Genomic DNA, 57,671 nt, shown 5'->3' with positions numbered 1-57,671 from the left:
CTCGGCCGCCCGGCCACGCTTCGGCGACAAGTGCCTCAGAGAACAACCCGAACAGCGGGTGTTCTCTGGGGCACTTCGCTTTCCGTACGGGGTTCGTATCCGAGTGGGGTGCGCTTCGATGAGCACAGCGTGGTTCTGCGTTGCCGGAGCGGCAGATCACCACCGACGCGTCGAACCTCGCGACGCGCAACCGATGCACAACCGCGCGGCCGGAAGGGCCTCGAGCCGGGCATCGGAGATCGGCTCACCGCAGCGCTCGCACCGCCCATAGGTACCAGCGTCCGCGCGGCTCAGCGCGGCGTCGAGTTCGTCGAGTCGCACCCGCGACCGCTCCAGCTGCGCGACCAGTTGGCCACGCTCCACCGCGAGTGTCGACCCCTCCGGGTCGTGCTCGTCGTCGGAGCTGGAGTCCGCGGTCGCCTCGATCACCGCCGCCAGACGCGCCGAGAGCTGTTCGATGAGTCGCGTCGTCTCGGTTCGTTCACTGTCCAGCACGCGCCTGATGGCGTCGCGGGCGTCGCCGGTCATCTCGATCCCCTCATCCACGTATAGCCCTCAACGACAGCGCCACCACGAGCCGCGTCGCGGGATCGTCCAGATCCATTCCGGTGAGCGCCTGTAACCGACGAATGCGGTAACGCAACGTGTTCGGGTGTACATGAAGCGCCGCAGCCGCCGTACGGACGTCGCCGAAGTGGTCGAGGTAGGTGCGCAGAGTGATGGTGAACTGGCTTCGCGTGCGTTCGTCGGTGTCGGCCAGCTCGACAACCCGACTGTCCACGAGTTCGGGGTTGGCTGCCAGATGCGCCACGATCTCACCGAGCAACACACCCGTCTGCGATTCCTCGACGGTGGCGACGTCGCCGATCAATTCGCCCTCACGTTCGGCCGCATCGAGGACCCGATCGACCTGGCCGCGCAGCCTCGGCACCGATTCGAGTCCGACGTCCGGGCCGGCGACGACCACCCGCAGGCGGGCGCCGAACTGTCGCTCGGCTGCGTCGATCGCCGCTCGCGCCCACGCCACCGTCGCCTGGGCGGCCACCCGGGGCGCGACCACATATATCCGGGAGCCCAGCGTCCCGGTCACCGACAACGGGCTGAATGCGCTGGCGTGCAGGGTGACCGCCGAAAGCTCGCCTGGGCCGATCGATCCGGCCGGCGACGACGCGAGACCGGCCACCACTACGGTCGCGTCAGGCACCATTCCGAGTTGCGCCGCAAGGTACTCGGGGTCCACGATCTCACCGCGTACCCCGAGTAGCCGGCGGACGGTCACGGCGTGGTCGTTCCCGCGGGCCCGGCCACGCGAGATCACCCGCGCCGCGACGGCGGCCGCGCCGGTCAACACGTCGTCGGTATCCTCGGCGAAGTCGACGGCGCCTCGTTGCAGCCAGATGGCCCCGAGGAACTCCCCCACCGCCGAGCCCGCCGCCCGGATCGCCACCGCACGCCGCGCGCGGATGCCGAGGTCGGCGTGTTCGTCCACCCGAATCACCTCCGACGACGTGCGCAGCGTGTCCATCACCCCCCAGGTCCGCAGCCAGGCCATCATCTCCGGCGGACCCTCGCGGCCCAGGATCGAAAGCCTGCGCAATTCGTCCGCTTCGTCGCCGGCGCGGCTGTAGGCCAGTACATGCGACCGTTCGTCCTCGATACTCACCAGAGCACGGGTGCGTCGAGCTAGTTCGGCCGCAAGGTCGAAGAGGTCGCCGGTGGCGCCCGTCCGCATCGATTCGCCCTGCGACTCACCGCCCGCCTCGGCCTCCAGCACGCGCATGATGAGGTGATAGATCCGCTCCCATCGGGCATGCGGGTCGACGGCGACCACCGCGGTTCCGGTGGCCTCTGCACGTACCACGACCTGCGCCGATGGCGATTTACAGAACACCGCGACCGGCGCGCGGGAGTCGAGGCCGCACAGCCAACTGTGCAGCGTGTCGTCGGGGACCCCGACGAACAGGAACATGTCCGCTCCACGCGCCGCGCGTCCCAGACCGAGACGGACGTCGTCGACATCCAGCAGCGCTGCGGAGGAGACGATCGCGTCGAGACCCGCGGGTGCGGTGATCAACTGCGCGACCGTACGGTCCAAGGCCAGTAGCAGCCGTCCGATGGATACACCTGCGGACACGGACATGATTCCAGTATGCCTGCGGTTCGTTGTTCGATCCGACAAAGAGTCCGATATCGCGTTGGCCGATGAGCCATGTCCTCGTCGCCGCACACGCGGTGAAGTAAGCACATGGATGCCGTCACCAGTCCCCCTCGACCGACCAACGAACCGGTACACACCTATGCGCCGGGTAGCGCCGAACGCAGCCTGATCGTCGCCGAACTCGACCGCTGCTCCGCCGCCGACCCGCAGCACCTGCCGCACATCATCGGCGGGCGTGAGTGCTCCGGCACCGGCCCACTCGTCGATGTAGTCCAGCCGCATGCCCACCACGAGGTCCTCGGCACCATCACCAACGCGACCCACGACGACGCCCGCGCGGCGGTCGATGCCGCGCTCGTGGCGGCGCCGCAGTGGGCGTCCACCACATTCGACGAGCGCGCCACCGTACTGCTGCGCGCGGCCGATCTGTTGAGCGGTCCGTGGCGTGAGCGCATCGCCGCGGCAACGATGCTCGGACAGTCGAAATCGGTGCAGCAGGCCGAGATCGACGCACCCTGTGAGCTGATCGACTTCTGGCGATTCAACGTCGCCTTTGCCCGTGAGATCCTTGCCGAGCAACCGATCTCATCACCGGGGGTGTGGAACCGCCTCGACCACCGGCCGCTCGACGGTTTCGTGTATGCCATCACCCCGTTCAACTTCACCGCCATCGCCGGCAACCTGCCGACGGCTCCGATGTTGATGGGCAACACCGTGATCTGGAAACCCTCACCCACCCAGGCATATGCCGCTGCCGAGACGATGGCACTGTTACGTGCCGCCGGACTGCCCGACGGGGTCATCAACCTCGTGCACGGCGACGGGAAGGAACTCTCCGAGGTGGTTCTACCCAACCAGAATCTGGCGGGCATCCACTTCACCGGTTCCACGGCGACATTCCAGCACCTGTGGCGCGAGGTGGGCGGCCACATCGACCGCTACCGCAACTATCCTCGCATCGTCGGGGAAACCGGCGGCAAGGACTTCATCGTCGCCCACAGCTCGGCCGACCCGGACGTCGCACGCACCGCCCTGATCCGTGGCGCCTTCGAATATCAGGGGCAGAAGTGTTCGGCCGCCTCACGCGCCTACGTGGCCCGCTCGGTGTGGGACCGCATGGGTGATGACTTCCTCACCGAAGCAACAGAACTGACCTATGGAGATGTGCGTGACCTGTCGAACTTCGGTGGCGCGGTCATCGACCGTCGTGCGTTCGCCAAGAGCGTTGCCGCCATAGATCGCGCCAAGACGGTACCCCATCTCACCGTGGCCACCGGTGGCGAATGCGACGACAGCGAAGGCTATTTCGTCCGACCCACCGTTCTGCTGGCAGATGATCCGACCGATGACGCATTCGCCACGGAATACTTCGGTCCCATCCTGGCGGTCCATGTCTTCGACGACGACACGTTCGACGACACCTTGCGCCTGGTGGATACGACCGCCAAGTATGCGCTGACCGGCGCAGTGATCGCCACCGACCTCGACGCCATCGCGAACGCGTCCGGCGTCTTGCGGCAGGCGGCGGGCAATTTCTACATCAATGACAAACCGACCGGGGCCGTCGTCGGCCAGCAACCCTTTGGAGGCGCCCGCGGATCGGGAACCAACGACAAGGCCGGCTCCAAGGCGAACCTGATGCGGTGGACCTCCACCCGCACCATCAAGGAGACCTTCGTGCCACCGACCGCATCGTCGTATCCGCACATGCGCAGCGATCTGTCATGAGTCTGTTCGACGCCACCCTGCGACCGATGATCCTCGCGGCCGCCGGCAGCAACCGGATCCGGGAGACCGCACAGCGGACGGCGATGACCCGGCAGGTGGTCGAGCGGTTTGTTCCCGGGGAGACGCAGGTCGACGTCCTCGCCGCAATTCACGGGTCGCTCGATGCGGGACTCGCGGTCAGCGTCGACTTCCTGGGTGAGGACACCACCGACGACGCGCAGGCCACGGCCACTGTCGAGGCCTACCTCGACCTCATCACAGCGATGGGGCGGCTTTCCCTGGCCGGGACCGCAACCACTGCCCTGGAGGTGTCGGTGAAACTCACCGCGCTGGGCCAATCCCTGTCCGACCACGGCGCCAAGATCGCCGAGGAGAACGCCCGTAGGATCGCCGCCGCGGCACACGACGCGGGTGTGCTGGTCACCATCGACGCCGAGGATCACACGGGCGTGGAGACACGTCTCGGCATCGTCCGCAGCCTGCGCAGTGATTTCCCAGAAGTCGGCACCGTCCTACAGGCATACCTGCGCCGCACCGAGGACGACTGTGTCGAGTTCGCCAGATCGGGTGCGCGGATCCGGCTGTGCAAGGGCGCCTACGCCGAACCTGCGTCGGTCGCCTATCCGACTCGCGAACTCACTGACGAGTCCTACCTACGCTGCCTGCGAATCCTCATGAAGGGCGACGGGTATCCGATGGTCGCCAGCCATGATCCGGTCATCATCGACGCGGCGCAGACGATGGCCGATGAACTCGAACGTACCCCGGACTCGTGGGAACACCAGATGCTCTACGGAATTCGCTCCGATGAACAGAAGCGGCTGGCGGCCACGGGTCGTCGTATACGCGTCTACATCCCGTACGGCAGCGAGTGGTACGGATACTTCGTTCGCCGACTCGCCGAGAAGCCGGCCAATCTCGGATTCTTCTTACGCGCGCTGGCCGGCTGATTGCACACAGAGAACCACGGCCATCACCGCAGCGGCTGAGCCCGTTTCACCTGATCGGCGGCCCGAGCAGCGTCGAGATCGACATCGGCGGTGAGGACGGCCGGACCTACGTGCAGAACACCTGAGGTCAGCGGTTGCGTCCGCAGGCCGCCGCGACCGATCAGCGCCTTGCGCACCCCTTCTCCGGCAACGGTGTCCATCCAGGAACACGGGTGTGCCGGGCGGCCGCCACGGAAGCGAATCGGGCCGCTCCCGGAGTTGATGGTGAACTCGTGTGCTCGCAACGGGTCGAGTTCGAGGCCGCGTACCACCACATTGCGTCGCGCCACTGAGGGGTCGACGTCTCCGGCGGCGGCCTGCCACGCCTCGAGTGCGAGAAAGGTGACCGCGGCCTCGGTGTGCGCACGGACGCCGAAGAAGCGATCGCCGCGAATTCCCTTGTCTGCGACGATCTCCACTTGTTCCGGCGTTGACGTCTGCACCAGCACGGCCGGACCGTCCTTCGGTCTGCCGAAGTACGCGTGGGCCGGTGAGACCAACAGCGAGACGATCTCGAAAGAGTACTCCACGCCCTCGAGAGTAAAGTCACCCGCGCTCGCGCGCCGAGACGTAGTGCAGCCCGCGGAACACCGCACTGCTCGCGAACACCGACGCATCGAGTTCGACCTCGCGGTGCCGCGCCATCCGCAGTGCCAGCCGCAACAGCATCTTGATGTCGCGCGGCGTGATGTCGGGGAAGCCGCCGACGAGGTCGTCGAGTAGATCCTCGCCGAGCACCACATCGTTGCCGGCCGCGAGGATCTGCCAGATCTCCCGGGCGTGTTTGGGCCCCGGCGGCTGATACTCGATGACAGCGGCACAGCGCGCCAGGATCGCCTCGTCGACACCGCCGACGCGATTGGTCGTCAGGAACAGCAAACCGTCGAAATACTCCAGAGTGCGCAGGAATTCGGCGACTATGGCGTTCTGCGCCAGATCCAGGCCGCGCTCCATCACGAACACGTCCGCCTCGTCGAGCAGCAGCACCGCATCCCAGCGCTTGGTCCGGTCGAAGATCACCTCGAGATTCTTGCGCACGAGTTCGGCGGTGGTGCCGAGTGAGCCGGAATGGATCGAGTACAGCGGGCGCCCCGTCACCTCTGCGTACACCTCGGCGGTGAGCGTCTTCCCCACGCCCGGTCGCCCCTTGGCCAGGATCACGTTGCCGGCCGACTTGCCATCGATGATGTCTCCGGTGAACACCGAGATGTCGGTGGTCAAGATGTTCAGCAGTTCCCGCTGCTCGTCGGGCAACACCAGCTTGTCCTGCAGATGCACATCGTAGACATAGGTATCCAGGTCGGCGGTGTTGACGTCCAGGAAATCCTGCGCCCCGAGATCGAAGACGCGCACTGCTGTGATGACCGGCACCGGACCGTAGTCGGTGCCGGACTCGTCGTCACCGAACAGGATCGACGGCGCGACCATCCGCAGGGCGGCGATCTCGCCCGGCGCGACGTCCTGGATCACCTTGCGGTTGTCGCGTTTGTTCGGTGCACGGTAGTCGTCGGTGCGGATCACCCGGCCGGTGAACCGGAACTGGGTGCCGAACCCGGTGTCGATCACCTCGTGGTATCGGTCGCGCCGAATCTCATACGCCGCCTTGAGCTCCGGCGTCTCCTTGTAGGCCCCGCCGGCGGCCAGGACATCGGCAGGTACCTTGCCGACCACCTCGGTCTCCTCGAACACCAGCAGCCGGGGTGCCCGCGACGGGCGCTTGACCGTCGCGTTGTCGGCCTCCATCGTCACCTTGATGCGCGGCCCGTGGGTGCGGTCGGCGTGCTCCAGGGTGATGTCGGTGACCAGATACGGATGCAGATGTCCGTCGGATTCCCGCACATAAAGCCAGCCGTCGATCATGTCCGCACGCAGGAAACTGCGGAAGATCTCGGTGGCGGCGTCGATGTGCGGGATCACCGGGAACCTACCGGCGCGGGCCGACTGGATCGCATTGACCGCGCGGGCGAAGGACTCCGCCCCGTGTGCCTGCGCGGTCTCGGCCAGGTCGGCCAGCGCCGCGTCGGTGAGATCCCGATCGGCGATCGCCAATTCCGCGGACCGCCACGACTGAGCCTGGTGTCGCACGCCGGCGAGGTCAGCGCAGGACGTGGCACCGACCACCGCGGTGGGTGCGACGAGCATCCGTTCAGCGCTCGGGGTCGAGGACGAAGTCGTAGTCCACCACGACGCCTTCGCCGTTGGGGTTCTCCCTCGGATCCAGCATGAGTTCGGGCTTGACCGCCGACGCGATGTCGTCGTCATTGTGCGGATCACCGGGGAAGTACAGCTGGGTGGTGATCAGCTCATGGCCGGGTGCGCTCACCTTGAAGTGTAGGTGGGCCGGGCGCCAGGCGTGCCACCCGGCGGCCGCGATGAGCTGGCCGCACGCACCATCGGTCGGGATCTGGTAGGGCGCCGGACGCAGCGTGTGGATCTCGAATCGGCCGTCCTCGTTGACAGTCCAGGTACCGCGCAGATTCCACTCCGGCAAGCCCGGGGCGAACTGGGAGTAGAAGCCGAGGTCGTCGGCATGCCACAGTTCGACTTTGGCGCCGGTGAGCGGAGTGCCGTCGACGGCCCGCACCTGGCCCGCGAACACGAGTGGCGTGCCCGGTTCGTCGTCGCGCATCGGGATGGTGCCGTTCCACTCCAATTCCGGTGAGCCGTCCAGATAGTAGGGCCCCTCGATGGTGCCCTTGCTGCCCTCTCGGTGCTCGCTGGCGACCTCCTCGACGGAGTGCTCGAGCCAGACGTCGAGGAACAGCGGCCATTCGCCGTCCTCGCCGACCTTGATCAGCCACGCCTTGAGTGCGTTGTACTCGGCGTAGCTGACCTTGTCCTCGAGGATGATGTCGTTGAGGCCCTTGATGACCTTGGAGGCCAGGTAGTCGACGCGGGCGGTGTCGACGACACCCTCGCGGGTACCCGCCGATGCCATCCGTTCGCGGAATCGCGCCGAAGCGTTGGCGCCGGATTCGGCGGCCTTGGCGGTGACCTCGGCGTCAAAGCTGATGTCGGTCATGGGTCGTGCTCCTTCTTGATCGGCCGGTGGGCTGACGCATGCGGAATGAGGGCCGTCTCAGCCCGCTGCGATATCCGAGGGGTGGGTGGCCAGCGGGGTCACCGCGATGTCCATGTAGGCGAACAGCGGGAGCCCGGAGAGGATCTCGTGCAGTTCGTCGTTGTCGGTCACGTCGAAGATCGAGTAATTGGAGTACTCGCCGACGATCCGCCAGATGTGCGGCCATTTACCGCTGCGCTGTAGATCCTGCGAGTACCTCTTCTCGCGTGCCACGATCTCTGCGCGCACGTCGGGATCGAGGTCCCCGGGGATGTGGACATCCATCCGTACGTGGAACAACATCGTCAACTCCGATCGGTTCGATAGTGGGCGAGTTTGTCCGGGTCGATCTCGATCCCGATTCCGGCGGAGGCGCACCGGTGCAGGTGGCCGTCACTGATCTGCAGCGGATGCGCCAGCAGGTCATCGGTCATGTCCAGAAAGTTCGACAGCTCACCGGCATTGCGCGAGGTCGATTCGAACGCCGTCCCGAATGCCAGCGCGCAGGCCGTGCCGACCTGACCGTCGATCTGATTGCCGATCACGACCTCGAGTCCGAGTCCTTCGGCGAGATGATGGACGCGGCGAGACGCGGTGAAGCCGGTGCGAGCGGTCTTGATGCTGATGGCGGTGGCGGCTCCCGCGAGGATTTCCCGCGTGACATCGGCGGCAGTCGGCACCGACTCGTCGGCGATGAACGGCACATCGAGCTGCCCGACCAGCCATCGCCGGCCGATCACGTCGTCGGCCGGACACAGTTCCTCGGCGAACAGCAAACCGAGGTCGGCCATCTCCTTCATCGCCCGCGCCGACTCCGACGCCGTCCAGCCGCGATTGCCGTCCACGTAGAGATCGACATCGGCACCAAATCGGTCGCGTAGAGCGCGCACCACCGCGGTGTCGAGGTGTACCGGCCGACGCCCCACCTTCACTTTGAAGGTGGTGATGCCGTAGGTATCGCGCATCTTCTCGGCCTCGGCGACCATGGTGGCCGGGTCGTCGAAACCCAGCATGTGACTGACGCGCATGCGGTCGGTGTAGCCGCCGAGCAACTCGGCCACCGGTAGTCCCAGCGACTTTCCCAGTGCATCCCAGATCGCCATGTCCACTGCAGATTTCGCTGTGGGGTTACCCACGGTTCGGGCGAGCCGGCCGGTCACCACCTCACGCTCGAGCAGGGTCAGACCGATCACCTGCGGTGCGAACACCTTGTCGATCACCGCGACGATCCCGTCCTGAGTCTCGCCGTAGGTGAATGGGCGCGGTGGAGCTTCGGCGACCCCCACGATGCCGTCGTCGGTGTGCACCCGCACCAGCACATGTTCGGCGATATGCACTTCGCCGGAGGCGAACCGCAATGGTTTCGAATACGGGATGGCGAATGGTATCGCCTCCACTGCAGTGATCTTCATAGCTGTTCTCCAACGTAGGTGTCGTTCGGGGAGCGACGGGGCACGACCGAGTCCGCGGCGAATGCCGCCGCGATGACCTCGGCTACGCTGTGCACCACCGGGTTGTCCTGGCCGCCACGCCAGGCGAGGGCGAGTTCGACGCTGCCGGCGTCCACCAGGTCGCGAATGACCAACCCTTCCAGCGGAAGTGATCGCACCGACGCCGGCACCACCGCGACGCCCATCCCGGCGGCCACCAGCGCGAGCAGCACCGCCGTGCCCGGCGCCCGGTGCGCGCGGTGTGGCACGAAACCCGCGCGGTGGCAAGTGCGGACCGCCGCATCGTTGACCGCGGAGTCCTGGCTGTCGTACATCACGAACATCTCGTTGCGCAGATCCTCCACGGCGACCACCGGTTCCACCGCGAGGCGATGGTCCACCGACACCGCGAGCACCATCGGTTCCACGTCGATCAAACGCATGGCGATACCGTCGCCCACCACCGGCGGCCGTAGCACGCCGAGGTCGATGGACAGAGCACGCAGGCTGTCGCACTGCACCGGCGTCAGCATGTCGGATTGGATGTGCAGGTCGACATCCGGCAACTCCCGCTTGACCACCCGCGCGATGCGAGGAAGGTGGGAGAACGCGGCGATGCCCGTCAGACCCAACCGGATGACGCCACTGCGTCCCGCGGCGATGCGCCGGACACCTTCGACGGCATCGTCGACACCCGCGAGGATTCGTGCCGCCTCCCCCTGCAGATACTCGCCAGCGGGTGTCAGCGACACCTGCCGGGTGGTGCGTGTGAACAGGGTGACGTCGAGTTCGGACTCGAGTTGGCGAATGGCATACGACAGAGCCGGCTGAGCCACGTGCAGCTGGGTTGCCGCCTGCCCGAAGTGGCAGGTGTCGGCGACCGCTGCAAAGTAGCGAAGATGCCGTAGCTCCATGTCGTGCGACTCTCTGTCTCTCTCACCATTGAAAGTGGTCCGCTGTGATCGGCACCACGTCTGTCCCAACGGTAGGCCGATGATCCATACCAGACAAGAACATGATTTCCCGTTATTAATGAATCGCATCGATCAATAGGATGCTGGGTCAGGACTGGCAATGTTCCTGGGGTGACAGAGGCCACGCGATGCGAGAGTGCAGAGGACAGCCCACACTCTTGGAGGTAGGACATGACCGCGTCGATCACCGACAACCTGCAGCATGTGCACTCGGTTCTCACCGATGCCGTCATCGACGACCGCGAAGCCGGCATCTACCGGGCCAACCGCCGTATCTTCACCGACGAGGACATCTTCGAACTGGAGATGAAACACATCTTCGAAGGCAACTGGATCTACCTGGCGCACGAGAGTCAGGTGCCCAACCCCGGCGACTACTTCACCACCTACATCGGCCGGCAACCGGTGATGATCACGCGCGACAAGAACGGCGAGCTGCACTGCCTGATCAATGCGTGCGCGCACCGGGGCGCGATGATCTGTCGGCGCAAGACAGACAATCGGATGACTCTCACCTGCCCCTTCCACGGCTGGACCTTCCGCAACGACGGCACGTTGCTCAAGGTGAAGGACCCCGACGACGCGGGCTACCCGGACACGTTCAATGTCAACGGCTCGCACAACCTCACCAAGGTCGCACGCTTCGACAACTATCGCGGGTTCCTGTTCGGCAGCCTCAACGACGATGTGCAGTCGCTCGACGATCACCTCGGCGACACCCGGCTGATCATCGACATGCTGGTCGACCAGTCTCCCGAGCGCCTCGAGGTGCTGCGCGGTGCCTCCACCTATACCTACGACGGCAACTGGAAGGTGCAGGCGGAGAACGGCGCCGACGGCTACCACGTCACCGCGACACACTGGAACTACGCGGCTACCACCTCGCGACGCTCCACCGGCGAGTCGAAGAACGACACCAAGGCACTCGACGCGGGTGGCTGGGGCAAATCCGGTGGCGGGTACTGGTCGTACCCGAACGGGCATCTGTGCCTGTGGACGTGGGCGGCCAACCCCCAAGACCGGCCTCTCTGGGACAAGATGGATGAGCTCAAGAAGGAGTTCGGAGACGCCAAGGGCGAATTCATGGTGAAGGGCTCACGCAACCTCTGCCTGTACCCGAACGTATATCTGATGGATCAGTTCTCCACTCAGATCCGTCACTTCCGGCCGATTGCGCCGGACAAGACCGAGGTCACCATCTACTGCATCGCCCCGAAGGGAGAGAGCGATGCCGCCCGCTCCCACCGGATTCGGCAGTACGAGGACTTCTTCAACGCCTCGGGTATGGCGACGCCCGACGATCTCGAGGAGTTCCGTTCCTGCCAGCTCACCTTCCGCGCGCAGGCCGCGCCGTGGAACGACATGAGCCGCGGTGCCGAGCACTGGCTCAGTGGCCCCGATCCCGTCGCGGAAACCCTCGGCATGACCGGTGTCATCTCCGCAGGAGTCAGGAACGAGGACGAAGGCCTGTATCCCGTCCAGCACGGCTACTGGCTGGAGACAATGCGCAAGGCGGCCGCCCAGGAAGAGAACAGTCCTTCGGCGGTCGAGTAGCCCGAGGCGCCAGCCGAGAGCGTATCGAGCCCCGCCACCCCGCGATCTCGATACGCCACTCACTCCGTTCGCGGCTACTCGATCAGCAGTCGACCGCCGGTCGAGTAGCCCGAGGCGCTAGCCGAGGGTGTATCGAGACCCCGCCCCATCCCGCCGGTCGAGTAGCCCGAGGCGCTAGCCGAGGGCGTATCGAGACCCCGGCGACCTGACCCGCCAAACTCCGAACAGGACCCACCCCATGACCTCCACCCAGCCCGAAACCTCCACCACCACTGGAGAAAAGCTCATCACCCAGAACATGATCGAGCAGTTCCTCTACCGCGAGGCCCGGTACCTCGACGACCGCGAGTTCGAGAAATGGCTCGACTGCTACGCCGACGACGTCGTCTACTGGATGCCGTCGTGGGACGACGCCGACCGTCTGACCGAGAATCCACAGCGCGAGATCTCGCTGATCTACTACGGCAACAAGGGCGGCCTCGAGGACCGGGTGTTCCGCATTCGCACCGAACGGTCGTCGGCCACCTCACTGCCGGAGCCGCGGACGAGTCACAACATCACCAATGTCGAGGTGATCGAACGGCGTGGCGACCTTGTGGACGTTCGGTTCAACTGGCACACCATGTATTTCCGGTACAACACCGTCGACCCGTACTACGGGACCTCGTTCTATACCATCGACTTCTCCGGTGAGCAGCCACTCATCCGTCGCAAGACGATCGTGCTGAAGAACGACTACATCCACCATGTGGTGGACGTCTATCACTTCTAGGAATTCGAGCAGATGACTGTCACCACCGACCGAGACCTGTCCGCGCCCACCGGCGCCGACGACCGCACCCACCAGGTCGCGCTGGCCTTCGAGGACGGTGTCACCCGGTTCATCACCTGTCGTGAGGACCAGACCGTCGCCGACGCCTCCTATCGTCAGCGCATCAACATTCCACTCGACTGCCGGGACGGCGCCTGCGGAACGTGCAAGTCGTTCTGCGAATCCGGCGATTACGATGGCGGCACCTACATCGAGGACGCACTGTCAGCCGAGGAGTCCGCCGAGGGCTATGCACTCCCCTGCTGCATGAAGCCCACATCCGATCTGGTGCTGCAGATCCCGGCGACCTCCGACATCGCCAAGACCCAGGCCTCGACATTCACCGGTACGGTCGTCGAGATCGAACGCCTGTCCGAGTCGACGATGCGGCTGGTGATCGAAATCGCCAACCGCGGCGATCTGGCCTTCCTCCCGGGCCAGTACGTGAACATCGCCGTACCCGGCACCGACGACGGCCAGGGCGAACTGCTCACGCGCTCCTACTCGTTCGCCAACGGACCCCATGAAGAACGACTGGTCTTCCTGGTGAAGCTGACGCCGGGCGGCGCGATGTCGACGTACCTGACCGAACGCGCCGCCCGCGGGGAGGCGATCACCTTCACCGGACCGCATGGTTCCTTCTTTCTGCGCGAGGCCGCCCGACCGGTGCTGCTGTTGGCCGGCGGTACCGGGTTGGCACCCATTCTGTCGATGTTGCGCAAGTTGCAGGACGACGACAGTCGTCGCAAGGTGCACCTCATCTACGGTGTGTCCACCGACACCGATCTGGTGGCATTCGACGAGATCGAGTACTTCGCCCGCGAGTTGCCCGGATTCACCTGGGACCACTGCGTTTCCGACCCGGACAGCACCGCTCCCAACAAGGGCTATGTGATGAGTCTTATCTCTCCGGACCACCTCTACGACGGTGACGTTGCGATCTACCTGTGCGGACCCCCACCGATGGTCGAGTCGGTCCGCACCCACGTGGCCGACGCCGGCATCGATCCGACCGGTTTCTATTACGAAAAGTTCGCGCTCGCGGTTCCGTCGGCATCCACCACTTCGGTCGCCCAGACTCCGGCAACCGACGTGGCACAGACTGTGATCACCGTCGAGGACAGCGTGATCCCCACGGGCGATGCACGCGCGATCGCCGGGCAGATCACCTTGCCGGCGGTCGAGCTCTCGCCGTGGTGGGGGCCGGTTGCCGAATCCACCGACGACGACAGCCGATTCCGCATCGCGGGCCAGCAGGTGTGGCGTTCCACCGGGAACAACGCGGATATCGACCCCGACGATGGTCGACTCATCTTCGTCGACGCGCGGGGCATCGCGGGCCACGAGGTGTTCGTCCCCAGCGACATCGAGCCGCTCTCGGTACCCGAAACGGGTTCGGCGTCAGCGGTGGCCGACGACACGCCGGCGGTCGGCACTCCCGACACGACGACGATCACGCCCGAGGGCTACCAGATCGGCGAGGAGCATCCGGAGATCCACGAGTCCGACGCGCTCTTCGAGGCCAGGGCCGCACTCGAACTCGGCGCTTTGGAACTGACTTTCGGACGACTGACCAGTCAACAGCTCGCCGGGTACCGACTTCTGGCAGAGACCACGTTGCCGTTCGTAGACGGCGATCGATTCGTCGATGCCGCCGAGTACACCGAGACCAATGCCAACTTCCACGACTACCTGTTCAGCCTGACCGGCAACACTCATCTCCTCGACGCATATCAGGCTCTGGGCGTGAAAGGACGTATGAGTGAGGTGCTGCGCAACGCCACCTGGTGTCATCCGCTGTGTGCCCGCGACCACGTCGACATCGTCGCCGCCTTCGAGTCGGGCGACCGCGACGCCGCGCGGGCTCTGATCGCCGCGCACGCCGACCGCTCCAAGCAGACCATGCGGCGTGCGATGGCCGACGAGATGGCCGCTCGTCGGCCGCGTTTCGTCACCCCCGGCCGTTTCGCCGGCAAGGTCGTCGTGGTGACCGGCGCCGCGCAGGGCATCGGCGCGGCCACCGCGCGCCGCATCAGCGCCGAGGGCGGCAAACTGGTGCTGGCAGACCGGTCGGACCTGGTGGCCGAGTTGGCCGACGAACTGACCGCGTCCGGCGCCGCCGCCGTACCCGCGATCGCCGACCTCGAGGATTTCGGTGGCGCGGAAGCGGTGATGTCCTCGGCGCTCACGGCCTTCGACCGGGTCGACGTGCTGATCAACAACGTCGGGGGCGCCATCAATTTCAAGCCGTTCACCGAGTTCACCGACGGCGAGATCCGCGCAGAGATCGACCGTTCACTGATGACGACGCTGTTCGCGTGCCGGGCGGTATTGCCGTCGATGGTGGCCCACGGCGGCGGCGTCATCGTGAACGTGTCGTCGGCGGCCACCCGCGGTATCAACCGCATTCCATACTCCGCGGCAAAGGGCGGCATCAACGCGATCACCGCCTCGCTGGCGATGGAATATGCGGAGTCGGGCATCCGGGTGGTCGCCAGCGCGCCGGGTGGCACCGAGGCACCACCGCGCCGGGTATCGCGCGGCACTCCGACGCCGGCCAATGCGACCGAACAGGACTGGTTCCAAGCGCACATCGACCAGACGTTGTCGTCGTCGTTGCTCAACCGCTATGGCACACTCGATGAGCAGGCTGCGGCGATCTGCTTCCTGGCCTCCGACGAGGCCTCCTACATCACCGGCACGGTGCTGCCGGTCGCGGGTGGAGATCTGGGCTGACGGTGTTCGGCACCGCGGGACCCCGGTTCGGACATACGATGGGGCGATGATGGTCGTCGCCGCCTGCGTCGGGCGGGAGCAGGAGATCGCGACCATCCTCGCCCGCAGCCACGCCGCCCGCCGGACCGAGTTCATGATGATCATCGGCGAGCGGGGCATCGGCAAGTCGACCTTGCTCACCCATCTTGCGAACCGGCACAACGAGTCTGCGGACACCGCACGCACGCTGTACGCGCAGGCGTCGGCTTCCGATCACCAGTCCGCGGGTGGTGTGCTGCGTCAGCTCACCCAGTCGTCCGACGCCAGCAGGGCGGCACTGGCCGACGTGCTCGGTGACCTCGACGCGCCCACCCTCATCACGATCGACGACGCCGAGTTCGTAGACGAGGAGTCGATGCAAACGTTGCTCGCGGTCATCCGCGAACAGCGCGATCGTCCGACGCTGGTGGTGATGTCGATGACGCCGTCCACTATCGGCCGACCGCCCGGTCTCCTCGCCGACGAGCTGCGACTTCGTGGTATCGCTGCTCCCGCAGTGGCCGAACTCGCAGCGCAGCGAGGAATCGTGCTGCACCCGGCGATGCTCGAGAGCCTCACCCGCCACACCGGCGGGAATCCTCGGCACATCGTGTCCCTGCTCGATGAGCTGCCTGCCGGGACGTGGTCACGCACCGGGATCGCGCTGCCGGCACCGAGTTACCTGGTCGACGACGTCCGAACGCGGCTGCACAAATGCTCGGCGCCCGCCCGTGCGCTGGTGGAGTCGCTGATGATCGTCGATGAAGGCGAACCGCTCTCGACGGCGGTCACGCTCGCCGGACTCGACGCCCCGCTGGCGGCGCTCGATGAAGCCGGCGACAGTGGGCTCATCACCCTCGGGGCGGCGCTGACACCCGCCGACGCACAACCGCGACCGACCGATCCGCTCATCCGTGCGGCAGTGCTCGAGATCATGGGGATGGAGGCCGTCGGTGCCGCACACCACCGCGCAGCCGAGTTGGTGAGCGACCCGGCACGTCGGATGCATCACCAGGTGTCCGCCACCCCGACAACCGATCCCGAACTGGCGAATGACCTCGATGACCTTGCGCGTCGTCGCTCTGCCGACGGCGCCTGGGCCGAAGCGGCCGGATTGTTCCGCCAAGCGGCCCGACTCACGTCCGACCCGGTCCCGCGTGACACCCGCGTCACCCTCGCGGTTGACGCCCTGCTCGCCGCAGGCGACTGTGTTGGCGCGGCAGCACTGGTACCCCTGGTGGAGAGCCTGCGTGAAACCCCCTTGCGCAACGCGACTCTCGCCTATCTGGCAATCCTCCGCGGTCGAGCCGCAGAAGCCCGGGTTCGTCTGGATCGCGCATGGGACATCGTCAACTTCGACCGTGAACCAGACATCGCAGCCCTGATCGCCCAGCGTTACGTTCTTCACAATCTGGTCCGCTGTCAGGGCGACGAACTCGTCGAATGGGCCGACCGGGCAATCACCATGGCGGGCAGCCAATCCCCGGCCGGGGTCGAGGCTGCGGTGATTCGCGGTCTGGGCCTGGCATGGTCGGGGCGACCGGCCGAGGCGACGGCCGAGTACGCCGATCTCACCGATCGGATCCGGTTCGGGGCGCAAGCGCAGCGGGCCACCATGGGTCGCGGCTGGCTTCAGTTGGGTCTCGACGATGTCGGGGCCGCGCGTAGCAATCTGGAGACTGCGGTCTCGATGGCAACACTCGGTGGTTCCACCCGCATCTCGTTGTGGGCACTGGCGTGGCTGGCGCGCACACAATTCCTCACCGGCGACTGGGAAAGCGCCCTGCACAACGTCGAGCAGGGTCGAGCACTGGCCCGCAGCAGCGGTATCGAGCTCGCGAGTCCGCTGTTGAACTGGACCGCAACCGCCATCCATTCGCTGCGCGGCGATTGGCCCGACGCCGAGCGCAGCGTTGCCGACGCCGCCACCAGCGTCGGCGACTACGAGATCATGCGTATTCCAGAGCTGTTGGCCCGGGCACAGATCGCCGAAGCGGCTGCCGATTACGAGAAGGTGCGACGCATCCTGGAACCGTTGGTGACGATGGCCGCCGACGTGCCCGGCCTGGCCGAGCCCGGCTGGTGGCCGTGGGTCGACGTGCTGGCCAACGCCCTGGTCATCGGCGGCGAACTCGAATCCGCCGATGCTCTGCTGACGCCCTACGAGACGCTCGCCGAGCAGCGCGGGCATCGGTCGGCGAGTGCGCGACTGAAGTACGCGCGCGGACGGTATCTCGGCGCCATCGGCGACATCCACCAGGCCAAACGCGCCTTCTCCGAAGCACTCGAACTGCTCGACGGCCTGCCGTTGCGATACGACCGCGCCCGGGTCAACTTCGCGTACGGTCAGACCTTGCGCCGAGCCGGGAAGCGACGCGCGGCCGACGCCGTGATCGGTACCGCCCGGGAACTGTTCGTCTCGCTTGGCGCGACCACCTACGTCGAGCGTTGCGAGCGAGAACTCAAGGCGGGCGGTCTGAATGTCAGCCGCGGCGAACGCGGTGATGTGGAACTGACGCCACAGGAGGAGGCGGTCACCGCACTCGTCGCGCGCGGACTGTCCAACCGGGAGGTGGCCGCGGAACTGTTCATCTCACCAAAGACCGTGCAATACCACCTGACCCGGATCTATGCGAAGCTCGGCGTACGCTCCCGATCCGAGCTCGCCGCGTTGCGCCGGCCGTCGACCGCCGAGTGAGCCAGCGGCTCGACAGCCCGAGCCGATGGTCGAGTAGTCCACGACCCACACAATCGCTGGTCGAGTCGACGAGCCGCTAGGCGAGTCGACGTATCGAGACCGAGTCACCCCACGTGGCCTCGATACGCTGCCTCGCCTGGCGGCTCGGTAGCTACTCGACCAGCGACGAAACCGCTCAGTAGCTATCCTTGGATCGAGTCGGCACTGAGCCTGCGACAGGTCGGCTCGAGATCCGCCCAACCAATGGACGAATAGTCCACCATCCGCCCAACCGAGGGTCGACGTATCGAGATCGACGAGCGACAGAACCACTCGACCAATGGGCCGCACGGCTCAGTTGACCAGAGCAGAGGTCCGATCAGTGAGTGGGGCACCGGTTTTGGCCTGCGCATCGGCGAGCGTCACGTCCGGCGCCAGCTCGGTGACATCGAAACCCGAACCGGTCACGTCGAATACGCCGAGATCGGTGATCACCCGGCTGACGACCGACCGTCCGGTGAGGGGCAGCGAGCATTCGGCCACCAGTTTGGGGTCGCCCTTCTTGGTGGTGTGTTCCATCAGGACGATGACCTGACCGGCCCCGTTGACCAGGTCCATGGCGCCGCCGATGCCCTTGACCATGGCGCCGGGCACCATCCAGTTCGCGAGGTCGCCGTTGGCGGCCACCTGCATCCCGCCGAGTACCGCGACGTCAACGTGTCCACCGCGGATCATCGCGAAACTCGTTGCGGAGTCGAAGAAGGAGGCGCCCGGTAGGACGGTCACGGTCTGCTTCCCGGCGTTGATGAGATCCGGATCGACCTGGTCCTCGTAAGGGTACGGTCCGACGCCGAGGATGCCGTTCTCCGCGTGCAAGGTGATGCCGGAGTCATCCGGCAGATGATCGGGAATCATCGTGGGAAGCCCGATTCCGAGGTTCACATAGTCCCCGCGGCGCAGCTCTCGGGCGGCCCGCGCGGCCATGTCGTTGCGTGTCCAGGTCATGGTTGTCTCCTAGGTGAGTGCCGGCTCGGCGTCTGCGGCGCTCGGCCGTACACGAGTGGTGCGCTGCTCGATCTCTTTGCGGGCGGCCTGTTCCGGGGTCAGTTCGACGACCCGCTTGACGAAGATGCCTGGCAGATGGATGTCTTCGGGTGCGAGTTCGCCCACCTCGACGACCTTCTCGGCCTCGACTATGGTGGTGCGTCCCGACATGGCGGCGGGAGGGTTGAAGTTTCGTGCGGCCGCATGGAATTTGCAGTTTCCTGCCTTGTCCACCACCGCGGCCCGGATCAACGCATAGTCGGTGACGATGGCTTCCTCGAGCACCATGTCCTGACCGTTGAAGGTCCGCACCTCCTTCGACGGCGACGCCAACGCGACGCTTCCGTCGGGGTGGTAGCGCCACGGCAACCCACCCTCGGCGACCAGGGTGCCCACACCCGTCGGGGTGTAGAAGGCGCCGATGCCACTGCCGCCGGCACGCATGCGCTCGGCCAGAGTGCCCTGCGGGGTGAGTTCCACAGTCACCTCGCCGGCCAGGAACTGCCGCCCGAACTCCTTGTTCTCACCGATGTAGGAGGCGATGACCTTGTCGATCTTGCGGGCTTCCAACAGAAGTCCGAGACCGGCCCCGTCCACTCCGCAATTGTTCGACACGATGGTGAGGTTGCCGGCGCCCTGCTCGAGGAGTGCCTCGATCAAGAACCAGGGGATGCCGGCGAGTCCGAAGCCTCCCACCGCCAGACTTGCTCCGTCGGGGATGTCGGCGACGGATTCCGCCGCCGATGCGGCCAGTTTGTCGATGCTCATGCCTGCTCCAGGTGTTCGATGAGTGCGGGAGTGATGATCTCGGGTTGTTCTGCATTGGCCAGGTGTGCCGACTGCTCGACGACCAGCAACCGGCCGTCCTTCACACTGTCGGCGATCTCGGCCAGTTTCGGCGGCGGAGTGGCCGGGTCGTCGGCGCCCGCGATGGCCAGGGTTGGCGCGCTGATCGTGGCCAGACCACCGCGTTGGTCCATCATCGCGATGGCCTCGCAGCAGCCGGCGTAGCCTTCGGCGGGCGTGGCAGCGACCATGTCCTCGTAATAGCCGGCCGAAGCCGGGTTGGCAGCGAGATATGCCGGAGTGAACCACCGCTGCACCACAGCCTCGGCGACAGCACCGGTCCCGTGCTCGCGCACGGTGGCCGCCCGGTCGGACCACGCCGATGACGGCGTGAGCTGAGCTCCGGTGCACAACAGCACGAGCCGGTCGACCCGCTCCGGATTGCGGGCGGCGAGCCGCATCGCGGTCATCCCGCCGAGCGAGAGTCCCACGATGTGTGCGTGCGTAACCCCGAGCCGATCCAGCAGCGCCACAACGTCGTCGGCGAGATCGTCGATGGTGTACGGCCCTGCCGGTACCGGCGTTTCACCGTGACCGCGGGTGTTGTAGCGGACGACCCGGAACCGTTGTTCGAGCGCCGGCACTTGGGCGTCCCACATGCGGTAGGTGGAGCCGAGCGAATTGGACAGCACCACCACGGGTCCGTCCGGACGCCCGGTGACGACGTGGTCGACCTCGACGGCGCTCACTCGACCACCTCGAAGATGGCAGCGAGTCCCTGTCCGCCGCCGATACACATCGTCTCCAGCACGTGGCGGGCATCGCGGCGGCGGGCCTCGTGCGCGGCGGTGGCCAGAATGCGTGCCCCGGTGGCGCCGATCGGATGTCCCAGTGAGATCCCAGAACCGTTGGGGTTCAGCCGATCGTCCTCGGGGTCGACCTTCCACTCGGCCAGCACGGCGAGCACTTGCGCGGCGAACGCTTCGTTGAGCTCGATCAGGTCGATCTCGTCGAGGGTGAGGCCGGCCCGCTCGAGCGCTGACGCGGTGGCGCTCACCGGCCCGATACCCATCGTCTCCGGCGCACAGCCGGTGACCGCCCACGACCGCAGCGCGAGGACGGGGTCCAGACCACGCCGCTGCGCCTCGTCGCGAGTGGTCACCACGCACATGGCTGCGCCGTCGTTCTGCCCGGACGCATTACCGGCGGTGACGGTCGACTCCGGATCGATCTTGCCCCGGATCGGCCGCAGCTCGGCCATGGATTCCACGGTGGCGTCGGCGCGGGGATGCTCGTCGCGATCGACCACCACGTCCGGTTTGCCGCGTCGCCCGGGTACGGTCACGGGTACGAGCTCCTCGGCGAAGCGGCCTGCCTCGTGCGCGGCGATCGCACGCTCATGTGAGCGCACCGCCAGTTGGTCTTGTTCGGCACGCCCGATGCCGTATCGCGCGCGGAGATTTTCGGCGGTCTCGATCATGCCACCGGGCACCGGATGGCGCTCGCCGCCGGCGGTGAGCCGCCCCCGGTCGAGCCGGTCCATCAGCTCGACGCCGCCTTGACGCACGCCGGTCCGCAGCCCGAGTGCGTAGTGCTCGACATTGGACATCGACTCGGCGCCACCGGCGATCACCAGGCGGGCACCCCGGGTGGCAACCTGAGCTGCGCCGTTGAGCACTGCCTGCAGTCCGGACCCGCAACGCCTGTCCACTTGCATTCCGGGCACTCCGGTGCCGAGGCCCGCGTCGAGCGCCGCGATTCGGCCGATCGCGGGGGATTCACCGTTTGCATATCCCTGCCCCAGCACCACGTCATCGATGTCGCCATCGCCCAGGCCGGTCCGCGTCGCGAGCTCACGCAGCAATCCGGTGGCCAGGTCAGTGACCGTCAAGCGAGCGAGCGCACCCCCCATGCGCCCGACGGGTGTGCGCAGTGGCGAGCAGATGACGATGTCGGTTCCGGAGGTCATACAACTACGATAAGAACCGGCTTCGATATTGAGAAGTATCTATTTCGAGCACAGTGATATGCGTAAAGTCTTAATGATGGAATTGCGCCATCTCCGATATTTTCGCGCGGTCGCCGAGGAACTCCACTTCGGCCGAGCCGCAGAGCGCCTGCACATCGCACAGCCGCCGTTGTCGCAACAGATCCGACAGCTCGAGGCCGAACTCGGGGTGACCCTGCTGGTTCGATCGACCCGCCGGGTGGAACTCACGCCGGCTGGGCACGCCTACCTCGAGCGCGTGGAGTCGATTCTGGACGCGGTCGACGTCGCGGGAATCCAGGCACAGCGAGTCGCCGAAGGTCGGGCGGGCACGCTCGCGGTCGGCTGTGTGGGCTCGGCGACGTACTCACTGCTGCCGCGGCTGGTGCGGGCGCTACGCGAGGAGCTACCCGACCTCGAGGTCAGCGTGCACGGCGAGATGCTGGCCCCGGCGCAGCTGTCGGCGCTGGAGACCGGGGAGATCGACATCGCGCTACTGCGTCCACCGGTGGGTAGCTCCGATCTGGTGGTGGACATCATTCGCCACGACAAACTGTTCGTCGCGGTCCCCGAGGAACTGCCCATCGGTGCCGCCGATGGCGTGCACGCCGAGGACCTGCGTGATGCCGAGTTCATCGCCCACGTCGGTCATGGCCGATCGGTGATGAACGGGGTGCTGGCGACGATCTGCGCCGGAGCCGGATTCGTGCCGCGTATCCGCCACGAGGTGGCCGAGACCTCGACGCTGGTCACGCTGGTGGCTGCCGGGCTCGGTGTCGCCCTGGTTCCCGAACCCACCGCCGCGCTGGGGATCGCCGGTGTGCGCTATCTCCCCCTTCGGCCGGGCGCCCCAACCGTCGAGCTCGCGGTGGCCCGACTCGCCGGTGAGCCGTCGCCGGCGATCGAGCACGCGCTCACCGTCCTACGCCGTGTCGCGGTTGGCTCCTGACTTCAGCGGCCGGCTGCGGCAACGCGCGCCTGGATGGCGTCGACGAACACGTTCTGGATGTCCTCGGGGGTCTCCGCGACGTAGGTCGACCCGCCGGGCGTGGCCTCGGCGATCTGCTCGAGCGCGTCGGTATCGGCGTCATCGGAGATACCGATGGTCAAGATCAACACCGGGCGGGCGGGATCCTCCAGCGACTTCAGCTCCGACAACAACTCGTCGAGGCTGATGCTGTCCGGATCCTCGTTCTGACCATCGGTCATGATGATCACCGAGTTCGAGTAGTTCGGGTCGTAGCTGTTCTGAACCTCTTTGAAGGCCGCGAGGGTTGTGTCGTACAGGCCCGTACCACCGCCGAGCTGCGATGGCGCCAGACCACGCTGCACCGCGCGGCCGAGCTGGTCACGATGCGTTCCGCCGCCGGCCGAGTTCGCGTCGAGACGCTTGATGGGCGACAACCACTTCCAGTCCTGACCGGGACCACCCTTGTCGATACCGAACGCCCACCCCCCGATCGAGGCGTTGTTGGGGAACAGTTTCAGCCCGGTCATCGACGCGTCGATGAGCAACTCGGCGCGGGTGGTATCCCCGGCAGGCGCGGCCATCGAACCGGAGGTGTCCTGCACCACCAACGTGCGGATCGGCACGCCGAGCACCTGCCATTGCCGAATGGCCTTGTCGACCTGGGAGGGATCGTCGAGCTGCAGTCGCTGCACCTGCCCCACGCCGGCGTTGTCGGGCAGCGGGTCACCGTCCGGATTCCGGTAGCCGGATTCGTTGAGCGCCGCGAGTCCGTCGTCGGAGGCGAGTCGGTCCATCAGCGCCTGTCCGGCCTCGGCAGCCGTGTCCTGACGGGACGTGCTCGCCGTGTTGACCATCGGATAGTCCAGCATCACGGTTCCGTCTGCCGGCACAGACGCGGTCAGGCCGGCATCACTGTGTGTCCGCATGTACAGCAGATACTGCTGCTCGGTGGTGACCACCGGAACACCCGTGGCGTTCGCGAGGTTCAGCCGGGCGCCGTCGCTGTCGTTCTCCAGACGTGCGTTGTTCTGTTGGACCGCGAGCACCGTCATCGCCGACGTCAACTCGTCCTCGGTCAGTGCGCCCCCGTTGACCTCGGTGAGTGCACCGACGATGGGGGCATCCCCGGTGCTCGTGTCGATTGGGCTGCCGGTACGCAGATCTGGCAGCTTCATCACGTCGACCCAGCTGTTGAGTTCTGGAACGTCCTTGCCGACGACGACTGTCGGCGAGGTGGCGATCGACGGGGAGACCAGATTCAGGTCCCGACGCACCTGGGTCAGGACCCGGCGAGCCTGGATCTGCGAATCGGCCACCCACAGGTCCGGCGCCTGCTCGCCACTGGTGAGCTGCCCGGGAACCTCCGCGCCGGCAACCCCGCTGACCTGATAGTCGAAACATGAATCCGCGGACGCCTGCTGCGCGACCGACTGCAGTGCGCTGGTCATCGCCGGATCGGAGGCGACCGCCACCGATGTCCGGTCGCCGCAGCCGACCGCGCCGGTTCGCCACAGGACGAACCCGGTGACCAGCGCGACCACCAGGATCAGCGCCGCGATGCCCCAGATCAGGCCCCCGCGGCGACCCGACGATGACCGGCGATGTTCGAAACCGAATCCGTCATCGCCAGATGCGGGGCGCGCAGGCGCGGCAAACGGTCCACTGGCCGGCATGTCGATCGGACCGCTGCGTGATGCCGACGGTTCATTCGGCCCGCCCGATCGCGGCGAGCGCGGTTGATCCCCGTCCGAACTATGACGCCCCACGCCGTCTCCCCCTTGTCACGCAATCAATACGCGGTGGATCAGCCGAAAACCGTGCGGAATGTCGTCAACGACTTGCGCAGATCCCCGGACACCGCCATCGCCGCCGCCTTGCCTGCGGGGCCGATGAGCGGCAGACCACCCAGATCGACAGTGAACGTTACTGTCGAACCGGCATCGGTGGGAAGGATGCCGAGATCGAGCTTGGCCTTCACCCCACCTTTGCCATTGCCTTTGAGGCGCACCTGCTCGAACGGTCGGTACGTCTCGATCAGCCAGTCGAACCGGACCCTGGTGCCCTTGACCTTCACCACCGACGCCAGCGTCACGCCGGCCGCGAGTTCATCAGCACTGGGCACTGGCGAACGCCACCCGTCGTGCAGCAGCAGCCACTCGGAGAACCTCGACAGATCCGACGCTGCCGCCCAGGTATCCTCGACGGACAAGTCCACGTCGATGGAGTCACTCGTCTTGGCCATGGTCAGTGAGCCTAGCGTCAGCCTCGAGGCCCGAGCCCTACTGGGCACCGTTCTCGTCGGTCACGGAGTCGCCGCCCGCATCACCGAGGTCGAGGCCTACGGCGGCCGCGACGACCCGGCGTCACACGCGTACCGGCGTACCCCCCGCTCGGAGATCATGTACGGGCCGCCCGGACGCCTGTACGTCTACCGCATCCATGGCCACCACTGCGCGAACGTGGTGACCGGCCCCACCGAGCAGGGGGCGGCGGTCCTGATCCGCGCCGGGGAGATCGTCGACGGCCTGGCGACCGCGCGCGACCGACGGCCCACCGCCGGCAACGACGCTGCGCTGGCGCGCGGCCCCGGCAACCTGACCCGCGCCCTCGGGATCACGATGGCCGACCTCGGCACCGACCTCGGCGAACCCCACCCGGTTCGCCTCGACGCGACGGGGCGACCGGCAGGTGTGCACATCGCGGTCGGCCCGCGGGTCGGGGTGCGGTTGGCCGCCGACGTCGCATGGCGCTACTGGATCGTCGGCGACCCCTCGGTGTCGGCCTACCGACGCCACCCGCGCGCTGCTGCCGCCGGCGATCCCGAGGCAGGCCTCACTGCTGAGGCGGATTCGGGTTCTGCTGGGTCGGGTTCTGCTGGGTCGGGTTCTGCGGGTTCCGCTCGGGCGGTTGCGAATTCGGATCATTCGACGACTCGGCGCCGACGGCCTTCTTGACCGCGTCCTGCGCCTTGTCGACGTGACCGGCATACTTGCCGCCGGTCGCTTTGTCGATGTAGGAGCCACCCTTTTCGATCAGGTGCGGGTTGCCCCGGAGCGTGTTCTTGGCCTTGTCCACGAGTCCCTTGAGATCCATACGGACCACCCTAGTTATTTCTCGGCGAATGCGACGCCCGCGCATCCCGAACCGCGATCAATCTGGGTACCACTCGTGACACCGCTTCGACGGCGGCCACACCGACGGCGCCCACCATGACCGCCACCGAGACCATCTGTACGTTCGACGAGTCGAGTCGGAAGAGTTCCTGAGTCCACGTCCAGGTGAAGATGAGCACGTAGGCCCCCACCGACAGCGCCAGCAACGCGACTTTCCACCAGGTGTACGGGCGGGCCACCACCGCGAGCACATAGAGCGCAACCATCAGCAGGGTGATCAGCGCGGCAGTGGCGGCCTGCGTCTGTTCCGGGGTGAAGTCGATCGAGTCCTTGGCCCCGACAGCCATCTCGTTGCCGCCCGGGTTGACGATGATGTAGGTCGCGAAGGTGGCGAGTCCGACGATGATCCCGTTGGGTACCGCCTGCGCCAGGACCCGGCGGACGAATCCGGTTCGTGCGCGCTCGGAGTTGGGCGCCAGTGAGAGCACGAACGCCGGTATCCCGATGGTGAACCATGCCGAGATGGTGACGTGGATCGGCTGGAACGGATAGCTGATCGACCCGAATCCGAACACCTCACCGCACACGCCGGCCACCCCCACCAACAGGGCAAGCAGGACGGCGTACACCGTCTTGGTGAGAAACAGGTTGGAGACGCGCTCGATGTTGCCGATGACCCGACGCCCCTCGGCCACCACGTATGGAAGGGTCGCGAACTTGTTGTCGAGCAACACGATCTGGGCCACCGACCGCGCCGCGGAACTCCCGGAGCCCATCGCCACCCCGATGTCGGCGTCCTTGAGTGCCATTACGTCGTTCACACCGTCACCGGTCATCGCCACCGTGTCCCCGCGGGACTGCAACGCGGCAACCATGGCCCGTTTCTGATCGGGCCGCACACGGCCGAAGGTGACGCCGCGGCCGACGACGTCGGCGAGTTCGTCGGTGTCGGTGGGCAACGACCGTGCGTCCACTGAGGTCGCCGGGCTACCGAGCCCAAGCGAGGCCGCGACGGCTCCGACCGAGGCAGCGTTGTCCCCGGAGATGACCTTCACCTGTACCCGCTGTCCGGCGAAATAGTCGAGTGTGTCTCGTGCGTCGGGCCGGACCCGCTGTTCGAGCACCACCAGCGCGATCGGTGTCACGGTTCCAGGCGCCACCCGGTCATCCGATGGAGGTGTGTCCACGGTGACGTCGGTGCGCGCCAACAGCAGCACGCGCAGGCCTTGCACACCGAGCTCGGCGGCGTCGGCGGCGACGTCGCTGTCCGCATCGAGCAGCACGTCGGGAGCACCGATCAGCCAGTTACCCATGTCGGCGTCGGTGGTGTCGTCGCGGAACGACATCCCGCTCCACTTCTTTGCCGAGGTGAACGGCTCGAGCGCGCTCATCGTCCAGCGAGGCGGATCGGGATAGGCCTCGGCAAGTGCTTGGATGCTCGCGTTGGGGCGCGGGTCATGCGCCGCGATCGCTGCCAGGACACGGTCGACCTCGCCGACTTCGGTCGCGTCGACGGCGTCGACTCCCCGGGTCAACCGAACATCGGCGAGGCGCATCCCGTTCTCGGTGAGCGTCCCCGTCTTGTCGGCGCAGACCACGTTGACACGCGCCAGTCCCTCGATGGCGGGCAGCTCGTTGACGAGACACTGCCGCTGACCGAGCCGGACCACGCCCACCGCGAACGCGATCGAGGTCATCAGCACCAGCCCCTCGGGCACCATCGGCACGAGTGCGGCAACCATGCCGAGCAGCGCCGCGCGAATGCCGTTGTCACTGATGAACAACTGATTGATGATCGTGAGGATGCCGGCCGGGATCAACAGCCAGGTGATCACCTTGAGGATCTGATCGATACCCGATCGCAGTTCCGAGGAGACCAAGGTGAACTTCGACGCCTCGGCGGCCAGCTGCGCGGCATACGCGTCCGCACCGACCCTGGTGGCGCGGTAGGCGCCCGCCCCCGCGACCACGAAGCTGCCGGACAGGATCGGGTCGCCGGGCGTTTTGTCCACGGCATCGGCTTCACCGGTCAGCAGCGACTCGTCGACGTCGACGGCGAGCGCCTCGACCATCTCACCGTCGACCACGATCTGATCGCCGGGGCCGATCTCGATGATGTCGTCGAGCACCACCTCGTCGGGAGCGACGTCGGTCGACTCACCGTCGCGGCGAACGACAGGCCGGGCCTGACCGACGATCGCCAGTTTGTCCAGCGTCCGTTTGGCCCGGACCTCCTGGATGATTCCCACACTGCTGTTGGCCACGATCAACAACCCGAACAGGCCGTTGATGAGCGAACCGGTGGACGCGACGATGACGAACAGCACGCCAAGGATGGCGTTGATGCGGGTCAGCACATTGGCGCGGACGATGTCGAAGACCGTCCGCCCGGAGCGGTCCGGCCGGTCGTTGACCTGGCCGTCGGCTACCCGGCGCGCGACCTCGGCAGCGGTCAACCCGGGGTTGTCGGCAGTCTCGGTCGTAACCTGTGTCACGCGCTCTTCTCCCACCAGCGCGGCATCTCGAGCCCCGTCCCGGTCCGGTGGAGCAGATGCACGGTGCCGCCCGGCGGCGGAATCAGTACGTCGGTGGGATTGACCACTGCCGCCGGCAGCAGCCGTGCGATCGGATCCCCCCAGGAATGTCGGGCCAGGTTGAAGGTGCCCCAGTGGATGGGGATCATCACCGATTCGCGATCACGTGCAAGCATCCGGTGCACCACGACGGCCTCTTCCGGCGTGACGTGCACATCGGGCCACACCGGGTCATAGGCACCCACTGCCGTCAGCGACGCATCGACCGGGCCGAGCCGGGCAGCGACATCTTCGAAGTGTTCCGAGAACCCTGTGTCGCCCGAGAAGAAGACACGGTGTACCGGGCCGGCCATCACCCAGCTCCCCCAGAGCGCCAGATTGCGGGACAGCGAACGTCCGGAGAAGTGCCGCGCCGGGCAGCAGATGAAGGTGATGTCGCGTCCACCGGCCGACACCGTGACCTCGCCCCACCAGTCGGCCTGATCGATCCGGTCGGCGGCCACGCCCCAGGCGATGAGATGTGCGCCTACCCCGATCGGTGCGACGAACCGTGCCTGCGGATGCAGCAGCGCCAGGTCGACAACGGTCGCCATGTCGAGGTGGTCGTAGTGGTCGTGGCTGATCAGCACCACATCTATGGAGGGCAGGTCGGCGACGGTGACCGGCGCCGCATGCATCCGGGCCGGTCCAACGGTCTGCGACGGCGAGCAGCGACGACTCAGGACCGGGTCGGTGAGCACCCGCACCCCGTCGATCTCGACGAGCACCGACGCGTGCCCGAGCCAGGTGATCTGTAGGTCTTCGACGTCGCCGGAGAAGGCGGGCGCCAACACCGGAACGGGCCGACGCGGCTTGCCCGGGCGACGGGCCATGTCGAGCACCACGCGCAGATCGGCGTCCACCTGCGACGGCGCATGGTCGAGGTTGCGGAAGAACCCGTCGCGCAGATTCGGTGAGCCATGCGTGAAAGCGCCGATCTCAGTGGCACTTGCACCAAGGGCGCGTGCCGCCGGCACGCCCCCACGGGCCAGGGAACCGGTCGCCGACTCCAGCGCAGTCCGTCCGGCCGCCGCCAGGGTCGTTGCGGCGCGTCGTGCCAGGCCCGGGGACACTGAGCCGATCGTCGAGGTCACGGACCCAGGGTAATGCCGTCGCGCCCGATGCCGCGGATGGATCGCCCGCCACGGCGTTCATGGCGCCGCGCCAGACGAAACTGTCCCCATTCATGGGGCCATCCAGCACATCCGGTCCGATCTGCACTGATAGTCTGCTCCGGATATGTTCACCGCGCATGCGCAGGTCGCAGGCGCTCAGGGGGGTAATGCGGTTTGGCACGGATGTCAGTCGAGCAACGACGGACGGCGTTGATCGAAGCCGCCTACCGGGTCATCGCCGACCACGGTGTGGAGGGGGCGACGACCCGCCGCATCTGTTCGCACGCCAATATGCCGCTGGCGAGCTTTCATTATGCGTTCGACAGCCGCACATCGTTGTTGAGCGCGGTCATGGAAACCGCGGTCCCCTCGGACATCGGCCGGATGCTCGAGGCGATCCTCCCGATGACGGCCGACTCCGAGGCGCGCGGCGTCGAGGCGATGCGCAAGAACATGCAGGCTCACCTCGAGGCCTTCTACCGGCTGCTCAAGGCCGACCCCGGGCGCATGCAGGCGACGATCTCACTCGGCATCTACGCCCACAATCACGCCGAGTTGCAGGCTGTCGGCAAGCAGATGTACCAGCGGCTCTACGAGGTCGCCACGATCGGCCTCGAGGTTGCTGCCGAGCGGTCCGGAGTGCGCTGGATCGAGCCGACAGCGAACCTCAGTCCGGTGATCATCGCGACCACAAACACGATCACCTTGACCTATCTGAGCACGTCTGACGACGTGGCCATCGCGAAGATCATCGAATTGATGGTGACCGCACTCAGCGCTTACCTCATCGAGGACTGACCGAACGGAGATGTCGAGGCGCTGCCGGATCGTTCGGTGAACGATCCGGCAGCGACCACAATCAACGTGTGATGACGCTCAGTGCGATGTCATCAGGCCGGCGGTTGAGCGGGCAGCACATGTTCGCCGGTCTTGTCGCAGGACAGAGCCAGCGAACTGATGTACTGCTTCTCGCCGTTGGGCCCTGGCACGTTGGAGGCGATCATGTCCGGACGCTCGAAGTCGATCCCGGTCACGCAGCATGTGAGGCGAACGTCGGTGGGGTTACCGTGCTCGTCGTACATCGGGATGTCGATCCCGTCGTCGGTGCGGCGCAGGTAGTACTTGCCCTGTGTCGCCGTGGCGATGATAGGCGGCAGCACCAGCGCGAGGATCAACGCGACCAACGGTGAGTACGGCTGGATGGCATCGCCGAACACGTGGAAGTACACCATGATCGACACGCCCCCGGCCACGATCACCGACACGAAGCCGACCGGGTTCACGTTGTAGAGCATGCCGCGCCGGAACTCTGGCTCCTTGGGCGAGATCTTCAGCAGATACTTGTTGATCGCGATGTCGGAGGCGACCGTCACGATCCACGCGATCGCGCAGTTGGCGTAGAAGTTCAACAGTTCGTTCAGGAAGCTGAACATGTTGGCTTCCATCAGCGCGATTGCGATGGCGACGTTGAACACCAGGAAGACGAGCCGGCCCGGGTAGGTCTTGGTGACCCGGGTGAAGCTGTTGGTCCACGCCAGCGAGCCCGAGTAAGCGTTCGTGACATTGATCTTGACCTGGCTGATCACCACCAGGATCACGGCGAGGGTCATTGCCAGCCAGTGCGGCATGAACTCTTCGTAGACGGCGAGGAACTGCTGGACGGGCTCATTGGCCACACCCGCCTGTTCGGCGAAGTTCATGATCAGATAAACGGCCAGGAACAACCCGACGATCTGCTTGATGGCGCCGAAGATGACCCATCCGGGGCCGGCCGTCAGCACAGCGGTCCACCATTTGCGATTGTTATCCGGCGTCTTGGGCGGCATGAAGCGCAGGTAGTCGATCTGCTCGGCGATCTGGGCGATCAATGAGAGACAGACACCGGCGGCGAGCATCGTTCCGGCAAACGACACGCCATGGCCTGCTTGGCCATCGGTTCCGCCGCTGAACGCGAAGAAGTCACCGATCGCGTCGGGATGCTTGATCACCAGATAGAGGAACGGGAAGACCATCATGATCAGCCACAGCGGAGTCGTCCAGACCTGCAGCTTGGCGAGGGTGTTCATCCCGTAGATCACCAGCGGGATGATCAACACCGACGACAGCAGATAGCCAAGCCACAGTGGGATATTGAGACCCAGTTTGAGACCTTGAGCCATGATCGAGCCCTCGAGCGCGAAGAAGATGAACGTGAAGGACGCGAAGATGACGTTGGTCAGGACCGATCCGTAATAGCCGAAACCGCTTCCGCGCGTGATGAGGTCGAGATCGATGTTGTAGCGCGCCGCGTAGTAGGCCAGCGGATAGCCGGTCAGCACAATGACGATCGCGAAGAACGCGATCCCGAGCAGTGCATTGCCGGTACCGTTGGCGATGCCGACGTTGGCACCGATCGCGAAGTCGGCCAGATAGGCGATGCCACCCAGGGCAGAGATGGCGACAACACCCGGGCCCCACTTGCGATAGCTCCGTGGAGCGAATCGCAGTGTGTAGTCCTCGAGCGTCTCGCGTGCGGCGGCGGCCTGCGCACCGGTCGCGACGATACTGTGTTCAGCGCTCTCGATCTCACCGATGTCCTCGGTGAATTCCGATTCTCTCGACATACCTCTCCCTCACCGGACCCGGCATCAACCAGGGGTGGTCAACGCCTTGGCTGAAAGTAGGGACCAAGGGTTTCGGTCACTTGATCGATATGTTTCGTCTGTGAAAACTGCGGCGCGGCATGGAGTTCGAGGCTCTTAATGTCCGATTTGGGCGTATTTTGGGATTCATGGGACACGCATTCGTGGCGATGCGCACGTGTCCAGTCGCGCGCATGTCGAACCGACGAGATCTACCGCTGACCTGTGCGAACGTTCTTGTCGGTGCCGTGTCGTAGGTTGGTTTCAGCGAGATCGACGAAGTGATGTGAGCCAGGTCGGGCCGGTGATTGAGCGGTCTGTTCCTTCCAGAGATATGTGGGTTGTGGTCTCGTGCTGCCCCCGTTGCTGTCTCTGGAAGGTGTGTCTCGTGTCGGGTCCGGGTTGGTCGATCGCGTCGTGGTGGAGTGACCCGTCGCCGTGGCCGGACCTACCGTCGCTGTTCACCAGCGGGTTACCGGCCGAACAGGTCGGGTCGCGGGAGACGAATGATCTGCTCGGCGCGCTGGTCGCCGATGCACGCGGTGAGGCATTCCTGGCGTGGCATCGCTATCAGATCGCCGCTGAACTCCACACCCGCCTGGTCGGATCAGAAGCCGATGATCACGCCCTGTTGCTGCATGACGGGTTCGCCGACTGCGCCGCCCGGATCGCGGTGAGCCAAGCCATCAGTCAGGGTGCGGCCGAAAAGTTCCTGCATCAGGCCGTCGCGCTCCGGGATCGCCTGCCACAAGTGGCGCAGCGGTTGCGCGATGGTCGGATCACCGCCGAGTTGATCGTCAAGATCATCTCCCGCACCGAACTGGTCGATGGGCAACCCTATGCGGCTGCGGTCGATGCCGAGATCGCCGCCGACCTCGACGCCCACACCACCGCCTGGTCGGCGCACCGGCTGCGCGACATGTGCGATCGGATCATCTTCCGGCATCACCCCGATGCGGTACGTGAACGCCGCCGCCAGGCCCTCGACAAGCGTGGTGTGCACTCCACGAACACCGGTGACGGGATGGGCGAGATCTCGGCGACGATGGCCGCCGAAAACGTACGCATCGCCGCCGAGGCGGTCCGTGCACTCGCCGACGCAGTGTGCGACAACGACGAACGAACCCGCCAGCAACGGGCCTCAGATGCGATGTTCGCCCTATTGTCGGGCACACCGTTCGAATGCCTATGTGGTGTCGACACCTGCACCGCCGTGATTCCCGAGGCGACCACGGCGCCACCGGCGGATGCGAAGATCGTCATCCACGTCGTGTGTGACGAGGCCACCCTGGATGGTGCTGAGCATGCCGGATTCATCGACGGCTACGGCGTCATCGACGACGCGCATGTGCGGGAGTTGGCGGCGCGTAAGGACGCGGTCATCAAGCCATTGGTGCCCGAGGGCACCGAACCCGACCCGGATGGCGGGTTCACGCTGGATGCGCACCTGCCGTCGGATCCGTATCGGCTGTCCTCGGCGTTGGAGACGTTCATCCGGATTCGGGATGCCTACAGCGTTATCCCTGGTAACGACACCCCCGCGTGGCGCTCCGATATCGATCACGTCGCCGAATACAACCATGCCGATCCGGCCAGGGGTGGTCAGACCGAACCGGACAATCTAAACGTCAAAGACCGCTTCTCCCACATCCGTAAGACGTTCGGGTCGTGGCTCGACGACCAGTACCGCGACCGCCACGGCCGGTTACGCACCGAGTTCATCACTCCCGAAGGCCTCGTCATCGGCGGGGATACCGAAAGCATGGAGAAACTGTTCCCCGGACTAGGACGTATCCGATTCAAACCGCCACCACCGGCGGCCGACAAGAGCACCGACACACCGCCACCGCCGCCGACACCACCCACTCGCTCCACACCTCGGGTGGCAGCCAAACACACCCGCCGACAGCAAGAACGCAAACGCAACCGACAACGACGAGAGGAAGCCGAAGCCGCCGACGACCGTGATCAGGACTAGTCGGACACTAGCGTCCGGAGAATCTCGGCGCGCGCTTCTCGGCGCGTGCCGCCCGCCCCTCCGCGAGATCATCGCTCTCCCAAGCCTGCATCATCGCCGCGAGCCGATCGGCGGCGGGCTCGGTGCGCGCACCGTCCTCATTGAGGACCATCTTGTAGTGCCGCAGGGTCAGCGGCGCGAGATCGGCGATCATGGACGCCCAATGCTGCGCGTCGGTCAGATCCCCGATGCGATTCGCAAACCCCAGCGCATGCGCCCGATCGGCCGACAAGGGATCACACCCGATGAGCATGCCACGCGCCTGACCGGCGCCGACCAGCGACACCAGGCGCCGGATGGTCCACTCGTCTACTGCGACTCCGATCTTCGCGGCCGGGATACCCGCTATCGCATCGGGCGCCATCACGCGCAGATCGGCCGCCATGGCCAGCTGCAGACCCGCCCCCAGCGCCGAACCGTTCAACGCGGCGATCACGGGAATCGGGGTGGCCTCGATCTGCTGCAGCGTGCCCACCAGTCGGTCCAGAAACCCCGGGTCGTAGACGGGCCCGGACAGATCAGCGCCCGCGCAGAACACCGATCCGCGCCCGGTCACCACGATGGCCCGCGCGCCCGCATCGACCGCGGAGGTGAAGGCGTCCGACAATCCGGCAAGCATCTGCTCGTCGAGAGCGTTGCGCTTGTCGACCCGGTCCAGCTCGATGGTCACAACGGTCCCAGTGGCAGACGAGTGGATCATGAGCCGAAGCCTACCCATCCCCCGGGTTCGGCGTCTGTGCCCACGGCGGCGGGCACCACACCCGAGCACGATGCCAGACTGAGAACCGTGGACATGGCTGACCGAACCGATGTGGTGGTGATCGGCGGCGGACAGGCGGGGTTGTCGGCGGCCTACTTCCTGCAGCGATTCGGTCTCGGCAACCGCTACCTGTTGCTAGACCACGCGCCCGGCCCCGGTGGCGCCTGGCAGTTCCGTTGGCCCACCCTGACCCTCGCGACCGCCAACGGCGTGCACGATCTCCCCGGACTCGGGTTGGTCGAAGCCCTGGGCCGAGACTGCGAGGCCTTCCCCGCCGCCACCGCCGTGCCCGAATACTTCGGCAGGTACGAAGAGAAGTTCGGACTCGCCATTCGGCGTCCGGTCAGCGTCGAGATGGTCGACCACGCTGACGACAACTACACCGACGGCGAATTCGCCGTCACACTCGGCGACGGAGCCGTCATCGGCGCACGCGCCATCATCAACGCCACCGGCACCTGGGAGCGGCCTTTCGTCCCGTATGTCCCCGGTATCGCAGACTTCCGCGGCCGGCAACTGCACACCCATGACTATGTGGGCCCCGACGAGTTCGCCGGCCAACGGGTCCTGGTGGTGGGCGCCGGAATCTCTGCGGTGCAGTTGCTGATCGAGATCGCACGGCATGCTGTCGGCGTCGAGACGTACTGGTGTTCGCGCACCGAACCCGTCTTCGACGCCACACCGTTCGACCCCGACAAGGGCAGACAGGCGGTGGCCCGGGTCGAGGAGCGAGTACGCGCCGGCCTGCCGCCCACGTCGGTGGTGTCGGTCACCGGGTTGGCACTGACCCCGTCGATCGCCGCCGCCCGCGATGACGGCATCCTGACGTGGCACCGGATGTTCACCCGGATCACCGAGACCGGCGTGTGCTGGGACTGCGGTACCGGCCCGGCCGGGAGTGATCATCTCGACGTCGACGTCATCTTCTGGAACACCGGTTTTCGCAGCTCACTGGATCATCTGGCACCACTGCGCCTGCGCTCGTCCGGCGGTGGAATCACCATGACGGGCCGGCTCGCGACTACCGTCGCCGATGATCCGCGGGTGCAGTTACTGGGGTACGGGCCGTCCGCGTCGACCATCGGGGCGAACAGAGCCGGCCGCGAAGCTGCACGCAATGTCGCAGAATTCCTCGATTAACAGCATTTCGATGTATCCCCTTGACATGTTGTTGTGTTTTCACAACACTTGATCAGGTGAGTCCAGTGCGGCGGGGTGACAAGCTCCCCATTTACAACCGGATCGGCGTGTTACGCGCCGAGCGCAAGCTCACCCGCGCCCAACTCGCCGAGATGGTCGGGGTGAATGTGCAGTCGGTGGGCGCACTCGAACGGGGCGACAACTATCCCAGCCTGGATCTGGCCTTCCGCATCTGCGCCGTATTCGATCTACCCGTCGAAGCCGTGTTCAGTCGCACTGAATTCGGTGCGATGTCGGCGGAACTGTATCGGCGTCCGGACAGCCACGATTCACCGACTTCAGACCTTGGAGGTGCACGATGAGGGACCCCAACTCCGCCGTTCCCGAGGAGGCGACTCCGGAATTCTGGCGTCGCTACGATCTCTGGCGAGCCCAGCGGCATCTGCGGTTCAACACCAGGCATGCCGGCTCCCTCCGACGGTGGCGCAACCGTCGTGGCTATCGCACATTGGTGGTGTGCCAGTTGGTGATTCTCGCCGTCGCCGGCATCGCCGCCGTCCTCTCCTACTTCACCGAGTGGTTCATCGTGCCGTTCGGGGTGGCCGTGGTCGGCTCGCTCGTATGCCAGTACCTGCTCCGTATCGTCACCGGGTCGATCGCCGACACGCCCGTCTCGGCCCTCGACGAGATTCAAGCGGCACAACGTAACTCGGCACGATCGATGGCATTCATCGTGCTGTACTCGCTGATGTTCGTGCCCTACTTCATCTTGGTCGCCCTCAGTACCCAAGACCAGGTCAGCGGCGACGCGGTGTACGGCACCGCGATCGTGCTGATCACGCTCGTGTTGTGCGCGGTGATGCTGCCGACACTGCTGACCACATGGTGGATGTCCGACCCCGATCCCGAAGATCTCGAAGTCGCCCCCGCCTACCCCGAGGACTCCGCGCACCACCCCGGCTCCGCGCCCCTCCCCGACCCGGGCAACCCGGACACCGCCGACCCCGAACGGAGCACGCGATGAACGAACCGTTGATCATCGACGGCCTACACAAACGATACGGCGATCTGGTCGCCCTGCAGGACATGACTTTCCAGGTGTCACCCGGGGAGTTGTTCGGATTCGTCGGCAGCAACGGCGCCGGCAAATCCACCACCATGCGCATCATCCTGGGTGTTCTCGCAGCCGACGCAGGCCGCGTCACCCTCGGTGCGAATCCCATCGATCTGCACACCCGCCGTCAGATCGGGTACATGCCCGAGGAGCGCGGCCTGTATCCGAAGATGAAAGTGGGTGAACAACTCGTCTTTCTCGCTCGCCTGCACGGTATGTCCATCAGAGCCGCGCAGGAAAGTGTGGACCGTTGGACCACCCGACTCGGGGTCGACCAGCGTGTCAATGACGATGTGGGCGATCTGAGCCTGGGCAACCAGCAACGCGTGCAACTCGCTGCCGCACTCGTCCACGATCCTCGCGTACTGGTCCTCGACGAGCCTTTCTCCGGTCTCGACCCAGTGGCCGTCGATGTGATGAGTGATGTCCTCAAAGAGAAAGCTGCCGAGGGTATCCCGGTGATCTTCTCGTCGCATCAGCTCGACCTGGTCCAACGGTTGTGCGATCGCGTCGGCATCGTGGCGCGCGGCCAGATGCGTGCGCTCGGACGCGTCGACGAACTACGTGCCCGCGACGGCGTCACCCTGGAGATCACCGGGCCGCCGACCACGACCCGGTGGGCCGACGGTCTGCCCGGCGTTCTGGGCGCCGATTATCGGCACACAGACAACATCACGTCGCTGCGCGTGGACCCGACGATCGCCGACGACCAGTCCATCCTCGCCGCTGCCCTGCGCACCGGACCGGTACACCGGTTCGCGCCCTCGACTCCCGATCTGACCGAACTGTTCCGAGAGGCCGTTTCCGCATGAACTCCTCTGTCCCGCAATCCTCAGCCGCCCAATCGATCTGGCTGGTCGCCCAACGAGAAATCGTCACCCGCGCCAAAACCCGATCATTCCTCATCAGTACCGGGCTACTGATGGTCGTGATCATCGTCGGCGCAGTCGTGTGGTCGGCATTGGCAGGCGATTCCGAACCCGACAAGGTCGGCGTCGTCGGGGGTGGCCCCGCATTGTCGAGCACGATCGAGGAATTCGGGAACGCGACCGGCAGCCCGGTCGACGTGCAACCGGTGGCGACGGCCGAGGACGCGCGCAATCAAGTGGCCGACGGAGGGCTCGACGCCGCGCTGGTCGTCGGGCCGAACGCACAGTTCGTTGCGATCTCCGACAGCGGTCTCAGTCCGACGCTCGATGGCATCCTCCGGTCCTCGGTCGACCAGGCGTCATTGAACCAAGCCCTCTCCGATCGTGGTGTCGACGCGGCCACGCTGCCCCGGGCATCGCTCACCGTGGAGCAGACGACCCCCGACCGACCGGATGAGGGACAACGTATCGTCATCGCACTGGTCGGGACGATCCTGCTCATCACGGCGATCATGATGGGGGGTTCCATGGTGGCCGTGGGCGTGGTCGAGGAGAAGACCTCACGCGTCGTCGAACTGTTGCTGGCCACCATCAAACCGCTGCACCTCTTGTGGGGAAAGATCATCGGGATCGGCGCGATCGCGATGGCGCAGGTTCTGTTGCTGGGAGCGACCGCGTTGATCGCCGGCATGGCCACCGGGTTGCTGACCATCCAAGGCACGGCTATCGGCATGTTCGCCGCCGTCATCGCGTGGTTCGTGCTCGGATTCCTGTTCTTTGCAACGCTCTACGCCGCGACAGGCGCACTCGTCTCCCGGCAGGAGGAACTCAACGCCAGTTCCGCGCCGTTGACCATCCTCGCGATGGCGGTGATGTACTCGGGCATCTTCGGCATCCAGGCACTGGATTCCACGTTGATTCAGGTACTCACGTGGATTCCGCCGTTCAGCGCCGCGCTCATGCCGATTCGGATCGCGACCGGCGACACCTCGACCATGCAGGTCATCGTCACCTTCGTGCTGATGATCCTGGCCTGCGCCGCAGCAACCTGGTTTGCCTCGCGGATCTATCAGCGGTCGATCTTGCGTACCGGCACCCGCATCAAGTGGAGTGAGGCACTGTCGCTGGCTCGCTGATCAGGGTCAGATCTCGCCGAAGCGCCGGAGTGCTTCTTCTCGCTCCGCTTTGTGGTCGACCATGGGGTCGGGATAGTCGTCCGACCCGTACTCCGGCACCCAGCGCTTCACATACTCGCCGTCCGGGTCGAACCGCCCGGCCTGAGTATCGGGATTGAACACCCGGAAGTACGGCGCCGCATCGGTTCCCGTACCGGCAGCCCATTGCCACCCATGCTGATTGGAGGCCATGTCCCCGTCGATCAGCTGGTCGAGAAACCACTGGGCACCCCACCACCACGGCAAGTGCAGGTCCTTCACCAGAAACGACGCGGTGAGCATTCGTACCCGGTTGTGCATGAATCCCGACTCGGCCAGCTGGCGCATACCGGCGTCGACCAGCGGGAAGCCGGTACGCCCCGCCTTCCAGGTGTCGAAGCGTTCATAGGCCGACTTGTCGGTGTCCAGGGCGATGTCGTCGAATTGGCTGTTCCAGTTGTGCCAGGCGCTCTTCGGCCAGTGGTAGAGCACGTCGGCGTAGAAATCGCGAAACGCCAGCTCCCGCAGATACGCTTGCGCGCCTTTCGATCTGCCAAGATCGGCGGCCAGCGTGCGCGGGTGGATGTTTCCGAACTTCAGGTAGGCCGACATCCGGCTGGTGACGTCGAGATCGGGTCGGTCACGGTCGTCGTCGTAGCCGGGGAGATCGTCGTCGACGAATGCCCGCCACCGCTGGGCCGCGGCCCGCTCCCCGGCAGGCAGCGACAATTCGGTGGGGGCAGCGGGAATCTTGATGCGGCCGGAACGCTTGATGGTGCTGGGATCCACGAGGTCGGTAGCGGAAACCGACGACGACGCCGGAGCGCGCCACCCGTGGCTGCGCCACTGCTTGAAGTACGGCGTGAACACTTTGTAGGGCTCGCCATCGGATTTGGTGACCCGTCCGGGCGACACCAGGTACGGCGAGCCCACCGCCTCGAATGGGGTGTCGCCCAGCGCTTCGGCCACTGCGCCGTCACGCCGACGACCGAACGGCGAATAGTCCTCGCTCACATGGACCGACATCGCATCGACGGCGCGGGCCAATCTGGGGATCTCCTCGTCGGGCCGACCGCGGACCACCAGGAGCCGCCCGGACAACTGCTCGTCGAGGTCGCGCAGCGAGTCGAACAGAAAGCTCAGACGTCGTGGACCCGACGACTTCTCCAGTCGCGGGTCCACGACGAAACAGATCAGTACCTCGTCACCGGACTCCTGCGCCGCGATCAACGGCGGGAGGTCGCCCAGGCGCAGATCGCGCCGGAGCCACAGCAGCGAGGGTCGTGCGGAAATGGACTACCCCACACCCAGCAGGTCGATGACGAACACCAGCGTCTTGCCGGACAGACGGTGGCCGGCACCGGCCGGGCCGTAGGCCAACTGCGGCGGCACGGTGAGCCGACGCCGACCGCCGACCTTCATACCGGGGATGCCCTCCTGCCAACCGGGGATGAGGCGCTCGAGCGGGAAGTTTGCGGACTGGCCGCGATCCCAGGAGGAGTCGAACTCTTCACCGGTCGCGAACTCGACGCCCACGTAATGCACGTCCACGACGCCACCCCGCTGGGCTTCGGCGCCCTCGCCGACCACAAGATCGGTGATCTGCAGTTCGGACGGGGCAGGCCCCTCGGGGAAATCGACTTCGGGTTTCTCAGCGCTGGTCAACGGGACTCTCCTTTGAGTCGTCAGTCGGTATCTGTGGGCGGACGGCTTGTCGATGTCGTCCGCCGGCTCCCCGCGGGTCGGTCAGCGCGCATCCATGGCGACATAGTCGCGCTCGGTGTAGCCCGTGTAGAGCTGGCGCGGACGACCGATCTTGCCTGCCGGGTCCTCGTGCATCTCACGCCAGTGCGCGATCCAGCCGGGCAGCCGGCCGAGTGCGAACAGCACGGTGAACATCCGGGTCGGGAAGCCCATCGCACGGTAGATGACACCGGTGTAGAAGTCCACATTCGGGTAGAGCTTGCGCTCGATGAAGTAGTCGTCACTGAGTGCGACCTCTTCCAGACCCTTGGCGATATCGAGGAGATCATCCTGCACGCCAAGGGATTCCAGGATCGAGTCCGCAGTCTTCTTGACGATGGCGGCACGCGGATCGTAGTTCTTGTAGACGCGGTGGCCGAAGCCCATTAGCTTCACGCCGGCCTCTTTGTTCTTGACCTTGTTCATGAAGGCCTGAGTGTCGCCACCGGCGAGCCGGATCTCCTCGAGCATCTCCAACACCGCCTGGTTGGCGCCGCCGTGCAGCGGACCCCACAGGGCGTTGATGCCGCCGGAGATGGACGTGAACAGGTTGGCCTGCGACGAACCGACCAGGCGCACGGTCGAGGTCGAACAGTTCTGCTCGTGGTCGGCGTGCAGGATGAACAGCATGTCCAGCGCCTTGGCGACCTCGGGGTTCACTTCATAGGGCTCGGCCGGGAAGCCGAAGGTCATCCGCAGGAAGTTCTCCACCAGGCTCAGCGAGTTGTCCGGGTAGAGGAACGGCTGTCCGGCCGACTTCTTGTAGGCGTACGCAGCGATGGTGGGCAACTTTGCGAGCAGCCGGATCGTGGACAGCTCGACCTGCTCCGGGTCCTTGGGATCCAGCGAATCCTGGTAGTAGGCCGAGAGCGCGTTGACCGCGCTGGAGAGCACCGGCATCGGGTGCGCGTTGCGCGGGAAGCCGTCGAAGAACCGTTTGAGATCCTCGTGCAGCAGGGTGTGCCGACGGATCTTGTCGGTGAAGTCGTCGAGCTGGGACGGCGTCGGCAGCTCACCGTAGATCAGCAGGTAACTGACCTCGATGAAGGTGGACTTCTCCGCGAGCTGATCGATGGGGATGCCCCGGTAGCGCAGGATGCCCGCGTCGCCGTCGATGTAGGTGATCGCCGACTTGGTCGACGCGGTGTTGACGAAGCCACCGTCGAAGGTGGTCAGCCCGGTCTCGGCGAGGAACTTGCCCAGCGCGACGGAATCGGACCCCTCGGTGGCCTTCAGGATCGGAAGCTCCAGCTGCCCACCGGGGTAGGTCACGGTCGCTGATGCCGTATCGGATGCCTGGTCAGCTGGGACTGTTTCAGCGGACACACGAACCCCTTTACTCAGGTTTGAGCCTATGTTCAACGCAGATCCGGGTAAGGATGCTGTTGGCTACAACCTAGTCGCTTGCCAGCTCGCTCGCCCACGGAGGGTCCGCGCCGGGCCTGGAAACGGTCACCGCAGCGACCTCACCTGCGAATTCGGCGGTCGCGCGCCATTGATCGGCGTCGAGCTCGGCCACCGCCACCGATGACAGCGCACCAATCCGATCCAGGTGTCGCAGCACACCGCCGACAACGCTGTCACCTGCACCGATGGTGTCGACAACCTGAGTGGGCGGTGCGGGTACGGTCAGTTCGGTGTGGCGGGTCCGGACGGTGATTCCGGCCGCCCCCGCCGTCGTTATGATCGCGCTCACACCTGCCGCGAGCCATTCGTCGCCGGTCGTGCCGTCGGGTCCGCTCGCCAACCACCCGGCGTCCTCGTCGGAGAGCTTCACGATGTCGACCGACGATGTCCAGGACGCGAACCGACGACGGTACGCGTCGGGATCTGCGATCACCGCCGGCCGGATGTTCGGGTCGACAATCACCAACCGCCCTTCGCCGTGAGATCGCCGCAACAGCGATTCATACACCGACGCACCAGGTTCCAGCACCATCGACAGGGTGCCGAAACACACCGCGGCCACCGTGCTGGCCAACGAGCCGGGGTCGCTCACCTGACGGTCCGCGGTGCCCTCCACGTAGAACGAATACTGCGCGCCGCCGTCGGGTCCGATCGTCGCCAGGGCCAGCGACGTGGGTTCGGCCCGTCGCTGCAACAGCGACGTGCCGACGCCCGCGGAGCGCAGCGCAGACACGATGGCCTCGCCGTAGGTGTCGGTGGACACCGCCGAGCACAACGAGACCGCGCTCCCCAGCCTGCCGAGGGTGACCGCAACATTGAACGGGCCACCACCGAGCGCCGGCTGCAGCGGCGGCAAGCCACCGCCGGCACCAGCCGGACTCGCCGACGTTCCCACCACGTCGACCAGCGCTTCACCACACACCACGATCTCGCGCATTCGCACCTTTTCGTTGTCGAGCATCTCGGCCGGACCGGCAACCCGCCACGCTGACAGATCCGGCCACGCCGCTGTTCGTGGTGTCATCATGGCCGCTGAGTGGCCGGTAGGTTGGACGTATGCGCGAGTTGCCCGCAGGTCACGACGCGGTGATGCTCGACTTCTCCGGCGACCCGGCGCCGACCGAGGCGGTTGCGCGCGCCACCGCCGCCCTGCATGCCGCCCGGACGGCGGGAACCCTCCTCATCGCCGACGTGGTACCCAGCGCGCAGACCGTGCTGGTGCAGGCCGATCGAGGGAACGGTATCGACACCCTCGGCGTCCACCGGGCACTGCGCACCGGCGATGCGAGCGTGGCGACCGCCGGCGGGGCCGACGACGAACTGCGGATTCCCGTCGTTTACGACGGGCCCGACCTCGCCGACGTCGCCCGACTGCTCGATGTCGACATCCCGCGGGTCGTGGAATTGCACACGAACACCCTGTGGCAGGTGCAGTTCATGGGCTTCGCCCCCGGCTTCGGCTACCTCATCCCCCACGACGAACACGACCATCCGTTGTGCACGGTGGGCCGGCGGTCCGAGTCGCGCACCCGTGTCCCGCGCGGCGCGGTCGCGATCGCCGCGGGCTACAGCGCGGTGTATCCGCGGGTCAGTCCCGGTGGCTGGCAGCTGCTCGGCGCGACGTCGATGACGATGTGGGACGAGGCGGCGGTCCCCCCGGCCCGACTGCGGCCGGGCAGCCTGGTGAGGTTCGTCGCGGATGAGTGATCGACACCGGCAGGTCACCGTCGTCGCGCCCGGCCCGCTGGCCACGGTGCAGGATCTCGGCCGCGCCGGATACGCCCACCTCGGGGTCCCGGTGTCCGGTGGCGCGGACCGCGGGGCGTTGACCTTGGCCAACCGACTCGTCGGCAACCCGGAATCGGCAGCCGTGATCGAGGCCACGTTGGGAGGCTTGCACATTCGACTCCACGGCGATGTGCTGATGGCGGTGACGGGGGCCCGCGCCGAAGTCCGCGTGGACGGGATACCGGTCGGCGTCGACGCTGCGCTCCCCGTCTCCGACGGAGCCGAGGTGACCATCGAGAGTCCGACCCGCGGGTGCCGCAACTATGTTGCGATTCGCGGCGGCATCGACGTCCCGCTCGTGCTGGGGTCCCGCTCCACCGACACCCTGTCCGACCTCGGTCCGCCCGCCCTGCGCGCCGGTACCGAACTGCCGGTGGGCCAACCCACCGAGGACTGGCCGGCCACATCGTCGGCGCCCCGGGCGGCCGCGGACTCGGCGGTGACCGAACTCGAGGCCACCGAGGGACCACGCCGCGATCATGTACAGACCCCCGCGCATCTGCCCCGTGGCGTGTGGGTGGTCGGCGCCGACAGCAACCGGGTGGGTGTGCGACTGTCCCGTCCCGAAGACAGCGATGACCCGCTGGTCGTCCATCGCGCCGACACCGCAGAACTCGCCTCCGAGGGCATCCCGCATGGCGCTGTGCAGATCCCACCCAGTGGACGTCCGGTCGTGTTCCTCGCCGATCACCCGGTCACCGGCGGATACCCCGTCGTCGCCGTTCTCACCGCAGCGTCGTCGGACCGCGCGGCGCAGCTCGTCGCGGGCGATAGGGTGCGCTTCCGCATTCGGTGAACATTGACACCCCGGGTGAGACGATTCTAAACTTTCGTCTCATGACCGAGGTGCTGACGAACACGCCAGAGGACTCATCGATCGAGCACCGGCGCCCGGCGCCCATCCGCGCCGAGGACTACACGCCGCTCGGCCCGGACTCGTTGACGTGGCAGATCTGGGGCACCTGGACCGGGATGTTCCAGGGCCTGTGGGCCGGCTCCATGCAGAACATGCACCCCAAACTCGGCGCGGCCGTCTGGGAGCACTCGGACTTCTTCGGCGAACGCTGGCAACGGTTGATGCGCTCGCTCTACCCCATCAGTGGCGTGGTGTTCGACCCCGTGCCCGACTCGGGTCCGACCACCGGCGAGGAGGTACGCGACTACCACCGGGACGTCAAGGGCGAGATGGAGGATGGTTCTCGGTATCACGCCCTCGATCCCGACGTCTTCTACTGGGCGCACGCCACATTCTGGTACGGCAACGTCCGACTCTGCGAGCGGTTCGGCCCGTGGCTGACCGAGGACCAGAAGCGGCAACTATTCGAGGAGTCGAAAGCCTGGTACGCGATGTACGGCGTCTCCATGCGCCCGGTCCCGGATACCTACGAGGACTTCCTCGAGTATTGGGACTACATGTGCCGCAACGAGCTTCGCGATCATCCGGCCGTACGTACGGTGCTCGACATCAGCAAGCTCCCACCGCCGCCGTTTCTCTCGTTCATCCCGGAGTGGTTCTGGTTCCGCTTCATGGCCGAACAGAACCAGCGATTCTTCACCTGGATGACCACCGGCTTCTACGACGAACCGGTGCGTGAGATCCTCGGGCTGCCGTGGAGCGAGACCGACGAGCGACGATTCCGCCTACTCGGTAGGGGCGTGAACCTGGTGATGCACCGCCTGCTGCCGAAACGGTTCCTGCGCCATCCGCGTCCCCGCGACGCCTGGGATCGCGTGCACGGTCGGGTGGCTGACGACGCCCCGCTGGTGCACACCCCCGCCCGCAACCTGCCGCCGGAAGCCGAGCGCGACAACCCGATGCACTACTGTCCGGTGCACGCCGCACGGCGCGCCACCTACCCGGGCCGCATCAGCTCCGACTGAGCGGGTCGGGGCTACTGCTGGCCCATGCCGCGACGCATCGCCTGGCGGACGCGTTGCGCTTCGCGGCGCGCGTAGGGATTCGACAGCCCGGCGCGCGAGCCGGCCAGCTTGGCGCCGATGTGCTCGCCGACCGTGATCGGCGAGTAGCGACTCCCCGCACCCACACACGACGGGAGGGTGGAGATGATGGCATCGATGTTGCCGTCGTGGAAGAACGCGGCGGACCGACGACGTTCGATGGTTCCGTCGATCACCGGCGGCTTCACGCGGTGCAGCGTCGACATCCAGCGTTCGTTGGTCCAGCGCGCCATCAGGTCACCCAGATTGATCAGCAACGCGCCGTCCGCGGGCTCCACATCGTGCCATTCGCCGTCCCGATCGAGGACCTGCAGTCCACGCACCTGGTCGGCCCACAGCACCGTGACGATCCCGTAGTCGGTGTGTTCACCCATGCCGGTCAGCTCACCGTCGAGCTCCACCTCGCCGGGCGGCAGCGCATAGTTGTTCATCCGCAGCACGTCGAGGGAATGGTCGGTGTATCCGTCGAAGAAATCCGGCGGGAGATCGAGCGCCTCGGCGAAGATCCGGGTGAGGGTGTGCGCCACCCGCGAGGCCTCGGCAAAATACGCGGACACGGCCGCCTCGAAGTGGTCGACACTCGGCCAGGTGTTGCCGGCGTACTGATCGTCGGGCAGTTCGAGGTCCGGGTAGGCGGCGGCCTCGACGCCCACGTTGTAGGCCTCGAAGAAGTCGTTCATGCCCTCGGCCGGCTCCACGCCGAGGCTCAACGACAACGACTCCGACTTCGGCGGCGAATACCCGCGATTGATCTCCGGCGGCGTACGGTAGGCCTTCTTCTCCTCGAGCGGCAACGCGAAGAAATCATCCATCACCGCGGTGAACTCCTCGATCACCGCGGCCGGGATCTGATGCCCGATGATCTGCATGAAACCGACCGTGCTGGCGGCGTCGTCGATCTGGGCGGCGACGACTGCGCGTTGCGCCGCGTCTCCGTTGGCCGTGTACGGCGTGATGTCGATGATCGGCACCGCGAAGGTGCCCGTGGGGTTGTCGACTACCGCACTCATGGCACCATACTGGCACCGAATCCGCGGCTTCGCTGAGCAGGCACTTTGTCCGAGTCGCGACGGACTGCCCCATCACTCAGGCCAGCTGACCGGCCCGGTATCGGACGAACGCCGGAATGACCAGCGCGGCAACGATCGTCAGCACGATCACCGCCACCCCGCCGCCTGCGGTCGCCACCGCGGTGCCGACCACGGCCGCCGTGGCCCCGTGCGTGACGTCGGCGATGCGAGGCCCACCGGCCACCACGACGATGAACACGCCCTGCAATCGGCCACGGACGTTGTCGGTGGCCGCGGCCTGCAGCATCGTCTGCCGAAATGCCGCCGAGGCCATGTCCGCCGCCCCGCCGACCATCAGCGCGACCACCACGACCGGCAGCATCGGCAACGCCGTACCGTGCGCGAAGAACAGCGCCCCACCGGCCACCGAGATGGCCGCGCCCCAGATCAGGATGCACACGATCACGGCCAGACCTTGACGGCGCACCCGCACGACCCACCCGGAGAACACCCCACCGATCACCGATCCGAGCGGAATCGCCGCGAACAGCAAGGCGAACGCGAGACCACCACCTTCGGGACCGCCGAAGCTCTCGTGCGCCATCTGCGGGAACAGTGCGCGCGGCATCCCGAAGATCATCGCGATCAGATCCACCAGGAAGCTGGCCAACAACACCCGGTGATCGCGCAGGTATCGGAATCCGTCGAGCACCGACCGCAACCCGGCGGCGGGACGGCGCTGACCGTCCGCGAGTTCCGGACGCAATACGGGTAATCGGAGCACCGCCCAGAGCGTGGCCAGCAGGCTCAGTGTGTCGACCAGGTACAGCGTGGCGTAGCCGAGTACCGGGATCAGCGCGCCGCCGACGAGCGGTCCGGCGATGGCGCCCGCTTGTATCACCGTCATGTTCAGCGAATTGGCGGCGGGCAATTCGGTCAGCGGCAACAGTCGCGGGAGCACGGCGGTGCGGGTGGGCTGGTTGACGGCGAAGAACGCCTGCTGAACGGCGAAGACGCTCAACAGAAGCCAGACATTCCCGACACCGAGCGCCGCTTGCGCCCAGAACAGCGCGCTACAGCCGATCAGACCCAGTGTCGTCACGATCAGGATGCGCCTGCGGTCGAACACGTCGGCCAGCGCACCACCCCACAAACCGAACACGATCAGCGGAACCAGGCCGAACACGCCGGTCAGGCCGACATAGGCCGAGCTGCCGGTGATCTGGTAGATCTGCGCCGGCACCGCGACGACGGTCAGCTGCGCGCCGACGACGGTGACGATGTTCGCGGTCCACAGTCGCCGGAAGTAAGGATTCCGCAGTGGCGTGGTGTCCGCGAGCAGTCGTCGACTCGACAGCCGCCTCGGCCGGGGAGCGGTGGGCACCAGCGAAGCCTAGTAGTGGCTCACGGCTGCAGTCGCACGGCCTCCCACCCGGCGTCCGATCGGGTCAGGCGAACCCGATTGTGCAGCCGGTTGGCACGCCCCTGCCAGAACTCGACGGTCGTGGGCACCAGTCGATAGCCGCCCCACGCCGGCGGCACCGGAATCTCTGCGCCGGCATCGAATCCACCGAACTGCGCGGCGACCCGGGCCGCGAGATCCTCGAGGTCGGTACGGGTCTCGATGGGTTGCGACTGCGCAGATGCGTACGCGGAGAGTTGGGAGCCGCGTGGTCGCATGTACCAGTACTCCGCGGTCTCCTCCATCGTCACGTGCTCCACTGCTCCGCGGAAGTGAACCTGGCGTTCCAGCGCGATCCACGGGAAGGTCACCGACGCATACGGATTGGCAGCCAGGTGGTGCCCTTTGTCGGAGTCGTAGCCGGTGAAGAAGACGATGCCCGACGCGTCGGCCCCTTTGCACAGCACGGTGCGTGTGGACGGGATGCCCTCGGCGTCGGCGGTCCCGAGCACCATCGCGTTGGGTTCGGGGATGCGCGAGTCGATGGCCTCACGCAGCCACACATGAAACAGGTCCAACCAGGGCGGGTCCCCGCGCAGCCAGCTCGGATCGAGGTTCTCGCGGATGCCGTCGGCACCCGCCGCGCGGTCCCCTTCGCCGATGTTCGGTGGGATGCCGCCGCCGTAGCCCACCCGCATGTTGGGTAGGTCAATCGCATCATCGGCCACGAGGTGAGGCTACTCCGCGACGCACGGTTACTCCCCGGTATGCCGCCGGTGTGCTCCTGTCCTAGAGTTCCTGGTGAGATTGCGGGTCGTGGTGGATCGCGGTGTGGTATCCCCACGACAGTGGTCCACACGATGTGCGTGTCGAGGTGAGGTGGTCTTCGATGTCCAACACGGTGCCCGACGATTTCGTCGCCGGTCTCGAAGGAGTGGTGGCCTTCACCACCGAGATCGCCGAACCCGACAAAGACGGCGGCAACCTGCGCTACCGCGGCGTCGACATCGAAGACCTCGTGGAAAACCACGTCACCTTCGCCGACGTGTGGGCGTTGCTCGTCGACGGCCGATTCGGCGACGGACTCCCCCCGGCCGAACCCTTCCCCCTGCCCATCCACACCGGCGACGTACGCGTCGACGTACAGGCCGCCCTGGCCATGCTCGCCCCCATCTGGGGCTACCGACCCCTCCTCGACATCGACGACGACACCGCCCGCGCCAACCTCGCCCGCGCCTCGGTAATGGCACTGTCCTACGTCGCCCAATCGGCCCGCGGCATCCATCAACCCGCCGTCCCCCAACACATCATCGACCAATGCGACACCGTCACCGCACGTTTCATGACCCGCTGGAAAGGCGACCCCGACCCCCGACACATCCGAGCCATCGACGCCTACTGGGTCAGCGCAGCCGAACACGGCCTCAACGCATCGACATTCACCGCACGAGTGATCGCATCCACCGGCGCCGACGTCGCCGCATCCTTGTCGGGCGCGATCGGCGCGATGTCCGGGCCACTGCACGGCGGCGCACCGGCCCGAGTGCTCCCGATGATCGAAGAAGTCGAAACCACCGGCGACGCCCGCGGCCTCGTCCGCGGCATCCTCGACCGCAAAGAAAAACTGATGGGCTTCGGACACCGCGTCTACCGCGCCGAGGACCCCCGCGCCCGCGTACTACGCCGCACCGCCCAAGAACTCGACGTCCCCCGCTACGAAGTGGCCGCAGCCCTCGAACAAGCCGCACTCACCGAACTACGCGAACGCCGCCCCGACCGCGCCATCGAGACCAACGTCGAATTCTGGGCCGCGGTCATCCTCGACTTCGCCGAGGTCCCACCCCACATGATGCCCGCCATGTTCACCTGCGGCCGCACCGCCGGATGGTGCGCCCACATCCTCGAACAAAAACGCCTCGCCAAACTCGTCCGACCCGCCGCCATCTACACCGGACCAAGCCCACGACGACCCGAGGACGTCGCAGGCTGGGGCGACGTCAAACCGGCGCCGGGACTCTGATCCGCACCCGATCGCGGGGAGGTGCGCCCCGCCCCGCCCCCGCGCATAGGGCAAGCCGGTGTCGTAGGGTCATAAATCAGACACATAACGATTGCCCGAATACCACTGATTGCACACCCTGATCCTGCAGTAGCGTCCGATTAGGTCGCGAATACGTCGCGGAACCGGTCGGTTCGCCGCCGATGTGAGCAGGTCGACTGCCGTCGATGCCGAGCAGCACGCTGTGCCGCTCCGCGTCGACGACGATCGTCGATGTGCACGAGTTGCAAGGGAGCGAGATATGTTCCGGTCCGCCTGGCGGGAGCAGCACAAACCGGTGTTCGTCACCGCGTCGCTGATCATCTTCGCCTTGATCATCTTCTGCGTGATCTACGCGAGCACGGCAGCCGACGCATTTCAAAAGCTGAACGGGTGGATCACCTCCGGCGTGGGTTGGTGGTACATCCTCATCGTCACCGGGTTCGTGATATTCGCGATCTACTGTGCGATCAGCCGGATCGGAACGATCCGACTCGGCAAAGACGACGAAGAGCCCGAGTTCGGTGTCCTGTCCTGGTTCGCGATGCTGTTCGCCGCCGGCATGGGCATCGGCCTGGTGTTCTACAGCGTCGCCGAACCGCTGTCGCACTACATCACGCCACCCGAAGCCGGTGGCATCGAAGGTTCCACCGACGCCGCCGCCAATCAGGCGATGGAACTCACGCTGTTCAACTGGGGCCTGCACGCCTGGGGCATCTACGTCGTCGTGGGTCTCGGCCTGGCGTACATGACGTTCCGCAAAGGACGCCCGCTCGCGGTGCGCTGGCTGCTCGAGCCGTTGATCGGCCGCGAACGTGTCGAAGGCTGGATCGGGCATCTGGTCGACGTCGTCGCCATCGTCGGCACTTTGTTCGGTGTCGCCACCTCGCTGGGTTTCGGCATCCAGCAGATCTCGGCCGGCCTGGAGTATCTCGGTTGGCTGACGGTCAACAACTGGGTGGTCGTCATCATGATCTTCCTGATCACGAGCCTGGCGATCTTCTCCGTGGTCACCGGTGTCACCAAGGGCCTGCGATGGCTGTCGAACATCAACATGGCGGTCGCGGCGCTGTTGGCCGCGTTCGTCCTGGTCCTGGGGTCCACGCTGTTCCTGCTGCAGTCCTGGGTGCAGAACATGGGCAACTACATCGCCACGCTGCCGGACATGATGCTGCGCACCGCGCCGTTCGCCGACGACACCTGGATGGCCGATTGGACCATCTTCTACTGGGGCTGGTGGATCAGTTGGGCCCCGTTCGTGGGCATGTTCGTCGCCCGGATCTCCCGCGGCCGCACCATCCGTGAGTTCATCGCCGGTGTGCTGCTGCTCCCGACGTTCATCAGCGCCATCTGGTTCACCATCTTCGGCGACTCCGGCATCCTGCGTCAGCAGCAGGAGGGCAACATGCTCGATGACGGCAGCGTCAACGCAAACACGTCGCTGTTCCAGTTGCTCGACGGGTTCCCGCTGGCCGCGGTCACCAGCGTCATAGCGATCATCGTGGTGGTCATGTTCTTCGTGACGTCGTCGGACTCCGGGTCGCTGGTCGTTGACATGCTCGCCACCGGCGGCAAGATCGAGACCCCAGTCCTGACCAGGGTCTACTGGGCCAGCCTCGAAGGGGTGACGGCAGCCGTGCTGCTGCTGGTCGGCGGCACCGACTCGTTGACCGCCTTGCAGACGATGTCGATCGCCACGGCGGTGCCGTTCTCGATCGTCATGGTGCTCGCGTGTATCTCGTTGCTACGGGCGTTCCACTACGACATCGCCGTGCAGCCGAGATTCCTTCACCTCAGTCTGGGCAATGGGAGCGAGGCGGCCGCCGTCGCCGCAGCCGCCGAACCGGCGCATCGTCACGAGAAACGCCGGCGTCCGATGTCGGCGACCTTCGCGGGACTGCCCGACAACGCCGACAAGCCCGATACCGGCGAGCTGATCGTCGCGGTGCACGAGGTACCGCATCACGCCGTGACGGTCGACCCGGAGACCGGATCGTTCGCGATGGGTGCGTACGAGGAACCCGAGGATCCCCTCGCAGATGGCGACGGGTCCACCAACGGCGAGGTCAGCCGATCTGTCGACGACGAAAGATCGCCCAGCCAGTCGTGACGAACAGCGCCGCGACCCCGATCAGCACGACGATCGGGGTCGCGCGCATCGGGTCCACCGGCACCAGCGGGGTGTGGGTGAACGGCGACAGATCGGCGGCCCACTGCGGCAGGTCGAACATGCCCGACAGCGGCCCGAGCAGCAACGCCCCCACCACGACCACCCATCCGACATGGGCCAGCGACGGTCGGATCGCGTAGAGCGCAAGCGCTATCGCCACCACGACCAGCATCGCCGGAACCTGCACTGCGCCCGTTTGCGCGGCGTTGGTCGCGGCTCTCGACCATCCCCCGCCCGCGATGCCGGAGCCGAGCACCATGCCGGCCGCCGCCACGATCACCAGGGTGACGCCGCCCACCGCACCGATCACCGTGTAGGTGAGGAAATAGCGGCCCCGAGCAGTCGGCGTCGTGAGTACCACCTCGGCGCGACCGGCCGACTCCTCGGCCCGCAGACGTTCGGCCAAATTGACTCCCCATGCCGAGGCGGCGACAGCGAGGAAGCCCAGCATGGTCATCCCGAACAACGTGCTCAACGTCGCGTCACCGAGTGCGGCGCGCATGACCTGATCAAACTGTTCGTTGCCCTGCGCGAGGTCGGCCACTGAGGGCTGCATGAAACCGATGATCAACGCGTAGACGAATATGCCTGCAGCCCATGCCAACAGCAACGACCGAGACAGCCGCACCGCCAACGACTCGACGCGTGGCAGGCGGGAACTCGCCGCCGGACCGCGGCGCTGGGCGATCAGCCCGGCTCCCAGATCGCGGTGCACCGCGACCCGCCCGGCGATGGCCGTCCCGCCGACGAACACCGCCACCGACAACACGGCGGGCAGCAGATCGTTGTTCCCGAACGGGTCGATCTGCTCAGCCCATCCGATCGGGTTGGTCCACCTCAGCCATGCCCAGTCGTCGGTTGCGTCGGCTGCACCGCGAAGCAGATAGCCCAGTAGGACAACCGAACTGGCGGTCAGGTTGGCGATATGGGAGGTGGTCGCGATCTGCGCGGCGACCAACGCCACCCCGATCGCAGCCAGCCCGGTCGAGGCGTACTGCGCGAACACGGCGACCGCATCGCCTGCATCGGCCCCCAGCGGGAGCAGGATCACTGCCATTGCCACCGAGACGATGCCGACGAAGAGGGTAGCGACGGCCGCGGCCGCGGCGGCCGGTGCCAGCGGGCCCACGGCGGCCGCCCGGACGAGTTCGGTACGGCCGAGTTCCTCCTCTTTGCGGGTCTGCCGCACGGTCATCATCGCCGCGCAAACCCCGAGCGCGGCGATCAGGAACAGCCCCGCGCGCCAGGAAACGAGCGCCGCGGTAGGTTCCACGTGGGTCAACTCACCGAGCAGAAATCGGAAGGCCGGGTTGGCACCAGGCCCGGCCTGCAGGCTCAGCCGCTGCTGGGGTGTCTCGTACATCCCTGAGATCGCCTGTGCGGTCGACACGTTGATCAACACGAACAACACAACCGTGATCGGCGCGAGAATCCGTTCGCGTCGTAGGCCGAGTCGCACGAGCACTCCGACGTGGGCCAGTTGATGCGACACCACGCTCGCGCGCACGCCGGCGACTCCCGCCGTCCCCGCCGTCATGCCCCGACCTCGCGGGGTTCGGAGTAGACGTGCAGGAACAGTTCCTCGAGACTCGGCGGCTCGACCGCCAACCCCCTCACGTCGAGTCGGGCGAGGACGCGGGTGACTTCGGCCAGTCCGGCGTCGGCGACGGTGAAGCTGACCTGATCGTGGTCGGCGGTGAAGTCGTGCACGCCGACAATCGAGGCCAGGTCGTGTGCGCCGACTCCGATGGTGGCGGTCACCCGTGAGCGTCGCAGGTGGCGCAGTTCGGTGAGCGGGCCGGACCGGATCGTCTTGCCGGCCCGGATGATGGTGACCGTCTGGCACAGTTGCTCGACCTCGTCGAGGAGATGGCTCGACATCAGTACCGCCGCCCCGCCGTCGGCGACTTCGCGCACGCAATCGGTGAACTCGCGTGTCATCAGCGGATCCAGTCCGGAGGTGGGCTCATCGAGCACCAGCAGTTCGCATGGCGCCGCCAGCGCGGCGATCAACGCCACCTTCTGGCGGTTCCCTTTCGAGTATGCCGAGGCCTTCTTGGTGGGGTCGAGGTCGAACCGGTCGATCAGTTCGTTCTTGCGTCTGCCGGACTCGACTCGCAGACCCCGCAACGACAGGAGCAGGTCAATACATTCGCCGCCGGACAGTTGTGGCCATAGATTGACGTCGCCGGGCACATAGGCGAGACGACGATGGATCGCCACCGCGTCGGCCATCGGGTTGCGCCCGAATACCGCGACTCGCCCGGCATCGGGCCGGTACATCCCGAGCATGGTGCGGATCGTGGTGGACTTCCCGGCGCCATTGGGACCGAGAAATCCGGCGATCTCGCCGGCGCACACGGTGAGATCGAGGCCGTCGAGGGCGGCGAACGAGCCGAACGTTTTCCGTAGCCCCTCGATGTCGATCACCGGATCAGTCAGAGTCGTGGTCATTGCGTTCCTCTCGATAGGCCAGTACCGCATCGAGCAATGACTCGTCGGTCATCACCCCGTGAACGGCGAGTTCGGCTGCGGGCAACACCACCCGGTCGACGTAGGACTGCAGGATCACCCCGGCATCCGACCAGTCCGCGGGCGGATTCATCACCACGTCGACCAGCAATGCACCCATCGACTGCGCGACCATGTACCGGGCGCGGGCGGCCTCGTCGCGGGAGGGCCGGATGGTTCCGGCGGCCACGCCTTTGCGGAAGGTCTGTTCGGCGTCCTCGGCCAGGTGCGCCAGCAACTGACGGGCCATCTCGCCGCCCGCCTGCAGACTGCGGATGAGATAGACGATGCGCGGGCCATCGGAGTCGATGTCCTCCATCCGCCGCACGAATCCGGCGAACGCGTGCGGACCGGCCTGCTCGTCGAGCCCCTGTTCGTTGGCCTCGCGGGTCTGCCGCAGGACATGTTCGTCGCACTCGGCGCGCAACTTCTCCTTGCTGCCGAAGTGATGGATCACCAACCCCGGACTCACCCCGGCGGCCTCGGCGATCGTGCGCACGGTCGCGGTGAAGCCGTCGCGGGCGAACACCTCGATGGCGGTGTCGCGGACCCGAGCGCGGGTGGTGCGATCGTCGGCGTCAGCTAAACGCATGTACAAGATGTTAAACACACGTTCAGCCGGGGTCAACAGATAACCAGTGGGGCCTGACCGGGGTGGTCGGGGCCACAACCTTAGACTTGCGGACATGAGTGACACCGCCACCGCACCGATCACGATTCCCGCCGACCTCCTGCCGTCGGACGGCCGCTTCGGATGCGGCCCGTCCAAGGTGCGCCCGGAACAACTGCAATCCCTCGTCGACACCGGTGCGTCGGTGTTCGGCACCAGCCACCGTCAGGCGCCGGTGAAGAATGTCGTCGGCTCCATCCGCGCCGGCCTGTCGGAGTTGTTCGCCCTGCCCGACGGGTACGAGGTGGTGCTCTCCAACGGCGGCACCACCGCCTTCTGGGATGCCGCTGCTTTCGGACTGATCAAGCAGCGTTCCCTGCACCTGACCTACGGCGAGTTCTCCTCGAAGTTCGCCACAGTCGCCAAGAAGGCCCCGTTCCTCGACTCGCCCGCGGTGATCTCCACCGACCCGGGGACCGCGCCTGATCCCGCCGCGCTGACCGCCGACGACTTCGGCGGCATCGACCTGATCGGCTGGGCGCACAACGAGACCTCCACGGGGGTGGCCGTGCCCGTGACCCGTCCGGCAGGCTCTGACGATGCACTCGTCGCCATCGACGCGACCTCCGGCGCCGGCGGCCTCCCGGTGAACATCGCCGACGCCGACGTGTACTACTTCGCACCGCAGAAGTGCTTCGCCTCCGACGGCGGCCTGTGGATCGCGTTGATGAGCCCGCGCGCCCTGGAACGGATCTCGCATATCGCCGAGACCGACCGGTGGTGCCCCGAGTTCCTCTCGCTGCCCACCGCTGTGGACAACAGCAGCAAGAACCAGACGTACAACACCCCAGCCGTGGCGTCGTTGCTGCTCCTCGACAACCAGGTGCAGTGGATGCTCGGCCAGGGCGGTCTCGATTGGTGCGTCTCGCGCACCGCCGATTCCAGCGCACGCCTCTACCAGTGGGCCGAGGCGAGCGAATTCGCGACACCGTTCGTCGCCGATCCGTCGCAGCGCAGCCAGGTGGTCGGCACCATCGACTTCGATGACGAGGTCGACGCGGCGGCGGTCGCAAAGACTTTGCGCGCCAACGGCGTGGTCGACACCGAGCCGTACCGCAAGCTCGGTCGCAACCAGCTGCGCGTCGGCATGTTCCCGGCGATCGAGCCGGACGATGTCAGCAAGCTGACGTCGTGCATCGACTTCGTCGTCGACAAGCTCTGAGGGCCTCCTGCTGACCGTCCCGCTGATCGAGTAGCCCGCGAGCCACCGTCCCGCTGATCGGATAGCCCGCGAGCCACCGTCCCGCTGATCGGGTAGCCCGCGAGCCACCGTCCCGCTGATCGAGTAGCCCGCGAGCCGCTAGGCGAGCGGGCGTATCGAGATCCCTTGCCTCGCGCCGGGTCTCGATACGTTGCCTCGCCTAGGAGGCTGCTGAAGAAGTGGTCTGTGTGCGGCTGGCCGTCGGTAATGCTGGGTCTGTTGATCGCGGGCGAGTGTTGCTCGGGCGCTTGTCCCGCGGGGTCAGGCGGTGGTCAGGGTCCAGGTGTTGTTGGTGGTGCTCAGCCCCAGGGTGATCAGGCGGCGCAGGTTGATCGCGGCGGCGCGGTGGTGCAGCCAGTTGTTGTTCGCGGTG

Annotated in this window: 49 protein-coding genes and 1 pseudogene; 21 read left to right on the top strand and 29 right to left on the bottom strand. The window is 66.2% G+C overall.

The features are described from left to right. Positions 1–156: 156 nt before the first annotated feature. Together L1892_RS20495 and L1892_RS20490 are read right to left on the bottom strand one after the other, a co-directional pair. Positions 157–528: a TraR/DksA family transcriptional regulator gene (locus L1892_RS20495; protein ID WP_268900523.1), complete on the bottom strand. Its 372-nt coding sequence runs from the start codon at positions 526–528 to the stop codon at positions 157–159. A gap of 10 nt (positions 529–538) precedes the next feature. After that, positions 539–2,140, bottom strand: a complete 1,602-nt coding sequence (locus tag L1892_RS20490) for a PucR family transcriptional regulator (protein WP_235725495.1) — start codon at positions 2,138–2,140, stop codon at positions 539–541. A gap of 105 nt (positions 2,141–2,245) precedes the next feature. Between L1892_RS20490 and pruA the strand changes: the two genes are divergently transcribed. Both pruA and L1892_RS20480 read left to right on the top strand, forming a co-directional pair. After that, entirely contained in the window at positions 2,246–3,886 is a 1,641-nt protein-coding gene (pruA, locus tag L1892_RS20485) for an L-glutamate gamma-semialdehyde dehydrogenase (protein WP_235725493.1), read from the top strand. Continuing rightward, positions 3,883–4,836, top strand: coding sequence for a proline dehydrogenase family protein (locus L1892_RS20480; protein ID WP_235725492.1), 954 nt, complete (start codon positions 3,883–3,885; stop codon positions 4,834–4,836). Before pruA ends, L1892_RS20480 begins: the two co-directional genes overlap by 4 nt. A gap of 23 nt (positions 4,837–4,859) precedes the next feature. Here L1892_RS20480 and L1892_RS20475 read toward each other — a convergent pair whose 3' ends face one another. The 6 genes from L1892_RS20475 to L1892_RS20450 are packed head-to-tail and all read right to left on the bottom strand — an operon-like array spanning position 4,860 to position 10,280. After that, positions 4,860–5,405, bottom strand: a complete 546-nt coding sequence (locus L1892_RS20475; protein ID WP_235725490.1) for a molybdenum cofactor biosysynthesis protein — start codon at positions 5,403–5,405, stop codon at positions 4,860–4,862. A 16-nt stretch (positions 5,406–5,421) separates the two neighbouring features. Then, positions 5,422–7,017, bottom strand: coding sequence for an AAA family ATPase (locus tag L1892_RS20470; protein WP_235725489.1), 1,596 nt, complete (start codon positions 7,015–7,017; stop codon positions 5,422–5,424). 4 nt (positions 7,018–7,021) lie between these two features. Then, a complete protein-coding gene (gene catA / locus L1892_RS20465) occupies positions 7,022–7,897 on the bottom strand; it encodes a catechol 1,2-dioxygenase (RefSeq protein WP_235725487.1) in 876 nt (291 codons plus the stop codon). A gap of 57 nt (positions 7,898–7,954) precedes the next feature. Beyond that, positions 7,955–8,239, bottom strand: coding sequence for a muconolactone Delta-isomerase (gene catC / locus L1892_RS20460; RefSeq protein WP_235725486.1), 285 nt, complete (start codon positions 8,237–8,239; stop codon positions 7,955–7,957). Between the two features lie 2 nt (positions 8,240–8,241). Continuing rightward, complete coding sequence (locus tag L1892_RS20455) at positions 8,242–9,348, bottom strand: mandelate racemase/muconate lactonizing enzyme family protein (RefSeq protein WP_235725485.1); 1,107 nt, start codon at positions 9,346–9,348, stop codon at positions 8,242–8,244. Then, positions 9,345–10,280 (bottom strand): LysR family transcriptional regulator, encoded by a 936-nt coding sequence (locus L1892_RS20450; protein WP_235725484.1) that lies wholly within the window; start codon positions 10,278–10,280, stop codon positions 9,345–9,347. The genes L1892_RS20455 and L1892_RS20450 overlap by 4 nt, the downstream gene beginning before the upstream one ends. A gap of 231 nt (positions 10,281–10,511) precedes the next feature. Between L1892_RS20450 and benA the strand changes: the two genes are divergently transcribed. The 4 genes from benA to L1892_RS20430 all read left to right on the top strand — a co-directional run bounded on the left by benA (position 10,512) and on the right by L1892_RS20430 (position 18,157). After that, positions 10,512–11,894: a benzoate 1,2-dioxygenase large subunit gene (gene benA / locus L1892_RS20445; RefSeq protein ID WP_235725483.1), complete on the top strand. Its 1,383-nt coding sequence runs from the start codon at positions 10,512–10,514 to the stop codon at positions 11,892–11,894. A gap of 238 nt (positions 11,895–12,132) precedes the next feature. Continuing rightward, positions 12,133–12,666: a benzoate 1,2-dioxygenase small subunit gene (benB, locus tag L1892_RS20440; RefSeq protein WP_272492746.1), complete on the top strand. Its 534-nt coding sequence runs from the start codon at positions 12,133–12,135 to the stop codon at positions 12,664–12,666. Positions 12,667–12,678: 12 nt separating this feature from the next. Beyond that, positions 12,679–15,441 (top strand): benzoate 1,2-dioxygenase electron transfer component BenC, encoded by a 2,763-nt coding sequence (gene benC, locus L1892_RS20435; protein ID WP_235725482.1) that lies wholly within the window; start codon positions 12,679–12,681, stop codon positions 15,439–15,441. 46 nt (positions 15,442–15,487) lie between these two features. After that, complete coding sequence (locus L1892_RS20430; RefSeq protein ID WP_235725481.1) at positions 15,488–18,157, top strand: helix-turn-helix transcriptional regulator; 2,670 nt, start codon at positions 15,488–15,490, stop codon at positions 18,155–18,157. 333 nt (positions 18,158–18,490) lie between these two features. On the opposite strand, the gene L1892_RS20425 is transcribed toward L1892_RS20430, so the two are convergent. The 4 genes from L1892_RS20425 to L1892_RS20410 are packed head-to-tail and all read right to left on the bottom strand — an operon-like array spanning position 18,491 to position 21,935. After that, positions 18,491–19,141, bottom strand: a complete 651-nt coding sequence (locus L1892_RS20425; protein ID WP_235725480.1) for a 3-oxoacid CoA-transferase subunit B — start codon at positions 19,139–19,141, stop codon at positions 18,491–18,493. Between the two features lie 9 nt (positions 19,142–19,150). Beyond that, complete coding sequence (locus L1892_RS20420; RefSeq protein ID WP_235725479.1) at positions 19,151–19,948, bottom strand: CoA transferase subunit A; 798 nt, start codon at positions 19,946–19,948, stop codon at positions 19,151–19,153. Beyond that, the gene (pcaD, locus tag L1892_RS20415; protein ID WP_235725478.1) at positions 19,945–20,715 is read right to left on the bottom strand and encodes a 3-oxoadipate enol-lactonase; all 771 of its coding nucleotides are present in this window, start codon (positions 20,713–20,715) and stop codon (positions 19,945–19,947) included. The genes L1892_RS20420 and pcaD overlap by 4 nt, the downstream gene beginning before the upstream one ends. Next, on the bottom strand, positions 20,712–21,935 hold the full coding sequence (locus L1892_RS20410; RefSeq protein WP_235725477.1) for an acetyl-CoA C-acetyltransferase: 1,224 nt from the start codon (positions 21,933–21,935) through the stop codon (positions 20,712–20,714). The genes pcaD and L1892_RS20410 overlap by 4 nt, the downstream gene beginning before the upstream one ends. Positions 21,936–22,011: 76 nt before the next feature. Between L1892_RS20410 and L1892_RS20405 the strand changes: the two genes are divergently transcribed. Then, positions 22,012–22,902 (top strand): LysR substrate-binding domain-containing protein, encoded by an 891-nt coding sequence (locus L1892_RS20405; RefSeq protein WP_235725476.1) that lies wholly within the window; start codon positions 22,012–22,014, stop codon positions 22,900–22,902. Positions 22,903–22,904: 2 nt separating this feature from the next. Here L1892_RS20405 and L1892_RS20400 read toward each other — a convergent pair whose 3' ends face one another. Together L1892_RS20400 and L1892_RS20395 are read right to left on the bottom strand one after the other, a co-directional pair. Beyond that, on the bottom strand, positions 22,905–24,689 hold the full coding sequence (locus L1892_RS20400; RefSeq protein ID WP_372475326.1) for a substrate-binding domain-containing protein: 1,785 nt from the start codon (positions 24,687–24,689) through the stop codon (positions 22,905–22,907). Between the two features lie 38 nt (positions 24,690–24,727). After that, positions 24,728–25,165: a type II toxin-antitoxin system Rv0910 family toxin gene (locus tag L1892_RS20395; protein ID WP_235725474.1), complete on the bottom strand. Its 438-nt coding sequence runs from the start codon at positions 25,163–25,165 to the stop codon at positions 24,728–24,730. On the opposite strand from L1892_RS20395, the pseudogene L1892_RS20390 reads away from it, so the two are divergent. Then, positions 25,143–25,733 (top strand): annotated as a pseudogene (locus L1892_RS20390) (DNA-3-methyladenine glycosylase); the annotation flags it as partial. The gene L1892_RS20395 and the pseudogene L1892_RS20390 sit on opposite strands and share 23 nt — an antisense overlap. A 22-nt stretch (positions 25,734–25,755) precedes the next feature. Here the strand turns inward: L1892_RS20390 and L1892_RS20385 are convergent. From L1892_RS20385 to L1892_RS20375, 3 genes are read right to left on the bottom strand one after another with little or no spacing between them, the layout of a single operon-like run. Beyond that, positions 25,756–26,016: an antitoxin gene (locus tag L1892_RS20385; protein WP_235725473.1), complete on the bottom strand. Its 261-nt coding sequence runs from the start codon at positions 26,014–26,016 to the stop codon at positions 25,756–25,758. 10 nt (positions 26,017–26,026) lie between these two features. After that, the gene (locus L1892_RS20380) at positions 26,027–28,531 is read right to left on the bottom strand and encodes an HAD-IC family P-type ATPase (protein ID WP_235725472.1); all 2,505 of its coding nucleotides are present in this window, start codon (positions 28,529–28,531) and stop codon (positions 26,027–26,029) included. Continuing rightward, positions 28,528–29,703: an MBL fold metallo-hydrolase gene (locus tag L1892_RS20375; RefSeq protein WP_372475324.1), complete on the bottom strand. Its 1,176-nt coding sequence runs from the start codon at positions 29,701–29,703 to the stop codon at positions 28,528–28,530. Before L1892_RS20375 ends, L1892_RS20380 begins: the two co-directional genes overlap by 4 nt. A gap of 195 nt (positions 29,704–29,898) precedes the next feature. Between L1892_RS20375 and L1892_RS20370 the strand changes: the two genes are divergently transcribed. After that, positions 29,899–30,522 (top strand): TetR/AcrR family transcriptional regulator, encoded by a 624-nt coding sequence (locus L1892_RS20370; RefSeq protein ID WP_235725471.1) that lies wholly within the window; start codon positions 29,899–29,901, stop codon positions 30,520–30,522. A gap of 92 nt (positions 30,523–30,614) precedes the next feature. Here L1892_RS20370 and L1892_RS20365 read toward each other — a convergent pair whose 3' ends face one another. Next, positions 30,615–32,327 (bottom strand): purine-cytosine permease family protein, encoded by a 1,713-nt coding sequence (locus L1892_RS20365; RefSeq protein ID WP_235725470.1) that lies wholly within the window; start codon positions 32,325–32,327, stop codon positions 30,615–30,617. A gap of 406 nt (positions 32,328–32,733) precedes the next feature. Between L1892_RS20365 and L1892_RS20360 the strand changes: the two genes are divergently transcribed. Next, complete coding sequence (locus L1892_RS20360) at positions 32,734–34,323, top strand: DUF222 domain-containing protein (RefSeq protein ID WP_235725469.1); 1,590 nt, start codon at positions 32,734–32,736, stop codon at positions 34,321–34,323. A gap of 7 nt (positions 34,324–34,330) precedes the next feature. Here L1892_RS20360 and L1892_RS20355 read toward each other — a convergent pair whose 3' ends face one another. Beyond that, a complete protein-coding gene (locus L1892_RS20355) occupies positions 34,331–35,062 on the bottom strand; it encodes an enoyl-CoA hydratase (RefSeq protein ID WP_235725468.1) in 732 nt (243 codons plus the stop codon). Positions 35,063–35,155: 93 nt separating this feature from the next. On the opposite strand from L1892_RS20355, the gene L1892_RS20350 reads away from it, so the two are divergent. Genes L1892_RS20350 through L1892_RS20330 form a run of 5 tightly spaced genes read left to right on the top strand, consistent with a single transcriptional unit; the run spans position 35,156 to position 39,381 of the window. After that, on the top strand, positions 35,156–36,262 hold the full coding sequence (locus L1892_RS20350; protein WP_235725467.1) for an NAD(P)-binding domain-containing protein: 1,107 nt from the start codon (positions 35,156–35,158) through the stop codon (positions 36,260–36,262). Between the two features lie 56 nt (positions 36,263–36,318). Next, positions 36,319–36,624 carry a helix-turn-helix transcriptional regulator gene (locus L1892_RS20345; RefSeq protein ID WP_235725466.1) on the top strand — a complete coding sequence of 102 codons (306 nt, stop codon included), beginning with the start codon at positions 36,319–36,321 and terminating at the stop codon, positions 36,622–36,624. Then, entirely contained in the window at positions 36,621–37,286 is a 666-nt protein-coding gene (locus L1892_RS20340) for a hypothetical protein (protein ID WP_235725465.1), read from the top strand. The genes L1892_RS20345 and L1892_RS20340 overlap by 4 nt, the downstream gene beginning before the upstream one ends. Beyond that, positions 37,283–38,188, top strand: coding sequence for an ABC transporter ATP-binding protein (locus L1892_RS20335; RefSeq protein ID WP_235725464.1), 906 nt, complete (start codon positions 37,283–37,285; stop codon positions 38,186–38,188). Before L1892_RS20340 ends, L1892_RS20335 begins: the two co-directional genes overlap by 4 nt. Then, complete coding sequence (locus L1892_RS20330) at positions 38,185–39,381, top strand: ABC transporter permease (RefSeq protein ID WP_235725463.1); 1,197 nt, start codon at positions 38,185–38,187, stop codon at positions 39,379–39,381. The genes L1892_RS20335 and L1892_RS20330 overlap by 4 nt, the downstream gene beginning before the upstream one ends. Positions 39,382–39,387: 6 nt before the next feature. Here the strand turns inward: L1892_RS20330 and L1892_RS20325 are convergent, their stop codons facing one another. The 4 genes from L1892_RS20325 to L1892_RS20310 all read right to left on the bottom strand — a co-directional run bounded on the left by L1892_RS20325 (position 39,388) and on the right by L1892_RS20310 (position 43,486). Next, entirely contained in the window at positions 39,388–40,671 is a 1,284-nt protein-coding gene (locus tag L1892_RS20325; protein WP_235725531.1) for a cryptochrome/photolyase family protein, read from the bottom strand. A 24-nt stretch (positions 40,672–40,695) separates the two neighbouring features. Then, positions 40,696–41,064, bottom strand: a complete 369-nt coding sequence (locus L1892_RS20320; protein ID WP_235725462.1) for an FKBP-type peptidyl-prolyl cis-trans isomerase — start codon at positions 41,062–41,064, stop codon at positions 40,696–40,698. A gap of 81 nt (positions 41,065–41,145) precedes the next feature. Further along, complete coding sequence (locus L1892_RS20315) at positions 41,146–42,468, bottom strand: citrate synthase (protein WP_235725461.1); 1,323 nt, start codon at positions 42,466–42,468, stop codon at positions 41,146–41,148. A gap of 70 nt (positions 42,469–42,538) precedes the next feature. After that, positions 42,539–43,486 (bottom strand): carbohydrate kinase family protein, encoded by a 948-nt coding sequence (locus L1892_RS20310; RefSeq protein WP_235725530.1) that lies wholly within the window; start codon positions 43,484–43,486, stop codon positions 42,539–42,541. A gap of 119 nt (positions 43,487–43,605) precedes the next feature. On the opposite strand from L1892_RS20310, the gene L1892_RS20305 reads away from it, so the two are divergent. Genes L1892_RS20305 through L1892_RS20295 form a run of 3 tightly spaced genes read left to right on the top strand, consistent with a single transcriptional unit; the run spans position 43,606 to position 46,218 of the window. Next, the gene (locus L1892_RS20305; protein ID WP_235725460.1) at positions 43,606–44,256 is read left to right on the top strand and encodes a 5-oxoprolinase subunit B family protein; all 651 of its coding nucleotides are present in this window, start codon (positions 43,606–43,608) and stop codon (positions 44,254–44,256) included. Further along, positions 44,249–45,133: a 5-oxoprolinase subunit C family protein gene (locus L1892_RS20300; protein WP_235725459.1), complete on the top strand. Its 885-nt coding sequence runs from the start codon at positions 44,249–44,251 to the stop codon at positions 45,131–45,133. The genes L1892_RS20305 and L1892_RS20300 overlap by 8 nt, the downstream gene beginning before the upstream one ends. Positions 45,134–45,174: 41 nt before the next feature. Next, positions 45,175–46,218, top strand: a complete 1,044-nt coding sequence (locus tag L1892_RS20295; protein ID WP_235725458.1) for an oxygenase MpaB family protein — start codon at positions 45,175–45,177, stop codon at positions 46,216–46,218. 11 nt (positions 46,219–46,229) lie between these two features. Here L1892_RS20295 and L1892_RS20290 read toward each other — a convergent pair whose 3' ends face one another. From L1892_RS20290 to pdxH, 3 genes are all read right to left on the bottom strand, one after another. After that, the gene (locus tag L1892_RS20290; RefSeq protein ID WP_235725457.1) at positions 46,230–47,306 is read right to left on the bottom strand and encodes an isopenicillin N synthase family dioxygenase; all 1,077 of its coding nucleotides are present in this window, start codon (positions 47,304–47,306) and stop codon (positions 46,230–46,232) included. A 76-nt stretch (positions 47,307–47,382) separates the two neighbouring features. Then, on the bottom strand, positions 47,383–48,690 hold the full coding sequence (locus tag L1892_RS20285) for an MFS transporter (protein WP_235725456.1): 1,308 nt from the start codon (positions 48,688–48,690) through the stop codon (positions 47,383–47,385). A gap of 20 nt (positions 48,691–48,710) precedes the next feature. Next, on the bottom strand, positions 48,711–49,406 hold the full coding sequence (gene pdxH, locus L1892_RS20280; protein WP_235725528.1) for a pyridoxamine 5'-phosphate oxidase: 696 nt from the start codon (positions 49,404–49,406) through the stop codon (positions 48,711–48,713). Positions 49,407–49,597: 191 nt separating this feature from the next. Here pdxH and L1892_RS20275 point away from each other — a divergent pair, with 191 nt between their 5' ends. Further along, the gene (locus tag L1892_RS20275; RefSeq protein WP_235725455.1) at positions 49,598–50,728 is read left to right on the top strand and encodes a citrate synthase 2; all 1,131 of its coding nucleotides are present in this window, start codon (positions 49,598–49,600) and stop codon (positions 50,726–50,728) included. A gap of 280 nt (positions 50,729–51,008) precedes the next feature. Beyond that, complete coding sequence (locus tag L1892_RS20270) at positions 51,009–52,856, top strand: BCCT family transporter (RefSeq protein WP_235725454.1); 1,848 nt, start codon at positions 51,009–51,011, stop codon at positions 52,854–52,856. Here L1892_RS20270 and L1892_RS20265 read toward each other — a convergent pair. Genes L1892_RS20265 through L1892_RS20255 form a run of 3 tightly spaced genes read right to left on the bottom strand, consistent with a single transcriptional unit; the run spans position 52,813 to position 56,019 of the window. Next, positions 52,813–54,453, bottom strand: coding sequence for an ABC transporter permease (locus L1892_RS20265; RefSeq protein ID WP_235725453.1), 1,641 nt, complete (start codon positions 54,451–54,453; stop codon positions 52,813–52,815). The two genes, L1892_RS20270 and L1892_RS20265, sit on opposite strands and share 44 nt — an antisense overlap. Then, positions 54,450–55,370, bottom strand: a complete 921-nt coding sequence (locus tag L1892_RS20260; protein WP_235725452.1) for an ABC transporter ATP-binding protein — start codon at positions 55,368–55,370, stop codon at positions 54,450–54,452. The genes L1892_RS20265 and L1892_RS20260 overlap by 4 nt, the downstream gene beginning before the upstream one ends. Then, positions 55,351–56,019, bottom strand: a complete 669-nt coding sequence (locus L1892_RS20255; RefSeq protein WP_235725451.1) for a TetR/AcrR family transcriptional regulator — start codon at positions 56,017–56,019, stop codon at positions 55,351–55,353. Before L1892_RS20255 ends, L1892_RS20260 begins: the two co-directional genes overlap by 20 nt. Before the next feature lie 94 nt (positions 56,020–56,113). Here L1892_RS20255 and serC point away from each other — a divergent pair, with 94 nt between their 5' ends. Continuing rightward, positions 56,114–57,259 carry a phosphoserine transaminase gene (gene serC, locus L1892_RS20250; RefSeq protein ID WP_235725450.1) on the top strand — a complete coding sequence of 382 codons (1,146 nt, stop codon included), beginning with the start codon at positions 56,114–56,116 and terminating at the stop codon, positions 57,257–57,259. Positions 57,260–57,671 lie beyond the last annotated feature (412 nt).

This window comes from Gordonia tangerina (assembly GCF_021556435.1).
Taxonomy (GTDB): Bacteria; Actinomycetota; Actinomycetes; order Mycobacteriales; family Mycobacteriaceae; genus Gordonia; species Gordonia tangerina.
The sequence above is the reverse complement of the archived record's forward strand: the minus strand, read 5'-3'. Positions and strand labels throughout refer to the sequence as shown.

Excerpts from the sequence above, each read along its gene's own strand:
- L1892_RS20495 (WP_268900523.1), bottom strand. The coding sequence starts at position 528 with ATGACCGGCGACGCCCGCGACGCCATCAGGCGCGTGCTGGACAGTGAA.
- L1892_RS20410 (WP_235725477.1), bottom strand. The coding sequence starts at position 21,935 with ATGACCTCCGGAACCGACATCGTCATCTGCTCGCCACTGCGCACACCC.
- benA (WP_235725483.1), top strand. The coding sequence starts at position 10,512 with ATGACCGCGTCGATCACCGACAACCTGCAGCATGTGCACTCGGTTCTC.
- L1892_RS20300 (WP_235725459.1), top strand. The coding sequence starts at position 44,249 with ATGAGTGATCGACACCGGCAGGTCACCGTCGTCGCGCCCGGCCCGCTG.
- L1892_RS20330 (WP_235725463.1), top strand. The coding sequence starts at position 38,185 with ATGAACTCCTCTGTCCCGCAATCCTCAGCCGCCCAATCGATCTGGCTG.
- L1892_RS20295 (WP_235725458.1), top strand. The coding sequence starts at position 45,175 with ATGACCGAGGTGCTGACGAACACGCCAGAGGACTCATCGATCGAGCAC.
- L1892_RS20405 (WP_235725476.1), top strand. The coding sequence starts at position 22,012 with ATGGAATTGCGCCATCTCCGATATTTTCGCGCGGTCGCCGAGGAACTC.
- L1892_RS20420 (WP_235725479.1), bottom strand. The coding sequence starts at position 19,948 with ATGAGCATCGACAAACTGGCCGCATCGGCGGCGGAATCCGTCGCCGAC.
- L1892_RS20450 (WP_235725484.1), bottom strand. The coding sequence starts at position 10,280 with ATGGAGCTACGGCATCTTCGCTACTTTGCAGCGGTCGCCGACACCTGC.
- L1892_RS20290 (WP_235725457.1), bottom strand. The coding sequence starts at position 47,306 with ATGAGTGCGGTAGTCGACAACCCCACGGGCACCTTCGCGGTGCCGATC.
- L1892_RS20455 (WP_235725485.1), bottom strand. The coding sequence starts at position 9,348 with ATGAAGATCACTGCAGTGGAGGCGATACCATTCGCCATCCCGTATTCG.
- L1892_RS20265 (WP_235725453.1), bottom strand. The coding sequence starts at position 54,453 with ATGACGGCGGGGACGGCGGGAGTCGCCGGCGTGCGCGCGAGCGTGGTG.
- L1892_RS20470 (WP_235725489.1), bottom strand. The coding sequence starts at position 7,017 with ATGCTCGTCGCACCCACCGCGGTGGTCGGTGCCACGTCCTGCGCTGAC.
- L1892_RS20275 (WP_235725455.1), top strand. The coding sequence starts at position 49,598 with ATGTCCAACACGGTGCCCGACGATTTCGTCGCCGGTCTCGAAGGAGTG.
- L1892_RS20355 (WP_235725468.1), bottom strand. The coding sequence starts at position 35,062 with ATGATCCACTCGTCTGCCACTGGGACCGTTGTGACCATCGAGCTGGAC.
- L1892_RS20425 (WP_235725480.1), bottom strand. The coding sequence starts at position 19,141 with ATGACCTGGACACGCAACGACATGGCCGCGCGGGCCGCCCGAGAGCTG.
- L1892_RS20310 (WP_235725530.1), bottom strand. The coding sequence starts at position 43,486 with ATGCGCGAGATCGTGGTGTGTGGTGAAGCGCTGGTCGACGTGGTGGGA.
- L1892_RS20340 (WP_235725465.1), top strand. The coding sequence starts at position 36,621 with ATGAGGGACCCCAACTCCGCCGTTCCCGAGGAGGCGACTCCGGAATTC.
- benB (WP_272492746.1), top strand. The coding sequence starts at position 12,133 with ATGACCTCCACCCAGCCCGAAACCTCCACCACCACTGGAGAAAAGCTC.
- catA (WP_235725487.1), bottom strand. The coding sequence starts at position 7,897 with ATGACCGACATCAGCTTTGACGCCGAGGTCACCGCCAAGGCCGCCGAA.
- L1892_RS20365 (WP_235725470.1), bottom strand. The coding sequence starts at position 32,327 with ATGTCGAGAGAATCGGAATTCACCGAGGACATCGGTGAGATCGAGAGC.
- L1892_RS20385 (WP_235725473.1), bottom strand. The coding sequence starts at position 26,016 with ATGGATCTCAAGGGACTCGTGGACAAGGCCAAGAACACGCTCCGGGGC.
- L1892_RS20395 (WP_235725474.1), bottom strand. The coding sequence starts at position 25,165 with ATGGCCAAGACGAGTGACTCCATCGACGTGGACTTGTCCGTCGAGGAT.
- L1892_RS20260 (WP_235725452.1), bottom strand. The coding sequence starts at position 55,370 with ATGACCACGACTCTGACTGATCCGGTGATCGACATCGAGGGGCTACGG.
- L1892_RS20270 (WP_235725454.1), top strand. The coding sequence starts at position 51,009 with ATGTTCCGGTCCGCCTGGCGGGAGCAGCACAAACCGGTGTTCGTCACC.
- serC (WP_235725450.1), top strand. The coding sequence starts at position 56,114 with ATGAGTGACACCGCCACCGCACCGATCACGATTCCCGCCGACCTCCTG.
- L1892_RS20255 (WP_235725451.1), bottom strand. The coding sequence starts at position 56,019 with ATGCGTTTAGCTGACGCCGACGATCGCACCACCCGCGCTCGGGTCCGC.
- L1892_RS20490 (WP_235725495.1), bottom strand. The coding sequence starts at position 2,140 with ATGTCCGTGTCCGCAGGTGTATCCATCGGACGGCTGCTACTGGCCTTG.
- L1892_RS20350 (WP_235725467.1), top strand. The coding sequence starts at position 35,156 with ATGGCTGACCGAACCGATGTGGTGGTGATCGGCGGCGGACAGGCGGGG.
- L1892_RS20335 (WP_235725464.1), top strand. The coding sequence starts at position 37,283 with ATGAACGAACCGTTGATCATCGACGGCCTACACAAACGATACGGCGAT.
- L1892_RS20305 (WP_235725460.1), top strand. The coding sequence starts at position 43,606 with ATGCGCGAGTTGCCCGCAGGTCACGACGCGGTGATGCTCGACTTCTCC.
- pruA (WP_235725493.1), top strand. The coding sequence starts at position 2,246 with ATGGATGCCGTCACCAGTCCCCCTCGACCGACCAACGAACCGGTACAC.
- benC (WP_235725482.1), top strand. The coding sequence starts at position 12,679 with ATGACTGTCACCACCGACCGAGACCTGTCCGCGCCCACCGGCGCCGAC.
- catC (WP_235725486.1), bottom strand. The coding sequence starts at position 8,239 with ATGTTGTTCCACGTACGGATGGATGTCCACATCCCCGGGGACCTCGAT.
- L1892_RS20430 (WP_235725481.1), top strand. The coding sequence starts at position 15,488 with ATGATGGTCGTCGCCGCCTGCGTCGGGCGGGAGCAGGAGATCGCGACC.
- L1892_RS20480 (WP_235725492.1), top strand. The coding sequence starts at position 3,883 with ATGAGTCTGTTCGACGCCACCCTGCGACCGATGATCCTCGCGGCCGCC.
- pdxH (WP_235725528.1), bottom strand. The coding sequence starts at position 49,406 with ATGCGGGTGGGCTACGGCGGCGGCATCCCACCGAACATCGGCGAAGGG.